This is a genomic window from Pseudomonas sp. PICF6 (genome assembly GCF_009831705.1).
GTDB lineage: Bacteria > Pseudomonadota > Gammaproteobacteria > Pseudomonadales > Pseudomonadaceae > Aquipseudomonas > Aquipseudomonas rhizophila.
Window position 1 is genome coordinate 195,806 of sequence record NZ_WUUD01000011.1, and the last position, 55,045, is coordinate 250,850.

The 55,045-nt window shown below is 60.8% G+C and carries 47 protein-coding genes and 2 pseudogenes; 19 read left to right on the forward strand and 30 right to left on the reverse strand.

What is annotated here, in order from left to right:
• Positions 1–82: 82 nt before the first annotated feature.
• Positions 83–1,273: a Na+/H+ antiporter NhaA gene (nhaA, locus tag GSM73_RS04690; protein WP_047228398.1), complete on the reverse strand. Its 1,191-nt coding sequence runs from the start codon at positions 1,271–1,273 to the stop codon at positions 83–85.
• 263 nt (positions 1,274–1,536) lie between these two features.
• On the opposite strand from nhaA, the gene GSM73_RS04695 reads away from it, so the two are divergent.
• Positions 1,537–2,634: a PLP-dependent cysteine synthase family protein gene (locus GSM73_RS04695; RefSeq protein ID WP_173407562.1), complete on the forward strand. Its 1,098-nt coding sequence runs from the start codon at positions 1,537–1,539 to the stop codon at positions 2,632–2,634.
• Positions 2,635–2,788: 154 nt separating this feature from the next.
• Here GSM73_RS04695 and GSM73_RS04700 read toward each other — a convergent pair whose 3' ends face one another.
• From GSM73_RS04700 to GSM73_RS04710, 3 genes are all read right to left on the reverse strand, one after another.
• On the reverse strand, positions 2,789–4,402 hold the full coding sequence (locus tag GSM73_RS04700; RefSeq protein ID WP_047228396.1) for an NAD(P)/FAD-dependent oxidoreductase: 1,614 nt from the start codon (positions 4,400–4,402) through the stop codon (positions 2,789–2,791).
• Between the two features lie 74 nt (positions 4,403–4,476).
• Positions 4,477–5,151 carry a COG3650 family protein gene (locus GSM73_RS04705; protein WP_160891755.1) on the reverse strand — a complete coding sequence of 225 codons (675 nt, stop codon included), beginning with the start codon at positions 5,149–5,151 and terminating at the stop codon, positions 4,477–4,479.
• 59 nt (positions 5,152–5,210) lie between these two features.
• A complete protein-coding gene (locus GSM73_RS04710; RefSeq protein ID WP_160891715.1) occupies positions 5,211–5,810 on the reverse strand; it encodes a short chain dehydrogenase in 600 nt (199 codons plus the stop codon).
• Between the two features lie 104 nt (positions 5,811–5,914).
• Between GSM73_RS04710 and GSM73_RS04715 the strand changes: the two genes are divergently transcribed.
• Positions 5,915–6,829: a LysR family transcriptional regulator gene (locus GSM73_RS04715; protein WP_047228394.1), complete on the forward strand. Its 915-nt coding sequence runs from the start codon at positions 5,915–5,917 to the stop codon at positions 6,827–6,829.
• A 125-nt stretch (positions 6,830–6,954) separates the two neighbouring features.
• On the opposite strand, the gene GSM73_RS04720 is transcribed toward GSM73_RS04715, so the two are convergent.
• The 9 genes from GSM73_RS04720 to GSM73_RS04760 all read right to left on the reverse strand — a co-directional run bounded on the left by GSM73_RS04720 (position 6,955) and on the right by GSM73_RS04760 (position 14,729).
• Positions 6,955–7,431 (reverse strand): DoxX family protein, encoded by a 477-nt coding sequence (locus GSM73_RS04720; protein WP_076386074.1) that lies wholly within the window; start codon positions 7,429–7,431, stop codon positions 6,955–6,957.
• Positions 7,428–8,198: a DUF2063 domain-containing protein gene (locus GSM73_RS04725; RefSeq protein ID WP_107321613.1), complete on the reverse strand. Its 771-nt coding sequence runs from the start codon at positions 8,196–8,198 to the stop codon at positions 7,428–7,430. The genes GSM73_RS04720 and GSM73_RS04725 overlap by 4 nt, the downstream gene beginning before the upstream one ends.
• Positions 8,195–9,064 carry a DUF692 domain-containing protein gene (locus tag GSM73_RS04730; protein WP_047228391.1) on the reverse strand — a complete coding sequence of 290 codons (870 nt, stop codon included), beginning with the start codon at positions 9,062–9,064 and terminating at the stop codon, positions 8,195–8,197. The genes GSM73_RS04725 and GSM73_RS04730 overlap by 4 nt, the downstream gene beginning before the upstream one ends.
• A 24-nt stretch (positions 9,065–9,088) precedes the next feature.
• Positions 9,089–9,394: a DUF2282 domain-containing protein gene (locus GSM73_RS04735; protein ID WP_047228390.1), complete on the reverse strand. Its 306-nt coding sequence runs from the start codon at positions 9,392–9,394 to the stop codon at positions 9,089–9,091.
• A 335-nt stretch (positions 9,395–9,729) separates the two neighbouring features.
• Positions 9,730–10,431, reverse strand: coding sequence for an ABC transporter ATP-binding protein (locus GSM73_RS04740; protein ID WP_160891717.1), 702 nt, complete (start codon positions 10,429–10,431; stop codon positions 9,730–9,732).
• On the reverse strand, positions 10,432–11,199 hold the full coding sequence (livG, locus tag GSM73_RS04745) for a high-affinity branched-chain amino acid ABC transporter ATP-binding protein LivG (RefSeq protein ID WP_047228388.1): 768 nt from the start codon (positions 11,197–11,199) through the stop codon (positions 10,432–10,434). It lies immediately after the preceding gene.
• Entirely contained in the window at positions 11,196–12,452 is a 1,257-nt protein-coding gene (locus GSM73_RS04750; RefSeq protein WP_047228387.1) for a high-affinity branched-chain amino acid ABC transporter permease LivM, read from the reverse strand. Before GSM73_RS04750 ends, livG begins: the two co-directional genes overlap by 4 nt.
• The gene (livH, locus tag GSM73_RS04755; RefSeq protein ID WP_047228386.1) at positions 12,449–13,372 is read right to left on the reverse strand and encodes a high-affinity branched-chain amino acid ABC transporter permease LivH; all 924 of its coding nucleotides are present in this window, start codon (positions 13,370–13,372) and stop codon (positions 12,449–12,451) included. Before livH ends, GSM73_RS04750 begins: the two co-directional genes overlap by 4 nt.
• A gap of 229 nt (positions 13,373–13,601) precedes the next feature.
• Positions 13,602–14,729 (reverse strand): branched-chain amino acid ABC transporter substrate-binding protein, encoded by a 1,128-nt coding sequence (locus GSM73_RS04760; protein ID WP_047228385.1) that lies wholly within the window; start codon positions 14,727–14,729, stop codon positions 13,602–13,604.
• A gap of 339 nt (positions 14,730–15,068) precedes the next feature.
• On the opposite strand from GSM73_RS04760, the gene GSM73_RS04765 reads away from it, so the two are divergent.
• Entirely contained in the window at positions 15,069–15,374 is a 306-nt protein-coding gene (locus tag GSM73_RS04765) for a DUF2288 domain-containing protein (protein WP_047228384.1), read from the forward strand.
• Positions 15,375–15,671: 297 nt separating this feature from the next.
• On the opposite strand, the gene GSM73_RS04770 is transcribed toward GSM73_RS04765, so the two are convergent.
• A complete protein-coding gene (locus tag GSM73_RS04770; RefSeq protein ID WP_160891719.1) occupies positions 15,672–17,324 on the reverse strand; it encodes a hypothetical protein in 1,653 nt (550 codons plus the stop codon).
• A gap of 405 nt (positions 17,325–17,729) precedes the next feature.
• Here GSM73_RS04770 and GSM73_RS04775 point away from each other — a divergent pair, with 405 nt between their 5' ends.
• The gene (locus GSM73_RS04775; protein ID WP_107321615.1) at positions 17,730–19,079 is read left to right on the forward strand and encodes an MFS transporter; all 1,350 of its coding nucleotides are present in this window, start codon (positions 17,730–17,732) and stop codon (positions 19,077–19,079) included.
• Between the two features lie 145 nt (positions 19,080–19,224).
• Here GSM73_RS04775 and GSM73_RS04780 read toward each other — a convergent pair whose 3' ends face one another.
• Together GSM73_RS04780 and pobA are read right to left on the reverse strand one after the other, a co-directional pair.
• Positions 19,225–20,760 (reverse strand): MDR family MFS transporter, encoded by a 1,536-nt coding sequence (locus tag GSM73_RS04780; RefSeq protein WP_178129658.1) that lies wholly within the window; start codon positions 20,758–20,760, stop codon positions 19,225–19,227.
• A gap of 49 nt (positions 20,761–20,809) precedes the next feature.
• Positions 20,810–22,000 (reverse strand): 4-hydroxybenzoate 3-monooxygenase, encoded by a 1,191-nt coding sequence (gene pobA, locus GSM73_RS04785; RefSeq protein WP_047228382.1) that lies wholly within the window; start codon positions 21,998–22,000, stop codon positions 20,810–20,812.
• A gap of 163 nt (positions 22,001–22,163) precedes the next feature.
• Here pobA and GSM73_RS04790 point away from each other — a divergent pair, with 163 nt between their 5' ends.
• A complete protein-coding gene (locus GSM73_RS04790) occupies positions 22,164–23,057 on the forward strand; it encodes a helix-turn-helix domain-containing protein (RefSeq protein ID WP_076386064.1) in 894 nt (297 codons plus the stop codon).
• A 7-nt stretch (positions 23,058–23,064) separates the two neighbouring features.
• Here the strand turns inward: GSM73_RS04790 and GSM73_RS26375 are convergent, their stop codons facing one another.
• The 6 genes from GSM73_RS26375 to arcD (GSM73_RS04815) all read right to left on the reverse strand — a co-directional run bounded on the left by GSM73_RS26375 (position 23,065) and on the right by arcD (GSM73_RS04815) (position 28,805).
• Complete coding sequence (locus GSM73_RS26375) at positions 23,065–23,241, reverse strand: hypothetical protein (RefSeq protein ID WP_172833804.1); 177 nt, start codon at positions 23,239–23,241, stop codon at positions 23,065–23,067.
• 232 nt (positions 23,242–23,473) lie between these two features.
• Positions 23,474–23,833, reverse strand: coding sequence for a DUF5064 family protein (locus tag GSM73_RS04795; protein ID WP_047228380.1), 360 nt, complete (start codon positions 23,831–23,833; stop codon positions 23,474–23,476).
• Between the two features lie 64 nt (positions 23,834–23,897).
• A complete protein-coding gene (arcC, locus tag GSM73_RS04800) occupies positions 23,898–24,827 on the reverse strand; it encodes a carbamate kinase (RefSeq protein WP_160891723.1) in 930 nt (309 codons plus the stop codon).
• 180 nt (positions 24,828–25,007) lie between these two features.
• The gene (locus GSM73_RS04805) at positions 25,008–26,018 is read right to left on the reverse strand and encodes an ornithine carbamoyltransferase (RefSeq protein WP_047228378.1); all 1,011 of its coding nucleotides are present in this window, start codon (positions 26,016–26,018) and stop codon (positions 25,008–25,010) included.
• Positions 26,019–26,089: 71 nt separating this feature from the next.
• A complete protein-coding gene (arcA, locus tag GSM73_RS04810; protein ID WP_076386060.1) occupies positions 26,090–27,346 on the reverse strand; it encodes an arginine deiminase in 1,257 nt (418 codons plus the stop codon).
• A gap of 31 nt (positions 27,347–27,377) precedes the next feature.
• A complete protein-coding gene (gene arcD / locus GSM73_RS04815) occupies positions 27,378–28,805 on the reverse strand; it encodes an arginine-ornithine antiporter (protein WP_047228376.1) in 1,428 nt (475 codons plus the stop codon).
• A 395-nt stretch (positions 28,806–29,200) separates the two neighbouring features.
• Here arcD (GSM73_RS04815) and arcD (GSM73_RS04820) point away from each other — a divergent pair, with 395 nt between their 5' ends.
• Positions 29,201–30,628 (forward strand): arginine-ornithine antiporter, encoded by a 1,428-nt coding sequence (gene arcD, locus GSM73_RS04820; RefSeq protein ID WP_160891725.1) that lies wholly within the window; start codon positions 29,201–29,203, stop codon positions 30,626–30,628.
• A 90-nt stretch (positions 30,629–30,718) separates the two neighbouring features.
• On the opposite strand, the gene GSM73_RS04825 is transcribed toward arcD (GSM73_RS04820), so the two are convergent.
• From GSM73_RS04825 to gap, 7 genes are all read right to left on the reverse strand, one after another.
• On the reverse strand, positions 30,719–32,065 hold the full coding sequence (locus tag GSM73_RS04825; protein ID WP_160891727.1) for a CoA transferase: 1,347 nt from the start codon (positions 32,063–32,065) through the stop codon (positions 30,719–30,721).
• 27 nt (positions 32,066–32,092) lie between these two features.
• The gene (locus GSM73_RS04830) at positions 32,093–32,527 is read right to left on the reverse strand and encodes a YbaN family protein (protein WP_160891729.1); all 435 of its coding nucleotides are present in this window, start codon (positions 32,525–32,527) and stop codon (positions 32,093–32,095) included.
• Positions 32,528–32,662: 135 nt separating this feature from the next.
• The gene (locus tag GSM73_RS04835; protein ID WP_139050982.1) at positions 32,663–33,253 is read right to left on the reverse strand and encodes a biliverdin-producing heme oxygenase; all 591 of its coding nucleotides are present in this window, start codon (positions 33,251–33,253) and stop codon (positions 32,663–32,665) included.
• 167 nt (positions 33,254–33,420) lie between these two features.
• Positions 33,421–36,015: a TonB-dependent receptor gene (locus tag GSM73_RS04840; protein WP_160891731.1), complete on the reverse strand. Its 2,595-nt coding sequence runs from the start codon at positions 36,013–36,015 to the stop codon at positions 33,421–33,423.
• A 118-nt stretch (positions 36,016–36,133) separates the two neighbouring features.
• Entirely contained in the window at positions 36,134–37,039 is a 906-nt protein-coding gene (locus GSM73_RS04845; RefSeq protein ID WP_218575611.1) for a FecR domain-containing protein, read from the reverse strand.
• Between the two features lie 169 nt (positions 37,040–37,208).
• Positions 37,209–37,727 carry an RNA polymerase sigma factor gene (locus GSM73_RS04850; protein ID WP_047228369.1) on the reverse strand — a complete coding sequence of 173 codons (519 nt, stop codon included), beginning with the start codon at positions 37,725–37,727 and terminating at the stop codon, positions 37,209–37,211.
• Between the two features lie 171 nt (positions 37,728–37,898).
• Complete coding sequence (gene gap, locus GSM73_RS04855; RefSeq protein WP_047228368.1) at positions 37,899–38,900, reverse strand: type I glyceraldehyde-3-phosphate dehydrogenase; 1,002 nt, start codon at positions 38,898–38,900, stop codon at positions 37,899–37,901.
• 219 nt (positions 38,901–39,119) lie between these two features.
• Here gap and edd point away from each other — a divergent pair, with 219 nt between their 5' ends.
• The 11 genes and pseudogenes from edd to GSM73_RS04910 all read left to right on the forward strand — a co-directional run bounded on the left by edd (position 39,120) and on the right by GSM73_RS04910 (position 52,216).
• Complete coding sequence (gene edd / locus GSM73_RS04860) at positions 39,120–40,946, forward strand: phosphogluconate dehydratase (protein ID WP_047228367.1); 1,827 nt, start codon at positions 39,120–39,122, stop codon at positions 40,944–40,946.
• A complete protein-coding gene (locus GSM73_RS04865) occupies positions 40,943–41,902 on the forward strand; it encodes a glucokinase (RefSeq protein ID WP_047228366.1) in 960 nt (319 codons plus the stop codon). Before edd ends, GSM73_RS04865 begins: the two co-directional genes overlap by 4 nt.
• A 184-nt stretch (positions 41,903–42,086) precedes the next feature.
• Positions 42,087–42,818 carry a response regulator gene (locus GSM73_RS04870; protein WP_047228365.1) on the forward strand — a complete coding sequence of 244 codons (732 nt, stop codon included), beginning with the start codon at positions 42,087–42,089 and terminating at the stop codon, positions 42,816–42,818.
• Positions 42,819–42,888: 70 nt separating this feature from the next.
• A pseudogene (locus GSM73_RS04875) lies at positions 42,889–43,701 on the forward strand (ATP-binding protein); the annotation flags it as partial.
• A 244-nt stretch (positions 43,702–43,945) separates the two neighbouring features.
• Positions 43,946–45,205 (forward strand): AGE family epimerase/isomerase, encoded by a 1,260-nt coding sequence (locus tag GSM73_RS04880; RefSeq protein ID WP_160891733.1) that lies wholly within the window; start codon positions 43,946–43,948, stop codon positions 45,203–45,205.
• A gap of 116 nt (positions 45,206–45,321) precedes the next feature.
• Entirely contained in the window at positions 45,322–46,623 is a 1,302-nt protein-coding gene (locus GSM73_RS04885) for an ABC transporter substrate-binding protein (RefSeq protein WP_047228362.1), read from the forward strand.
• Between the two features lie 180 nt (positions 46,624–46,803).
• Complete coding sequence (locus tag GSM73_RS04890) at positions 46,804–47,712, forward strand: carbohydrate ABC transporter permease (RefSeq protein ID WP_047228361.1); 909 nt, start codon at positions 46,804–46,806, stop codon at positions 47,710–47,712.
• Positions 47,705–48,550 (forward strand): carbohydrate ABC transporter permease, encoded by an 846-nt coding sequence (locus GSM73_RS04895; protein ID WP_047228360.1) that lies wholly within the window; start codon positions 47,705–47,707, stop codon positions 48,548–48,550. The genes GSM73_RS04890 and GSM73_RS04895 overlap by 8 nt, the downstream gene beginning before the upstream one ends.
• A gap of 2 nt (positions 48,551–48,552) precedes the next feature.
• The gene (locus GSM73_RS04900; RefSeq protein WP_047228359.1) at positions 48,553–49,713 is read left to right on the forward strand and encodes an ABC transporter ATP-binding protein; all 1,161 of its coding nucleotides are present in this window, start codon (positions 48,553–48,555) and stop codon (positions 49,711–49,713) included.
• Between the two features lie 144 nt (positions 49,714–49,857).
• Positions 49,858–51,204 carry a carbohydrate porin gene (locus GSM73_RS04905; protein WP_047228358.1) on the forward strand — a complete coding sequence of 449 codons (1,347 nt, stop codon included), beginning with the start codon at positions 49,858–49,860 and terminating at the stop codon, positions 51,202–51,204.
• A 157-nt stretch (positions 51,205–51,361) separates the two neighbouring features.
• On the forward strand, positions 51,362–52,216 hold the full coding sequence (locus GSM73_RS04910) for a D-hexose-6-phosphate mutarotase (RefSeq protein ID WP_047228357.1): 855 nt from the start codon (positions 51,362–51,364) through the stop codon (positions 52,214–52,216).
• Positions 52,217–52,356: 140 nt separating this feature from the next.
• On the opposite strand, the gene GSM73_RS04915 is transcribed toward GSM73_RS04910, so the two are convergent.
• Positions 52,357–53,217, reverse strand: a complete 861-nt coding sequence (locus GSM73_RS04915) for a MurR/RpiR family transcriptional regulator (RefSeq protein ID WP_171061416.1) — start codon at positions 53,215–53,217, stop codon at positions 52,357–52,359.
• Positions 53,218–53,413: 196 nt separating this feature from the next.
• Here GSM73_RS04915 and zwf point away from each other — a divergent pair, with 196 nt between their 5' ends.
• Together zwf and GSM73_RS26895 are read left to right on the forward strand one after the other, a co-directional pair.
• Complete coding sequence (gene zwf / locus GSM73_RS04920; RefSeq protein ID WP_107321627.1) at positions 53,414–54,883, forward strand: glucose-6-phosphate dehydrogenase; 1,470 nt, start codon at positions 53,414–53,416, stop codon at positions 54,881–54,883.
• Positions 54,870–55,045 (forward strand): annotated as a pseudogene (locus GSM73_RS26895) (6-phosphogluconolactonase); the annotation flags it as partial. The gene zwf and the pseudogene GSM73_RS26895, both read left to right, overlap by 14 nt.

The window sequence follows — 55,045 nt, forward strand, 5'->3', positions numbered from 1 at the left end:
TGGCCGTCATCGAAGAAACGGATATACACACCAATATGCACACCAATAAACACACAACAAACATCACCCCGATCAGGTAATTTTAGTTGGCTTTAAATGCAGTCTGCTTACGACTAGCCGCCGCTGTCACCGCATAACCCAGCAACGCCGCCAGGATCGAGCCAGTGAGAATACCCATCCGGTCCATACCGGCATACTCACTGGTACCGGGCGCGAACGCCAGGGAGCCGACGAACAGGCTCATGGTGAAGCCGATGCCGCACAGGATTGCCACGCCCAGTATCTGCCCCCAGTTGGCGCCGGCGGGCAGGCTGGCGATACCGATCTTGACCGCCAGCCAGGTCAGGCCGAAGACACCGACGGTCTTGCCCAGCAACAGGCCGATGGCGATGCCCATCGGCACGTGATGGGTGAAGCTCTCGACGGTGACGCCGCTCAGGGACAGGCCGGCGTTGGCGAAGGCGAAGAGCGGCAGGATGCCGTAGGCCACCCAGGGGTGCAGGGCATGTTCCAGGGTCAGCAGCGGCGAGGTCTCGGCATTTTTTGTGCGCAGCGGAATGCAGAACGCCAGTGTCACACCGGCCAGGGTGGCATGGACACCGCTCTTGAGTACGCAGACCCAGAGAATCAGGCCGACAACCATGTAGGGGCCGAGCTTGACCACTCCCGCGCGGTTCATCGCCACCAGCGCGGCGATGCAGGCGGCTGCCAATACCAGTGACAAGGTCGACAGGGCGCCCGAGTAGAAGATGGCAATGATGATAATGGCGCCCAGGTCGTCGATGATCGCCAGGGTCATCAAAAACAGCTTGAGCGACACGGGTACCCGTTTGCCCAGTAGGGCCAGCACGCCAAGGGCGAAGGCGATGTCGGTGGCCGTTGGAATCGCCCAGCCTGCGAGGGCGGCCGGATTGTCGCGGTTGAGGAACCAGTAGATCAGGGCGGGGACGACCATGCCACCGATCGCTGCCGCACCCGGCAAGACGATCTGCGAGGGTTTCGACAGCTGCCCGTCGAGAACCTCACGTTTGACTTCGAGGCCGATGAGCAGAAAGAACATGGCCATCAGGCCGTCGTTGATCCACAACAACGCCGGTTTGGCGATTTTCAGCGCCCCGATCTGGGCCACCACAGGGGTGTCCAGAAAGTCCGTATAGAGCCACGACAGCGGTGAGTTATTGAGTATCAGGGCCAGCACGGCGGCGGCGATCAATAGCAGGCCGCTGGCAGCTTCCAACTGAAGGAAACGGGTCAAAGTATTACGTAGAGGCACGGTTGCTCTCCATGGATCAAATCAAAAAGATGGTCCACCCTAACCGGTACTGTTAGTTGTTAAAACAAAAGTTATATTCTTTTTTGTTATATGTCGTTACAACGCATGCAACGCGTGGTCAGGCAGTGACAGGCCATATTGGACCTTAGCTGTACCTGTGCGCGATGTCGGTTTTTTCCTAAGCTTGCGACTGGTTTTTCCGAGACAAGTCGTGCCTGCCTGTACGTCAGGTTCCTCGCGTCGCATTGATCCAGTGAGAAGACATCATGAATGACCACCGCCAGTGGGCGCGTGAAGCGATCCGTATCATCGAGGCTGACTTCCAGCGCAGCGCCGACACCCATCTGATTCCACTGGCGCTGCCAGGGCTGCCGGGTATCGAGTTGTACTTCAAGGATGAGTCCAGCCACCCCACCGGCAGCCTCAAGCATCGACTCGCCCGCTCGCTGTTTCTCTACGCGCTGTGTAATGGCTGGCTCAAGCCTGGCGCCCCGGTGATCGAGGCTTCAAGCGGATCGACGGCTATTTCCGAGGCTTACTTCGCGAGGCTTTTGGGCTTGCCCTTTATTGCGGTGATGCCGGCGACCACCTCCCGGGAAAAAATCGCACAGATCGCCTTCTATGGTGGCCAGAGTCACCTGGTGGACGATCCTACGCAGATCTACGCCGAGTCCGAGCGTTTGGCCCGTGAGCATGACGGCCACTTCATCGACCAGTTCACCTACGCCGAGCGCGCCACGGACTGGCGCGCCAATAACAACATTGCCGAATCGATCTTCCAGCAGATGCGTTTCGAGCGGCATCCGGAGCCGAGCTGGCTGATTTCCAGCCCCGGCACCGGCGGCACCACCGCGACCCTGGGTCGTTACGTACGCTACCGCCAGCACTGTACCCGTGTGCTGTGTGCCGACGCCGAGCGTTCGGTGTTTTTCGACTATTACCGCAGCGGCGATGCGAGCCTGCGCCTGGATTGTGGTTCGCGGATCGAAGGTATCGGCCGGCCAAGGGTCGAAGCGTCGTTTTTGCCCAAGGTGATCGATGCGATGGTCAAAGTGCCGGATGCCCTGTCGCTGGCCGCCATGCACTACCTGGCCCAGCGATTGGGCCGACGGGTCGGCGGATCCAGCGGCACCAACCTGATCGGCGCGCTGATCGCCGCCAGGCAGATGGTGCAAGCAGGTGAGACGGGCTCGATCGTGGCAATCTTGTGTGACGGCGGTGAGCGCTATGCCACGACCTATTACGATCCGGCGTGGCTCAAGGCCCAGGGCTATGAGCTGAGTGGATTGATGGACGCCGTGGCGGCAAGTGTAGAGCGGGGTGAGGCGCTGCCGGAAAGTGTGCTCCGAGCCAATATCTGAACACTGGAAAACACTGAATTTCCTTGTGGCAGCGAGCTTGTGTGGGAGCTGGGCTTGCCCGCGATAGCATCACCTCGGTTCACCTGATAGACCGAGCTGCCTGCATCGCGGGCAAGCCCAGCTCCCACAAAGCTTCTCCCACAGTGGGTAGGGGTCAGGCCTTGAGGCCCAGGATATCCCGCGCCACCGCCTCGGCAATCCGGATTCCGTCCACGCCCGCCGAGAGAATCCCGCCCGCGTAGCCGGCGCCTTCGCCAGCCGGGAACAAGCCCTTGACGTTCAGGCTTTGCAACGTTTCGTCGCGGGTGATGCGCAGCGGCGACGAGGTGCGGGTTTCAATGCCGGTCAGCACGGCGTCATGCAGCGAGTAGCCGCGAATCTGCTTTTCGAACGCCGGCAGGGCTTCACGGATGGCTTCGATGGCGAAGTCGGGCAGGGCCAAGGCCAGGTCGCCCAAAGACACACCCGGCTTGTAGGACGGCTCGACGCTGCCCAGCGCCGTAGACGGTTTGCCGGCAATGAAGTCGCCCACCAGTTGTGCCGGGGCTTCGTAGTTGCTGCCACCGAGCACGAAAGCGTGGGATTCCAGACGCTCCTGCAATTCGATGCCCGCCAAGGGGCCGCCCGGGTAATCCACTTCAGGCGTAATGCCCACCACGATGCCGGAGTTGGCGTTGCGCTCGTTGCGTGAATACTGGCTCATGCCGTTGGTCACGACGCGGTTCGGCTCGGAGGTGGCCGCCACTACGGTGCCGCCCGGGCACATGCAGAAGCTGTACACCGAGCGACCGTTCTTGGCGTGGTGCACCAGTTTGTAATCGGCGGCGCCAAGCTTCGGGTGGCCGGCATATTTGCCCAGGCGCGCGCTGTCGATCAGCGATTGCGGGTGTTCGATGCGGAAACCCACCGAGAACGGCTTGGCTTCCATGTACACGCCGCGGCCGTGGAGCATGCGGAACGTGTCCCGGGCGCTGTGGCCCAGGGCCAGAATCACATGTTTTGAATGAATACGTTCGCCACTGGCCAGTTCAACACCGACCAACTGGCCGTCCTCGATCAACACATCCGTGACCCGCTGCTGGAAGCGAACTTCACCGCCCAGGGCGCGAATCTGCTCACGCATGTTTTCCACGACGCCTGTCAGACGGAACGTACCGATGTGCGGCTTGCTGACGTAGAGGATTTCTTCCGGCGCGCCGGCCTTGACGAATTCGTGCAGGACTTTGCGACCCAGGAACTTGGGATCCTTGATCTGGCTGTAGAGCTTGCCATCGGAGAACGTCCCCGCACCGCCTTCGCCGAACTGCACGTTGGATTCGGGGTTGAGCACGCTTTTGCGCCACAGGCCCCAGGTGTCCTTGGTGCGCTGGCGCACTTCGGGGCCGCGCTCGAGGATGATCGGTTTGAAGCCCATCTGTGCCAGCAACATGGCGGCGAAGATCCCGCACGGGCCGAAGCCGACCACGATCGGCCGTTCGCTCAGGTCAGCCGGTGCCTGGCCCACCACTTTATAACTGACATCCGGCGCCTGGTTGACGTTACGGTCATCGGCGAACTTGCGCAGCAAGCCGGCTTCATCGCGCACCGTCAGGTCGATGGTGTAGATGAAGCACAGTTCGGAGGACTTCTTACGCGCGTCGTAGCTGCGTTTGAACAGGGTGAAGTCGAGCAGGTCATCGCTGGCGATGCCCAGGCGCTGCACGATGGCTGGGCGCAGGTCTTCTTCGGGATGGTCGATCGGCAGCTTGAGTTCGGTGATTCGTAACATGACAGGATCCGGTTCGCGGGACGCACAACTGCGCCAGGGCGTGAGCCGGCGATTATAAGCCAAAAACCTTCGAATCAGTCGTTACGCGCACCGCCGAAGTAAGCGCATCCGCGCTGGACCTGACCGTTGACCCGCAGCTCGGCACTCATGTGCTGCACGCTGCCGGTCGCGCTGTCGACGCAGCGCTGGGGAGTGACCCAAAGCTCGACCTTCTGGCCGTTGGCTTCGGTGCCGAGATTGAAGCGGCCATCGCCCAGTTGTTCCTCAACGAAAGGCACTGCCAGAGGCGGCTGGCCCTCACGTTCGAGCACCAGGCCTTTGCCGCTGGCGTTCAGATTCCACTCGGGGCCATGGCCGGTGGCGCGCAGGAGCAGCCGCTTGAAGTCGGCGTCGTCGCAAGCGCTGCCCGAACGCTCCAGGCGATACAGCTGCTCAAGATTCAACTGGCTGTCGGTACCGGCCGCTGCGCTGGTGACGATATGGCCGCGCACATCGGCAAACAGTTTGCCCTGATCATCGGCCAGGCTGGCGGCCTGTTGCAGTACGCTGGTGCCGCCGCTGTCGTTGACGATGTAGCGACGCTGCTCCTGGCAGGGTTGGAACACCAGCTTGCCATCGGCCGCCGTAAGTTCGCCCTGCATGCGCATCTGGCCGGCATGGGAAACGCTCTGGGGTGGAGCGTCGAGCAACTGGCAGCCGGCGAAAAGCGGCAGGAGGGCGACAAACAGCAGGGAACGGGCGGCACGCATCATTGAGTCTCCAGACAAGTGCCGCCACGTTACGCAGACTGATCCTGCATCACAAGAGGTCAACCGACGTGAAAGGTCTGGCCAGTCTGCAGGCCTTCGACACTCTTGGCGTAGGCCAATGCGACATCGGCGGCTGGTACCGGCTTATAGCCACGGAAGTACGGGGCATAGTTGTCCATGGCTTCGAGCAGCACGTTCGGACTGACCGAGTTGACCCGCAAGCCCCGGGGCAATTCGATTGCCGCGGCACGCACGAAACTGTCCAGGGCACCGTTGACCAGCGCCGCCGACGCACCGCTTCTGATCGGATCGTGGCTGAGCACGCCAGTGGTGAAGGTGAAGGACCCACCGTCATTGGCGAATTCGCGGCCGATCAGCAGCAGGTTGACCTGGCCCATCAGTTTGTCTTTCAAACCCAGGGTGAAGCTGTCCTGCGTCATCTCGTCCAAGGGCGCAAAGGTGACGTTGCCCGCGGCGCAGACCAGTGCATCGAAGCGACCGGTTTTCTCGAACAGGGCACGGATCGAAGAGCTGTCACTGATATCCACGTGCAGGTCGCCGCTGTGACGGCCGATGCGGACAATGTCGTGACGCGGCGACAGTTCTTTATCAATGGCCGAACCGATGGTGCCGCTGGCGCCGATCAACAGGATTTTCATTAGCTGTTCCTCAATGGGCTGGATGAGATTGCAGTCTAGAGAGGTTCTTTCTCTTGATAATCGTGGTAATAGGCAACCTTTGGTTTTCAATTGGAAACAATCCGATGAGCGAAATGGACGACCTGGCGGCGTTCGCCGTGTTGATCGAGGCCGGTAGTTTCACCCTGGCGGCCCAGCAATTGGGCTGCAGCAAGGGCCAGTTGTCCAAGCGCATCAGCCTGCTGGAGAGTCGGTTTTCGGTGGTGTTGCTACAGCGCACCACGCGGCGCTTGAGTCTCACGGCAGCGGGGGCGGCGTTATTGCCCCAGGCCCAGGCGTTATTGGTGCAGGTGCAAAGGGCGCGTCAGGCCCTGGCTCGCCTGAAGGATGAAATTTCCGGGCCGGTGCGTATGACGGTTCCGGTGTCGTTGGGCGAAACCTTCTTTGAGGGTTTGCTGACGGAGTTCGCCCAGCGCTACCCCGACGTGCAGATTGAACTGGAACTCAACAATGGCTACCGGGATCTGTCCCGTGATGGTTTCGACCTGGCGATCCGCTCCGACGCTGCCCTCGATGAGCGCCTGGTGGCGCGTCCGTTGCTGGCCTGGCATGAACTGACCTGCGCCAGCCCGGCCTACCTCGAACACTACGGCGAACCCCTGACGCCCCAGGGCCTGGTCGAACATCGTTGCTTGCTCAACAGTCATTACAGCGGCCGCGAAGAATGGCTCTATCACCAGCAACACGAATTGTTGCGGGTGCGGGTATCGGGACCGTTCGCCAGCAATCACTACAGCCTGCTGAAAAAAGCCGCCCTGGCCAACGCCGGGATCGCCCGGTTGCCGTCCTATCTGTTGCATGAGGAATTGGCTGACGGACGTTTGCGCTGGTTACTCAGGGATTTTCAGACCCGTCGCATGCCGATGTACCTCGTGCACCCGTACCAGGGCGGTTTGCCCAAGCGCACCCAGGTGCTGGCCGATTATCTGATCGACTGGTTCAAGCGCAGTGGCGAGGCGCTGGATCGGCTTCAGCGATAGCAAGGCATCACACGAACCTTGTGGGAGCGAGCCTGCTCGCGATAGCGGTGGGTCAGGCAACAATTGTGCTGAAGCTGACACTGCTATCGCGAGCAGGCTCGCTCCCACAGGAGTCCCGATCTTGATCAGCGAGCGTAGTGCCTGGCGATCAGGTGGTCGAGCGACAGCTTGCCCGGCCCGCGCGCCATCAGATAAAGCAGTACCGCCGCCCAGGTGCCATGGGTCGGATAGGCGTCGGGGTAGACGAACAGTTGAATGGTCAAGGTCATGCCCAGCAGGGCCAGGGCCGAGAAGCGTGTCGCCAGGCCAAACAGGATCAGGATCGGGAACACATGCTCGGCCGCTGCCGCCAGATGCGCTGCCAGTTCTGGCGACAACAGCGGCAAGGCGTATTCGCTTTTGAACAGGGGAATGGTTGAATCGGCCAATCGCGGCAGGCCGAGCTGGAAGGTGCCGTCGATCAGGTCGATGGCCAGGCCTTCGATTTTGGTCTGGCCGGATTTCCAGAACACCGCCGCGATGCAAAAGCGCCCAACGAAGGCGATCAGGCTGTGAGGGATTTTATCCAGCCATTCAATGGAGCGAGTGATCAGGGCGTTCATGGCAATACCTGCTCGGCTAACAGATGGGTGACGGCTTGATGGCTGATGAGCTGCGCCAGGGTGTGCTCCAGTTCCAGATCGCTGTCGCGCCTGGTTGCAGCATCAATGGCCGCGCCCAGGAAACAACCTTGCAGCAGGTCCTTGAGGAAATCATGGGCGCCGGGACTGATCGCAAACACCTCCACGTCCAGGTTGTTGCGCAGCACCAGGGCGCATTGCGGCGTGAAGGGGTCGACCGGCATGACGGGCTCTTGCTGATGGGCGGCCCAGATCGCCACCACGGCGAAGGGCGATTGCAACAGGTGCAGTGACGGGTGAAGACCGACCCTCAGATGATCATGGGATGCCGGCGATGACAGCACTTGCATGACCTGTTGTGCATCCATGGGCCGGGCGTTGGCGGCGTGCCAGGCTTGCACCTGCAGGCGCTCCAGTCGGGCGACATCCGCCAGATACGGCACGCTGGCGGCGGGTTCGAAATGTTCGATGAACCCGGCAAAGTCGGCACCGTAGTCACTCATGACTGGGCTTCGCGGTGCGGCGCACTGGACGTACATTCCGGCCATCGCGCCGAAGAACTCCTCGCCCACCAGTTGCGCCACCACCGGATAGTTGTCGGCCAGGGCATTGATCAATGAGCTGAGCACGTTGTTGCGATACACCGCGAACCGGCTCTCTGGATCGGCGCCCGTGGCGCAGGTCAAACCCTGCGGACAAGCTTTGCGCGGGTCGAGCAGGGCGGCGGCGAATTCGCTGTAGCGGCTCATGGCTGGACCCTGGCGGCGTTTAGTAGTTGATCGGCCTGACCGGCTTCGGCCAACAGCACTGCCAACGCCGGGATGCGGTTGTCGCGCTCGATCAGCGTGGCGACTGGCCCGGTCCGCGCCAGCGCCGTGCGATACAAGCGCCAGACCTCGTTATCGATTGGCGCACCGTGGTCATCGATCAGCAAACGCTCGCCCAGGCTGTCGGAGTCTTCGGCAAACCCGGCCAGATGAATTTCGCCGGTGGCCTGCAGGGGCAGGGCGTCGAGGTAAGCCTGGGGATCACGGCAATGGTTGATGCATGAAACGTAGACGTTGTTCACATCCAGCAGCAGTCCGCAGCCGGTGCGACGGATGACTTCACTGATGAAGTCAGGCTCGTCGAGGGTCGAGTCCTCGAACGCCAGATAAGTGGCCGGGTTTTCCAGCAGCAGCGTGCATTTGAGGCTGGACTGGACCTGATCGACGTGTTCGCAGACGCGCCTGAGCGTCGTTTCATCGTAGGCCAGGGGCAGCAGATCGTTGAGAAACACCGGGCCATGGCTGGACCAGGCCAGGTGTTCGGAAAAAGACTGGGGCTGATAGCGTTCGATCAGTGTGGCCAGGCGCTGCAAATGCGCAACATCCAGCGGCCCCTCTCCACCGATCGACAGGCCGACGCCGTGCAGTGACAGCGGATACTGTTCGCGTATCCGCCCCAGGAAGTGATGAAACGGCCCGCCGGCCACCATGTAGTTTTCCGCGTGCACTTCGAAGAAACCCAGATCCGGTCGGGTCTGGAGCACTTCACGAAAATGCTCAGTCTTGAGCCCCAGCCCCGCCCGCGGCGGTAGCCGGGTATCGAAGGCGAGGGAAGCGGTGTTCGACATGGCGGCAGGCCTCAGGCGGTGCGATCAGGACTTGGCTTTATAGGCTTCAAGCTGGCCGAAGCCGGTGGGCGAGGTTTCGCTTTTGAGGGTGGTGCAGGTGCCCTTGGGGACCGATTTCCAGGCGTTGGCCTGATAGTCCATTTTCGCGGTGCCGGCACAGGTAGTGCCAGCGCCGGCGGCGCAGTCGTTCTTGCCTTTGAGAGCGACACCGAAGCATTTTTCCATGGTGTCGTCGGCGGCATGGACAGTCGAGACGCCTGTCATGCTCAAGGCAGAGCCAAGTGCCAGGGCCAGGGCGGCGGCGGACAGGGTGCGGGTCGAAGCAGTCATGATGATTCTCCAGTTTCAGGAAATGAACCGGCGTTAGCGCCGGTCTGTTGAACTAGAGAGGGGGTGGAGGAATGCGTTACAGCAGGTTCTCGATTTTTTTTGTTTGTTTCGAAATCCATTGTGGCGAGGGGATTTAGCGAAACGTCGCACCGCCCCGTTGGGCTGCGAAGCAGTCCTAAAACCAGCTCCACAGTGAGTCAGGAAGATTGAGTTGCCTGCCTTAGGGGCTGCTTCGCAGCCCAGCGGGGATAAATCCCCTCGCCACAACAGCATTCACTTGAGAACTGGGCAAAAAAAAAACGGCCCGAAGGCCGTTTTCTCATGCAGCAACAGACTCAACCGCCCAGATACGCCTCGCGTACTTTCGGGTCGGTCAACAGCGCCTCACCCGTGCCTTGCATCACCACGCGGCCGTTCTCCAGCACGTACGCCCGGTCAGCGATTTTCAGCGCCTGGTTGGCGTTCTGCTCCACCAGGAATACCGTCACGCCATCCTTGCGCAGTTGTTCGATGATGTCGAAGATCTGCTGGATGATGATCGGCGCCAGGCCCAGGGACGGTTCGTCGAGCAGCAACAACTTGGGCTTGCTCATCAGCGCACGGCCGATGGCGAGCATTTGCTGTTCGCCGCCGGACATGGTGCCGCCGCGCTGGTTAAAGCGTTCTTTCAGGCGGGGGAAAAGGTGCAGCACCTTGTCCATCTGCTCCTGAAAATCACCCTTTTCGGTGAAAAAACCGCCCATGGCGAGGTTTTCTTCCACGGTCAGTCGGGCAAATACCCGACGGCCCTCCGGCACCACGGCGATGCTCTTGCGCATGATCTGCGAAGAGTCCTGGCCCACCAGTTCCTCACCCATGTAGCGGATGCTGCCACTGTGGGCCTGGGGCGAACCGCAGAGCGTCATCAGCAGGGTGGATTTGCCGGCACCGTTGGCACCGATCAGCGTCACGATTTCGCCCTGGCGGACTTCGACGTTGACGCTGTGCAGGGCCTGGATCTTGCCATAGAAGGTGGAAACGTTTTCGAACTGCAGCATTTACGCTTCCCCCAGGTAGGCTTTGATCACTTCAGGATTGTCGCGGATCTGTTCCGGCGAACCGTCGGCCAGCGGCGTGCCCTGGTTGATCACGACGATATGGTCGGAAATGCTCATGACCAGCTTCATGTCGTGCTCGATCAGCAACACGGTGACATCGTGCTCCTCGCGCAGCACGCCGATCAGCGCTTTGAGGTCTTCGGTTTCCTTCGGGTTCAGGCCGGCGGCCGGTTCGTCGAGCATGAGGATCCGCGGGCGGGTCATCATGCAGCGGGCGATTTCCAGGCGCCGTTGCTGGCCGTAGGCCAGGGTGCCGGCGGTACGGTTGGCGAACTCCTTGAGATTGACCTTCTCCAGCCAGTACTCGGCGAACTCCATGGCCTCGCGTTCGCTCTTGCGGAACGCCGGGGTCTTGAACAGACCGGCAAAGAAGTTGGTGTTCAGGTGGCGATGCTGGGCGATCAACAGGTTCTCGACCGCCGTCATGTCCTTGAACAGCCGCACGTTCTGGAAGGTGCGCACCACACCCTTGCGGGCGATGTGGTGACCAGGCAGGCCCTGGATCGGCTCGCCGTCCAGCAGGATGGTGCCGCCGGTAGGCTGATAGAAGCCGGTCAGGCAGTTGAACACGGTGGTCTTGCCCGCGCCGTTCGGCCCGATCAATGCTACGACCTGTTTCTCTTTCACGGTCAGGGCCACGCCATTGACCGCCAGCAAGCCGCCGAAGCGCATGCTCAAGTTTTCGACTTTCAGGATCTCGCGGCTCATTTGCGCAGCTCCATGTGCGGGCGTTGCATAGGCAGCAGACCTTGAGGACGCCAGATCATCATCAGCACCATCAAGGCGCCGAACATCAACATGCGGTATTCGCTGAATTCACGCATCATTTCAGGCAACAGGATCATCACGATTGCCGCCAGGATCACACCCAGCTGTGAGCCCATCCCGCCCAGCACCACGATGGCGAGGATGATCGCCGACTCGATGAAGGTGAAGGATTCCGGCGTCACCAGACCCTGACGGGCAGCAAAGAAGCTACCGGCGAAACCGGCGAAGGCGGCACCGAGGGTGAAGGCCGAAAGCTTGATCACGGTCGGGTTCAGACCCAGGGCACGGCAGGCGATCTCGTCTTCACGCAGCGCTTCCCACGCACGGCCGATAGGCATGCGCAGCAGGCGGTTGATGACGAACAGCGCAGCCAGGGCCAGCAACAGCGCAACCAGGTAGAGGAAAATCACCTTGTTGATCGAGTTGTAGGGCAGTCCGAAGTACTCGTGGAAGGTCTGCAGACCTTCGGCGGCTTTGCGTTCGAAGGTCAGGCCGAAGAACGTCGGCTTCTCGATATTGCTGATGCCGTTCGGGCCGCCGGTGATGTCGGTCAGGTTGCGCAGGAACAGACGGATGATCTCGCCGAAACCCAGGGTCACGATTGCCAGGTAGTCACCGCGCAAGCGCAGTACCGGGAAACCCAGCAGGAAACCGAAGGTGGCGGCCATCATCCCGGCAATTGGCAGGCAGATCCAGAAGCTCAAGCCGAAGTAGTGGGACAGCAGCGCGTAGCTGTAGGCGCCGACGGCATAGAAGCCGACGTAACCCAGGTCCAGCAGACCGGCCAGCCCTACCACGATGTTCAGGCCCAGGCCCAGCATCACGTAGATCAGGATCAGGGTGGCGATGTCCACCGCACCGCGAGAGCCGAAAAACGGCCAGACCAACGCGATGACGATCAGGGCCAGGATGATCCAGCGCTGGGTAGTCGGCAGGGTCAGGAAGTTGCTGGCCTTGGCCGGGACTATCGGCAGGCCGGGCGAGGCCTTCCAGGCGGCGCTGATCTGCGTGCTGAACAGCACCCGCAGGAACATCAGCACCGAACACGCGGCGATGGTCGCCAGGATGGCGGGGCTGGTGCCGTGCACTTCAAGATCGATGCCCACGATGGTCAGTTTCAGGCCGAGTACCGGGTACGCGACCGCCCAGACCAACAGCGCGCTGAAGAGCGCCGATTTAAGATGTTTAGTCATACCTTCTCAACCTCCGGACGGCCCAGGATGCCGGTCGGCCGGAACAGCAGCACCAGAACCAACAAGCCGAACGCCACGACGTCCTTGTATTGATCGCCGAAGATGTCGGCACCAAAGGCTTCCGCCACGCCCAGCACCAACCCGCCGAGCATGGCTCCGGGGATGCTGCCGATGCCGCCCAGTACCGCGGCGGTGAAGGCCTTCAGGCCCACGAGGAAACCGGCGTTGGGGTTGATCACACCGTATTGCATGCTCAGCAGCACGGCGGCGATGGCCGCCAGGGCCGCGCCGATGACGAAGGTCAGGGCAATGATGTTGTTGGTGTTGATGCCCAGCAGGTTGGCCATCTTGATGTCCTCGGCGCAGGCACGGCAGGCGCGGCCCAGGCGGGAACGGGAGATGAACAGCGTCAGGCCGAGCATGGCGACCAGGGTCACCACGAACACCACGATTTGCATGTAGGAAATCAGCACTTCCTGTGCCCCCCCTGGCCCGAAGGTAAAGTTACCCGGAATCAGGTTGGGAATGGATTTGTCCTTGGAGTCTTGCGACAGCAGAACGGTGTTCTGCAGGAAGATCGACATGCCGATGGCCGAAATCAGCGGGATCAGACGGTTGCTGCCGCGCAAGGGGCGGTAGGCGATCCGTTCGATGCTGTAGCCATAGGAACTGGTCACCACGATGCTCGCGATGAACGCCGCGGTCATTAACAGCGGGACACTGTCGAGTCCCATCATGGCCAGCCCGGCGATGGCGATGAACGCCACGTAGGAGCCGATCATGTACACCTCGCCGTGGGCGAAGTTGATCATTCCAATGATGCCGTAAACCATCGTATAGCCGATGGCGATCAGGGCATACGTGCTGCCAACGGTCAGGCCGTTAACCAGCTGTTGGAAGAAGTGATAGATGTCAGGCATTACAGCGCTCCTAAAAACCTGATACGCATTTCACTGGTGGAGTCATTTTCCCGCCCGGCCCCGTGGATCTGCATCCACTTCGAGCACGAGGTTTGCCAGCGAACCGCTGATGACGGTTTTGAGATTTTCAGGTGGGGAGACTGGCGGATCACGCCAGCGCGGCCCAATACATTTAAAACAAAGCCCACGGCACGCCGTGGGCTTTATTGGCAGTCAGTCAGGCCAGGCCTTACTGAGGCGAAGCTTCGGTTTTAGGTTTGCCGAAATGCCACTGGTAAACCACAAACTTGAAGTCCTTCAGGTCGCCCTTGTCGTCGAAGCTCAGGTCACCGGTCGGAGTCTTGAAAGTACCGGCGTGGATGGCTTCAGCCACTTTTTCCGGGTCTTCGCTCTTGGTTTCGGTGATGGCCTGGGCAATCACTTGAACGGCCGAGTAGGACGGGAACACGAACGGACCGCTCGGGTCTTCCTTCTTGGCTTTGAACGCGTCAGCCAGGGCGATGTTGGCCGGATCCTGGTCGAAGGATTTCGGCAGGGTCACCAGCAAACCTTCGGAAGCTTCCTTGGCGATCTGCGAGATCGAGTCGTTACCCACGCCTTCCGGACCCATGAACTTGGCGTTCAGGCCTTTTTCCTGGGATTGACGCAGGATCAGGCCCAGCTCCGGGTGGTAGCCGCCGTAGTAGACGAAGTCGACGTTGGCTTGCTTGAGCTTGGCGATCATCGAGGAGAAGTCTTTGTCGCCGGCGTTCACGCCTTCGAACACGGCGACTTTCACGCCTTTCTTCTCAAGGGTCGTTTTCACGGCACTGGCGATACCTTCGCCGTATTGCTGCTTGTCGTGCAGGACGGCAACGACTTTCGGCTTGACGTGGTCGGCAATGTAGTTACCGGCGGCAGGGCCCTGGGCGCTGTCCAGGCCGATGGTGCGGAAGATCATCTTGTAGCCGCGAGCGGTGATGTCCGGGCTGGTAGCGGCTGGCGTGATCATGATCACGCCTTCGTCTTCATAGATGTCCGAAGCCGGTTGGGTGGAGCTGGAGCACAGGTGGCCGACCACGAACTTGACGCCGTCGTTGACGACTTTGTTCGCCACCGCGACCGCTTGTTTTGGATCACAGGCGTCATCGTATTCAACGGCGACCAGTTGCTTGCCGTTGACGCCGCCCTTGGCGTTGATCTGCTCGATGGCCATTTTGGAGCCACTGAATTGCATGTCGCCGTACTGGGCTACGGGGCCGGTTTTTGGGCCGGCGATGCCGATCTTGATGGTGTCGGCGGCGAACGAATGGCTGGCAACCCCGGCCAGAACCATAGCGGCAAACAGTTTGGAAATCTGCTTAGTAGCCTTAGTCATAGTGCTCCACTCATGCTGTTGTAGTTTTTATAGTCCTGGCGCCGAAGCAGCAGAACCGGGTCAGATATCTTGGATATCCTCGCGGAAAATGCCCCCGGCAACTGTACCGGTACAGTGTAGAGCGCCGATTGTTGGCAAGGGAAGCTGGCGCTTGGGGGCAAAACCTGAGGGTGTCGCTTAATTGAAAGAAAAAGACAGAATGGCGGCGGGGTTCGTCCGGACAAATCGGCAATCCCTGGCTTTCCTGCGCTTTCCAATCGGTACTCCAATTGCTACCGGGTTTTTCTGCCAGACCACCGACGTTATCATTCGCGCCGATTTCTTTTCCGGACAGCTCCCATGAATCAAGAACCTAGCACCCTCTATGCCAAACTGCTTGGTGAAACCGCATCCATCACCTGGAAGGAGCTGGAGCCGTTCTTTGCCAAGGGTGCCCTATTGTGGGTCGACCCGGCCCTGGATCTGATCGCCGCGGCCGAGGCCGTTGCCCAGGACGAAGGTACCAAAGTCGCCGCCTGGCTGGCTGCCGACCAGTTGGCCAAGCTGTCTGAAACGCGGGCGCTGGACTTTTTCGAACGCGATCCGCAGCTATGGGCGGTGGTGGTTTCACCGTGGATTATGGTCCAGGAAAGGGCATCGGTTTGATGCCTGCACCAAGTTGGTTCGTATTTTCTGCGGAGTAAAAGTGTGTAGGTGAGTAGCGTGATGGCATCCTGCCGTGGTGAAACGCCACAGCGGAGGGTGACGTATACGTAACGGGAACAGTTTATTGGGCAGCCGTTGGGCTGCTTAATTGTTTCTGAATGTTGATTTTGTGTTTTGGTCAAGGCCGCCAATCGCGAGCAGGCTCGCTCCCACAGTGAACCGCGTTTCTCAGAAAGAACGCGATTAATGTGGGAGCGAGCCTGCTCGCGATTGGCGCGACGCGGTCCTGCGTCTGCCTCAATAAGTCTTGCCCGTATGGTTATTCAGGGAAATAACCTTGGTCTTGCCGATGCGGTGACGGTAGATCTCACGCAAATACTTGATCGCCTTTTTCACGCAGTCGCGGGACAGGCGGATGTCATTGATCGAGACAAACTTGTCTTTGTCGCTGATCAGCTCGCGGTATTTCTTCTCGTACATCGGCTTGATCGCGTACCAGTTGGTGTCGAGGATCTTCGCCGGGTTTTCGAACTCGTTGAGCAGATCGTCGATGCGCTCTTCGTCGAAGTCTTCGTTGATGATGAAGTCCAGGATCGAGTTGTCCAGGGTGTCATCGAAGCGATACGGGGTGCGGGCAAAACAGCGCTTGATGAACGCCACGATCAGGGTCAGGAAGTCATCCGACAGGCAGGGGCTCTTGGCGATCAGGGTGGTCAGCGACAGGTTGGCCGAGGCACCGATCACCAGCGCGTAACGCTTGAGGGTGGTGTTGGGGAACAGGATGTTGAAGATCTGCTGGGAGATGTACTGGTTGGCGTGCTTCTCCATGGCATTGACATCGATGTTCTGGATGTTGCCGTCATCGCTCTCTTCGGCGTAGCGCATGATGTCGTTGGAGATCAGCATCATCGCGTTCCAGGGGCGGATGCGACCCATCACGCTGGCTTCGCTGCTGTCTTCGTTGGCGAAGTTGTACGAGAAATCCCATTCTTCCGACAGGTACTTGCACAGCAGACGTCCGGCGTTGATGTGCAGCGCCTCGGACATTTCGCTGCGGTGATCGGAAATATTCGGCAGTACGCAAATGCCGCTGGTGAAGATCGGCTCGAAGACGAAGGAATGACCGCTCTTGCTGTCGTGTTCGTCCATCGGCTTGGTGTCGAACGTCTTGTTCATGTACGAGTACTGCTGAGCCAGGCCGAACTCCGAGGCCATGCCCGAACCGGTACCGCCACCGGCACTGAAGATCGAGAAGTACAGGCGCGACTGGTTGGCCTTGATGCCGCAGCTGTCGATCAGGTACGAGTGGATCATTTTCCAGTCGGGGCTGGAGAAACGCTGGGTGTCCTTGTTCAGGATGATCTTGGCCAGGTACTGGCCCAGGATCGGCGCGTTACCGGCGCCCCCGGCATGGACTTCCGACAGGTCCATGATTTTCATTTTGCTGTAGTCGCGCAAAAAGCCGCTTTTTTCGCCTTTGCGCGAAAAACGGATGCGTCCGGCGATGTCCTTGTCCAGGTCGCCGAGCATCACCAACGGCTCGACCAAAAACACCGGCTTGCTCACCTTGCTGGTGCCCAGGCGCAAATTGTTGCGGATCCACTGCGCCGGGCTGTAACCCTTGTCGCTGTAGCCCTTGTCTTCGGCATTGAACTCGTTGAGGTAGAACTTGCGGGCGTTGTACACCAGCTCGGCTACGTCCAGGGCGATGTTGGAGCCACAGCGACCCAGGCCGATCAGGCATACGGACGGGAACTCCTGCTGATCGCGTTCGCTTTCGTCGTCCACCAGGTGCGGCGGGCGCGGGAACACGCTGTCACGCAGGCCGTCGAGGTTGTCGAGGATGCGGTCGGTGTTGGTTTCGGTGAAATACAGATACTGCTGAGTCGACAGGGAACGTGAGCGCCTCGGCGGCTTCGGGGTTTCAGGACCGTTGGCGGCCGGGCTCAACGTAAGATCGGATACTGCAGTGGCTGTTTTTTAGAGGTCATTGTGCGCCATATGCCTGAACTGGTCGGTTCGATGACCACTGTCATCGAACCATCGCGGATGGGAGCTCGCGTCCTTGACGGCGCGAAGGTCGGCCCAAGCGTTCAGGGGGGGCAGCCTGAGCAGCGCTCGGGAAAATCTTTCCTGATAGGTTGAATCGGCCATCGGAAGGCGATCTTTAGTCGAAATAAGGCAAAATGATGTCAATTGCTTCAGGGAATTGACCATAGTCACTAAACACGCCGCCCGCCATGGCCGGGTATCAGTCATGCGAATGATTGGAGACAGCCTGCGCGCCGCTGTCTAGATTGCAGACTCCGGGTTCGGATGCCTCGCCGTGCCCCATAACAATAAAGAGACGGACCCATGCAGAACTCGACCCAAGCGGCGAATGCCTGGCGCATTCTGTTCCTGCTGTTCCTGGCCAACCTGTTCAACTTCTTTGACCGCACCATCCCGGCGATCATCATCGAGCCGATCCGTATGGAGTGGAGCCTCAGCGACTTCCAGATCGGCATCATCGGCACCGCCTTCACCATCGTTTACGCCATCGCCGGGCTGCCGCTGGGGCGCATGGCCGATACCGGTTCGCGCAGCAAGTTGATGGGCTGGGGCCTGGCGACCTGGAGCGGGCTGACGGCGGTCAATGGCTTGGTGGGCAGTTTCTGGGCGTTTCTGGTGGTACGCATGGGCGTGGGAATCGGTGAAGCCAGTTACGCGCCAGCGGCCAACTCGCTGATCGGCGACCTGTTTCCGGCCCACCGTCGGGCGCGGGCCATGGGCATCTTCATGCTCGGCCTGCCGATCGGTCTGCTGCTGGCGTTCTTCACCATCGGGGCGATGGTCAAGGCCTTCGACAGCTGGCGCGCGCCGTTCTTTATCGCGGCGGTGCCGGGGCTGGTGCTGGCGGTGTTTATGTTTTTCATCAAGGAGCCCAAGCGCGGCGCGGCGGAAGCGGTGCAGATCTCCCAGGAAAAAATCGACAAGCCGATCCGTCGGGTGCTGGCGATTCCTACTTTTCTGTGGCTGGTGTTGGCGGGGCTGTGTTTCAACTTCGCCACCTATGCCTGCAACTCGTTCCTGGTACCCATGTTACAGCGCTATTTCCTGATGCCGCTGCACGACGCGGCGGTTGCCACCGGGATCATGGTGGGCGTGACCGGGCTGTTCGGGTTGACCCTGGGCGGCTGGATTGCCGACAAGATTCATCAACGGGTGCCCAACGGACGCCTGCTATTCGCCGCGTTCAGCCTGGTGATCTCCACGGCCACCACCGCTTGGGCGTTGTATGCCGGACGGATTGAAATTGGTGTGTTCGTTGCGGTGTTCAGTGTCGGCTGGCTGTTTGCCTATACCTTTTATACGTGCGTATACACGGCGATCCAGGACGTAGTCGAACCGCGTCTGCGGGCCACGGCGATGGCGTTGTTCTTTGCCGGGTTGTATCTGTTGGGCGGAGGCATGGGGCCGGTGGTGGTGGGTGGCTTGTCTGACTACTTTGCCCATGCGGCCATGGCCGCGACCGGCGCCTCGCAGATGACCGAGGCGTTCAAGGCCATTGGTTTGCATGACGCGATGTTCCTGATTCCGGTGGCGCTGTTCCTGACCATGGTGTTCCTGTTCCTGGCGTCGCGCTGTTTCGTGCGCGATGCCAAGCGGATGAAGGATGGGATGAGTGGGGTGGCGCCGCTGGAGGGAGTGGTGGCGCCGGCTTGATAGCATCTGCGGGAGCAAGGCTTGTGTGGGAGCAAGGCTTGCCCGCGATGAAGGCGATGCGGTCGTTCAGAAAACCGAGGCGCCTGTTTCGCGAGCAAGCTTTGCTCCCACAGATCTCCCACCACAGGTTATTTGTGCATTCTGACTAGCGCGCCTTGTCATCCCGCCCACGCAACACGCGATTGGGCATCGCCACTGCCGCCGCCAGCCCCAACAACGACACCGCGGCGCTGATCAGCAACAAATGCCGGAACGTCGTCTGCAATTGCTGACGCAAGGCGTGTTGTGCTTCGCCGGGGGCAGCGTTCAAGCCATCCAGCAAAACATTGCCGGAATGCCCTTCACCCAACGGCGACGAACCGGCGAATTGGGCAACGCTTGAGTCCTGCAGCAAGGCCAGCAGCAACGCCGACATCAGCGCTACACCCACGGCGCCGCCGAGGGAGCGGAACAGGTTGGTGGTGCTGGTGGCGACCCCGATGTCCTGTTGTTGCACCGAATTTTGCGACCCCACCAGCGAAGTCGGGAACTGCATGCCGGAAGCGATACCGCTGAGCAGCATGAACAGGCTGCTGAGCCAGAACGCGTCGGGCGGGGTGAAGGCCATGCCGAGGATGGCAAACGGGAAGAGCAGGGCGCCGCTGAGGATCATCGGTTGGTAGTGGCCAGTGATCGAGGTACGGCGTCCGGCGAAATAAGCACCTATGGGCAACCCCATCGCCAGCGGCAACAAGTGCAACGCTGCGCTGTCGGCGCCAGCCCCGGTCACGCTCTGATAGCGCAACGGCACCAGCACGGTCAGGGAAATCGCCTGGAAACTTGTGAAAAACACCGTGCACCAGCACAACACGGCGTTGCGGTTGACGAACAGGTGCATCGGTAACAACGGTTCCCGAGCCCGGCGCTCCTGCCAGATGAACACTGACAATGCCACCACGGCGCAACCCAGCAGCCCCAGTACCTCTCTGCTGTGCCAGGCGTGGCCCTGGCCAACCTCGGTGATGCCCAGCAGCAGCGCGGTCAGGCCGATGATCAACAGCACGGTGCCCAGGTAATCGATGATCGGCTTACGGTGCGGCACCGGCAACCCGACGAGGGTGCGCCGGGCAATCAGCCAGGCCCCCAGGCCCAAGGGCAGGTTGATCAGGAACACCCAGCGCCACGACAGGTACTCGGTCATGTAGCCGCCCAATACCGGCCCCGCCACACTGGCCAGCGCATACATGCTGCTGAAATAGCCCTGATAACGGCCACGTTCGCGGGGCGGCACGATGTCGCCGATGATCGCCTGGCTCACCGAGATCATCCCGCCGGCGCCGATGCCCTGGAAAATGCGCGCCAGCACCAGTTGCTCCATGTTTTGCGCCAGCCCGCAGAACAGTGAGGCGAGGGTGAACAGCCCCATGCCGAACAGCATCAACGGCCGCCGACCGTAGAGGTCACCGAGCTTGCCGTAGATCGGCACCGCCACGGTCATGGCGACCATGTAGCCGGAAATCACCCAGGCCAGCAGGCCGACATCACCCAATTGGGCGGAAATGGCCGGCATCGAGACGGCAACGATGGTTTGATCCAGTGCGCCGAGAAAAATCGCCAGCATCAGGGCCACCAGCACACTACGGATGGCAGGCTGTGGGGCTTGGGAGGTATGGAGTTGAGTCAAGGCAGAACCTGCGGGCATCACGCCTGGGGGGCGAATAGGACTGCCCGCAGTTTAAGTCGTTAGCCGGCTATTCGATAGCCTCGTAAGGAAGTCCGACGTAGTTTTCCGCGATGGTTTTTCGACCCGCCTCGGAGTCGACGAAATATTCCAGCTCCGCTTCGCTGATGCGCTGGTTGAAGGCGTCGTCGTCGAAGCGGTGCAGCATGGACGTCATCCACCAGGAGAAACGCTCGGCTTTCCACACCCGCCGCAGGCAAATGGCGGAATATTTTTCCAGCAAGTCCGTACGGCCGTCGCGATAGACCTTGAGCAGAATGTTGAACAGCGTGCTGACGTCGCTGGCCGCCAGGTTCAGCCCCTTGGCGCCGGTGGGCGGAACGATGTGGGCCGCGTCCCCCACCAGGAACATCCGTCCATACTGCATTGGCTCGACCACGAAGCTGCGCAGCGGCGCGATGCTTTTCTCGATGGAGGGACCTGTCACCAGTGCTTGGGCCAGGTCGGCTGGCAGGCGGTTTTTCAGTTCAGACCAGAAGCGCTCGTCCGGCCAATCGGCCACTTGCTCCTCGGCGGGCACTTGCAGGTAATAACGGGTGCGCGTCTTGGAACGCATGCTGCACAGGGCAAAACCGCGTTCGTGACGGGCGTAGACCAACTCCTCGTGAACCGGTGGGGTGTCGGCCAGGATGCCGAGCCAGCCAAACGGGTAGACCCGCTCGAAGACCTTGAGTTTTTCCGCGGGGATCGACTGGCGCGCCACACCATGGAAACCGTCACAACCGGCAATGTAATCGCAGTCCAGGCGCCAGGTTTGCCCTTGGTGCTCGAAGGTCACGAAGGGGCTGTCGGTCTGCATGTCGTGGGGCTGGGCATTGCCGACCTGATAAAGCGTGCGGGCGCCGGCGGCTTCTCGGGCGGCCATCAGGTCGCGGGTGACTTCGGTCTGGCCGTAGATCATGACGTTTTTACCGCCAGTCAGCCCCTTCAGATCGATGTGCACCCGACGACCGTTGAGCGCCAGCTCAAAGCCGTCATGGGGCAGTCCCTCGGCGTCCATGCGCTGGCCGACGCCGGCCTGGCGCAGCAGTTGGGCCATGCCTTGCTCCAGCACACCGGCGCGGATGCGGCTCAGCACATAGTCCGGGGTCTGGCGTTCGAGGATCACCGTGTCAATTCCAGCGTTGTGCAACAACTGGCCGAGCAGCAGCCCAGAAGGGCCGGCACCGATAATGGCAACTTGGGTCTTGAGGGTTTTCATTGTTGTTATGACTCGCACGAAGCACCTGACCAGGGTCGGTGTTGATTGGGGTGCTTGCATTTTTCGCTTGCGGACCTGTCAATTGAAGGGGAAAACTGAGCCGATACCTGTACTTTCTACCAATCGGTGCGATTATCGCCCGCAACCCAGGCCGATCCTCGTGATGAAAAAAACAGACCTGCCTTCAATCCCGGTATTCAAGCTCTACGGCGAGAGCCAGGATTGGCCGACCCCGGACCTGCTGCACTGTGAAACCATTTCCAAGCGCAGCCGAGAGCACCAATGGGAGATCAAACCCCATCGGCACGCCGATCTCTGTCAGTTGTTGTTTGTCTTCAAGGGCCAGGCGGAGCTGGAAATCGAAGGCCAGCGCACACAGCTCGACGAGCCGGCGGTGCAGATCCTGCCGCCGTTGTCGGTGCATGGCTTCCGTTTTTCCGAGGATGTGCAGGGTTACGTGGTGACCCTGGCCGCACCGCTGGTGACGCACCTGCAATCGCAGCTGGGTCATTCGGTCAACGTGCTGGCCCAGGCCGAAAGCTACCCGGCCCTGGAAGATGCCGAGTACCTCAATAGCCTGTTCAGCGCCCTGCAGGCTGAATACGGTGGGCATCAGCCGGCCCGGGAAATGCTGATGCATGCCTTGGTCAGCGTGATCATGGTCTGGGTCAGTCGTCAGGTGATGCAGCGGCGTACGCAGGCCCAGCGCCCACAACGCGCGCGGGAGTACCTCAACGGGTTCATTCAGTTGGTGGAAGAAACCTATCGCCAGCATGTCAAGGTCGAAGACCTGGCCCATCGTCTGGGCATCTCCGTGTCGCACCTCAACGGCACCTGTCGGGAACTGGCGGGGCAGCCGGCCCTGCAGATCATGCATGAGCGCCAACTGCTGGAGGCCAAACGGCTGCTGACCTACACCGGCATGACCATCTACGAGATCTCTGAAATGCTCGGCTTTTCCGACCCGACCAATTTCACCCGGTTGTTTCGCCGGCGGGTTGGCATCTCTCCCAAGGCATTCCGGGACCGGCTCAAGACCGATCAACCGGACGACTGAACACGCCTCAGCGCAAGGCGTTCAGGGTCGCGGTGTGAGGAATGCAGCGTTCGAAGTTGCAACTGGCGTATTCACGCGGCAACTGCCTAGTCTGTTCGACCCGATAGGCCGCCGTGCCATACAGCGCAAGCGTGGCGGTGCAGGTGATAAAAATGGCGAGGCGTCTTCTTGTTTTAATGTTCATGGCGATGACCTCTGAACGAATACCCGTGGGTACTACTTTCAGCATAGGTCAGCCGTAGCGGGTTGCCAGCCAGTCAGTGGTTTGATGTAACCGATATTCAGGACGCTGATAACCCTTTGTGGGAGCGGGCTTGCTCGCGAATGCGGTGGGTCAGCCCCCATTGATGTTGACTGTTGCACCGCTATCGCGAGCAGGCTCGCTCCCACCGGGAATTGGGGGGCTTTGAACCAGGTTACTCCAGGTGTTCAGGCTTCATCGGGTCGCCCGGCTTGACGTCCAGTTGCTTGCGTACGTCTTCGAACATCTCGTCGTAGTACTTGTGCATCGAGCCGATGCTGGCGGTCTTGGGCAGGCCGTATTTCTGGGCGATGCGCGTGGCATGGCGGGCGAAGTCGAAGGCTTGGTCCTTGGCCAGGAAAAATTCTTCGTCCACAGGCTTGTCTTCAACGGTGCCATGCACCCGGAACGACATGCCCGTGCCCTCTTTTTTGTTCTGGTCGACTTTATAGTCGATGCACAGGTTATAGCTGAAATCATCCTTGTTCAGTGCATGGCGTTCCATGTGCAGGTGACCGGGTTCGAACATGGCCATAAACGACTCTCCTTCGAAGGCGTGGGTGTAGGGCAGACCGTGAATCTGCCCCGCAAGTTTCCTGTTATCGATAAGCGATGCCAAGTTGGGCCGTGCTGATGCGGGTGCCGGCGGTGCCTTGGACGATCGCTTCGATGTCCGAGAGTGAGCCGATCACCGCGACCTTGCCAGTGTTGCGGGCAAATTCGCAGGCGGCCTGGACTTTCGGCCCCATGGAACCGGCGGCGAACCCCAGCGTGTCCATTTCATCGGGGTGGGCCTGGGCAATGGCTTTCTGGGTCGGCTTGCCGAAATCGACGAACGCGGCGTTGACATCGGTGGCAATCACCAACAGATCGCTTTCCAGTTGTTCAGCCAGCAGCGCCGAGCACAAGTCTTTGTCGATCACCGCTTCCACGCCCCGTAGCTTGCCGTCGGCGTCGTACATCGTCGGGATACCACCCCCGCCAGCGCAGATCACGATGCTGCCTTTTTCCAACAGCCACTTGATCGGGCGGATTTCGAAGATGCGCTTGGGGCGAGGGCTGGCGACCACGCGGCGGAACTTGTCACCATCCGGGGCGATGGACCAGCCTTTTTCAGCCGCGAGTTTTTCCGCCTCAGCCTTTGTGTAGACCGGGCCAATGGGCTTGGTGGGGTTCTGGAAGCCTGGGTCGTTGGCGTCCACTTCGACCTGGGTCAACAACGTGGCGAACGGCACTTCGAAGTCCAGCAGGTTGCCCAGTTCCTGTTCGATGATGTAACCGATCATGCCCTCGGTCTCGGCGCCGAGCACGTCCAGTGGATACGGCGAGACCGAGGTGTAGGCCGCGGCCTGCAGCGACAACAGGCCGACCTGGGGGCCATTGCCGTGGGCGATGACCAGCTCGTTGCCGGGGTGGATTTTGGCGATCTGTTCGGTCGCCGTGCGGATGTTGCTGCGTTGGTTGTCGGCGGTCATGGGTTCACCCCGACGCAGAAGGGCGTTGCCGCCCAGGGCTACGACGATGCGCATAATGCTGTCCTCTGACAGAGAAATAATGGACGACTCGGCCCCCTTGTGGGAGCTGGCCTGTGGGAGCATGGCTTGCCCGCGATGGCATCGCCTGGTCCATCAGCTACACCCAGGTGTCTGCATCGCGGGCAAGCCTTGCTCCCACAGTTCTGCTCCAGAACGCGCGAGTTACATGAGGTTCTAGATATCCGCCAGCGCCGACACCAGGATCGCCTTGATGGTATGCATGCGGTTTTCCGCTTGCTCGAAGGCGATGTTGGCCGGGGATTCGAACACCTCCTCGGTCACTTCCACGCCATTGGCCAGGTTCGGATAGCGCGCGGCGATGTCCTTGCCGACCTTGGTTTCGCTGTTATGGAACGCCGGCAGGCAGTGCATGAATTTCACCCGCGGGTTGCCCGAGGCCTTCATCATTTGCGCGTTGACCTGGTAGGGCAGCAGTTGCTCGATGCGCTCGTCCCAGGCTTCCACCGGCTCGCCCATGGAGACCCAGATGTCAGTGTGGATGAAGTCCACACCCTTGACGGCTTCCTTCGGGTCCTCGGTGATGGTGATGCGTGCGCCGCTTTCGGCGGCGAAGGCCTGGCACTGGTCGATGAAATCCTGGTGCGGCCACAGGGCCTTTGGCGCACCGATGCGTACGTCCATGCCCAGTTTGGCGCCGATCATCAGCAGCGAATTGCCCATGTTATAGCGGGCATCGCCCAAGTAGGCGTAGCTGATGTCGTGCAGCGGCTTGTCGCTGTGCTCGCGCATGGTCAGGGTGTCGGCGATCATTTGAGTGGGGTGGAATTCAGCGGTCAGGCCGTTGAACACCGGCACGCCGGCGAATTTGGCCAGCTCCTCGACGATCTCCTGCTCGAAGCCGCGATACTCGATGGCGTCGAACATCCGTCCCAGCACCCGGGCGGTGTCTTTCATGCTTTCCTTGTGGCCGATCTGCGACGACACCGGGTCGATGTAGGTGACGTGGGCGCCCTGGTCATGGGCCGCGACTTCGAAGGCGCAGCGGGTGCGGGTCGAGGTTTTCTCGAAGATCAGCGCGATGTTCTTGCCCTTGAGGTGTGGCTGCTCGGTGCCGGTGTACTTGGCACGCTTGAGGTCGCGGGACAGGTCCAGCAGATAGTGCAGTTCGCGGTTGGTGTGGTGCATCAAGCTCAGCAGGCTGCGGTTGCGCATGTTGAAAGCCATGATTTGGATCTCCTTGGGTTTCGGTTATCCCCTGGGCCGGTATTGGGTAAATACCGGCCCAGGCTCAAAGGTCAGTAGTCGATCGGGTCGCGAATGATCGGGCAGGTCATGCAGTGACCACCGCCCCGGCCGCGGCCCAGTTCGCTGGCGCTGATGGTGATGACTTCCACCCCGGCCTTGCGCAGCAGGGTGTTGGTGTAGGTGTTGCGGTCGTAGCCGATCACCACGCCCGGTTCCAGGGCCACCACGTTATTGCCGTCATCCCATTGTTCGCGTTCGGCGGCAAAGCTGTTGCCGCCGGTTTCCACCACCCGCAGCGCCGGCAGCTTGAGGGCCGCAGCGACGGTATCGAGGAAGCTGCCTTCTTCGCGACGCACATCGATGCCGCCGGGCTTGCTCTCGTCTGGGCGCAGGGAGAAGGCGACGATCTGGCTCACCACTTCCGGGAAAACCGTCACCAGGTCGCGATCGCAGAAGCTGAACACGGTGTCCAGGTGCATGGCGGCGCGGGATTTCGGCAAGCCGGCGACGATCACCCGTTCCACGGCCTTGTGCTTGAACAGGTTCAGCGCCAGTTGACCGATGGCCTGGCGCGACGAGCGTTCGCCCATGCCAATCAGCACGACGCCGTTGCCAATGGGCATCACGTCGCCGCCTTCGAGGGTCGCGTTGCCGTGATCCTGGTCCGGGTCGCCGTACCAGATCTGGAAGTCGGCCTGGGTGAACTCCGGGTGGAACTTGTAGATGGCGCTGGCCAGCAGGGTTTCCTGGCGGCGCGCCGGCCAGTACATCGGGTTCAGCGTCACGCCGCCGTAGATCCAGCAAGTGGTGTCGCGGGTGAACTGGGTGTTGGGCAGCGGCGGCAGGATGAAGCTGGAGTGCCCGAGAAAATCGCGGAACATCTGGATGGTTTTGCCGCCGAAGCTGTCCGGCAGGTCATCGGCCGAGACGCCGCCGATCAGGAATTCGGCGATATGGCGTGGCTCCAGGCTGCGCAGCCAGGAACCGACTTCATTCACCAGGCCCAGGCCCACCGAGTTGGCGGTGATCTTGCGCTGCAGGATCCAGTCGAGGGCTTCGGGGATGGCGACGATGTCGGTCAGCAGGTTGTGCATTTCCAGCACGTCGATGTCACGCTCGCGCATCTTGGTGACGAAATCGAAATGATCGCGCTTGGCCTGGTTGACCCAGATCACGTCGTCGAAAAGCAGCTCGTCGCAGTTGTTCGGGGTCAGCCGCTGATGGGCAAGGCCTGGGGAACACACCATGACTTTACGTAATTTACCGGCTTCGGAATGAACGCCGTATTTCACTTTTTCCGTGGTCATTACAAATCCTCCAGTTAAGACAATCAGCCAGCTACAAGGTCAGGAAGCCGTCGTAGAGCCCATAGGCGGCCACCAGGGCGCCTGCGATCACTGCGGCGAAAATCAGCTTCTCGACAGAGGTGAAAATCGGTTTGCCCAGCTCGCGCTTGGCCTTGGCGAACAGGATCGCGCCGGGGGCGTAGAGCAGGGCGGAGAGCAGCAGGTATTTGATCCCGCCGGCATACAGCAGCCACACCGCGTAGATCAGGGCGATAGCCGCCACGGTCAGATCCTTGCGGCGGTCGGCCAGGGCGTTTTCGTAGGTCTCGCCGCGTACCGCCAACAGCACGGCGTAAGCCGCCGACCACAGGTAGGGCACCAGGATCATCGAGGTGGCGAGGTAGATCAGTGACAGGTAAGTGCTGGCCGAGAACAAAGTGATGATCAGGAACAGCTGGACCATCGCATTGGTCAGCCACAGGGCGTTGGCCGGTACGTGGTTGGCGTTCTCCCGGCGCAGGAACTCGGGCATAGTGTGGTCCTTGGCCGCGGCGAACATGATCTCGGCGCACAGCAGCACCCAGGACAGCAGGGCACCGAGCAGCGAGATGATCAGGCCGACGCTGATCAGTACCGCGCCCCAATGGCCGACGACGTGCTCCAGCACGGCGGCCATGGACGGGTTCTGCAACTTTGCAAGTTCAGGTTGGGTCATGATCCCCAGGGACAGCACGTTCACCAGCACCAGAAACAGCAGCACGGTGATGAAACCGATCACGGTCGCCTTGCCTACGTCTGTGCGTTTCTCGGCGCGGGCGGAAAATATGCTCGCCCCTTCAATGCCGATGAACACCCACACGGTGACCAGCATCATGTTGCGCACCTGATTCATCACGCTGCCCAGGTCCGGGTTCTTCAAGCCCCAGATATCGGCGGTGAAGATATCGAGCCTGAAGGCGAACACCGCGATCAGCACGAACAGCAACAGCGGCACCACCTTGGCGATGGTGGTCACCAAGTTGATGAACGCCGCTTCTCTGATGCCCCGCAGGACCAGCCAATGCACCGCCCAGAGCAGCACTGATGCACCGATCACCGCCGCGACGGTATTACCCTCGCCAAACACCGGGAAGAAGTAGCCCAGGGTGCTGAACAACAGCACGAAGTAACCGACGTTGCCCAGCCAAGCGCTGATCCAGTAACCCCAGGCCGACGAGAAGCCCATGTAGTCACCGAACCCGGCCTTGGCATAGGCATATACACCCCCGTCCAGATCGGGTTTACGGTTGGCCAGGGTCTGGAATACGAAAGCCAGGGTCAGCATGCCGACGGCGGTAATGGCCCAGCCGATGAGCACGGCGCCGACATCGGCACTGGCCGCCATATTTTGCGGCAAGGAAAAGATTCCGCCGCCGATCATCGAACCGACGACCAGGGCGACCAGTGCACCCAATCGAAGTTTTGCGGGGGTATCAGACATTTGCGAGACTCCAGCGCAGGAGAAGAGAATCAACAGACTAAGTCGATTTGAAAGTTGAATAGCTGATCTGGATCAGTGCATGACAACATTCCATTGTTAATGAAGGCGTTAACGGCGTCCGTAGGCGTCTGTAGTTGTGCGAAAGGCCCACTCTATGGGGCGTTCGGCAGGGGAATATAAAGTTTCCTTCCCTCGGGATTATTCACGCTAGTTGATTTTCAATGAGTCGCAACTATTTTGTAGGCTGCTGACATGACAAAAATAATCTTGCCACATGGACTTTTTAATTGATGCCATTGGACAATGGTCGGTCCATAAGTATTTGGACTTTTCGTGGATGGCGTTATTCAAAAACGTTATGTCGCTTTATTTACTTATTTAAATAGTGAGAGAACATGCCGCAGCCCATCGAAAAGTTACCCCTCGGCGCCCTGATCGCATTGGTGGTGGGGTCGATGATCGGTGGAGGGATCTTTTCCCTGCCGCAAAACATGGCGGCTCGGGCCGATGTCGGAGCGGTGCTCATTGGCTGGGCCATCACCGCCGTCGGCATGCTGACCCTGGCCTTTGTGTTCCAGACCCTGGCCAATCGCAAGCCGGAACTGGACTCGGGCGTGTATGCCTATGCCAAGGCCGGGTTCGGTGACTACATGGGTTTTTCGTCCGCCTGGGGGTACTGGATCAGCGCCTGGATGGGCAACGTCGGTTACTTCGTGCTGCTGTTCAGTACCTTGGGCTATTTCTTCCCGGTGTTCGGCCAAGGCAATACGCCGGTGGCCATCGGCTGTGCATCGTTGCTGCTGTGGGCGGTGCATTTCCTGGTGCTGCGGGGCATCAGAGAAGCGGCGTTCATCAACCTGGTGACCACCGTGGCCAAGATCGTGCCGCTGTTGATGTTCGTTGTAATGGCCGGGGTGGCCTTCGAGGCCGAGATTTTCACCCGCGATATCTGGGGCACACTGAGCCCGGACCTGGGCAGTGTGATGGACCAGGTCCGGCACATGATGCTGGTCACGGTGTTCGTGTTCATCGGTATCGAAGGCGCCAGTGTGTATTCGGCGCGGGCAGAAAAACGCGCGGACGTAGGGCGTGCGACAGTGATCGGATTCCTCGGGGTGTTGGCGTTGCTGGTGCTGGTGAATGTGCTGTCCCTGGGGGTCATGAGCCAGCCTGAACTGGCGCAGTTGCAGAACCCATCCTTGGCCGGCGTCCTGGAGCATATCGTCGGGCCGTGGGGCGCGTTGCTGATCAGTGTGGGACTGGCGGTGTCACTGCTCGGCGCGCTGCTGTCCTGGGCGTTGTTGTGCGCGGAAATTCTTTACGCCACCGCCCGGGACAAGACCATGCCGGCATTCCTGACCAGGCAAAACGCCAACCATGCGCCGGTCAATGCGCTGTGGCTGACCAATGGCATGATCCAGCTGTTTTTGTTGATCACGCTGTTTTCCGCCGGTACCTACACCAGCCTGATCTATCTCGCCTCGTCGATGATTCTGGTGCCGTATCTGTGGTCGGCGGCCTATGCGGTGCTGCTGTGCGCCCGTGGGGAAACCTATGAACAGGCCTCGGCTCGGCGCATGAAAGACCTGTGCATCGGTGGCGTTGCCCTGTGCTACGCGGTGTGGTTGTTGTATGCCGGTGGCGTGAAATACCTGCTGTTGTCGGCGCTGTTGTATGCGCCCGGGGTGATCCTGTTCGCCCAGGCCAAGCGAGAGCAGGGGCAGCCCTTGTTCACTCACGTTGAGAAGGGGGTCTTTGCCTGTGTGATGGCCGGGGCGGGCATGGCGGCTTATGGGTTGTACAGTGGGTTTTTGGCGCTTTGAGGCGAAGGTCAGCTTTTTGGGGGCGTTGAGGGATTTATGTGGGAGCAAGTCTTGCTCCCACATAAATCCCCTCGCCACAACGGACGGTCGTCACCACCGGGCCCGATGCGCGCCCAACTCCGCCGCCGGCAAGGTCCATTGCAGTGGTGTTCCGGTGATTTTCAAGGGCACCTGCAGGCGATGGGCCGGTCCCCACGGCGTCTGTTCGACCACCAGTCCCTGATCATCCTCGGCCTCGGCCCGCAATGAGGTCGGATCCCCCGCGCCACGTTCGATCAACAGCTTCGCCGTGCGCGCCAGTGACAAGCGTGCCGAGCCGCCCTGGCCGCTCATCAATCGTCGGGACAGCAACACAATCGCGCTGGCGGCCATCAGGTATCCGGTGCCGTGGTCCAGGGCCTGCACCGGCAGCGGGGTTGGCTTGTCTGTGTGTTTCCAGCCCATGCCGGCTTCGGCGATGCCGCTGCTCATTTGCACCAGGCTGTCGAAGCCGCGCCGGTTCTGCCAGGGGCCGCTCCAGCCGTAGGCGTTGAGGCTGACATCGATCAGACCAGGGGCGATTCGCTGGCGTTGTTCGGCACCGTAGCCCAAACGTTCCAGGGCGTCGGCGCGGTAGCCATGCAGGAGGATGTCGGTGTCCTTGAGCAGAGCCTCGAAAGCCACGCGATCTTCAGCTCGGTGCAAATCCAGGCGGGCGCAGCGTTTGCCGAGGGTGACTTCCGGCACCACGCCGGGCTCGTTCCAGCTCGGTGGGTCGATGCGCAGCACGTCGGCTCCCAGGCCTGCGAGGAACCGGCTGGCGATGGGGCCTGCCAGGACGCGGGTCAGGTCCAGTACCTTGAGGCCCGCCAGTGGATGGGTCACGGAGCCGAGCCAGGGCTTGCGCTGCTCTCCAGTCGTTTCACTCAGGTGCACCAGCGGCTCGGCATTGACTGCCAAGCCTTGAGGGTGGGTTTGCCATGCTTGCCATGAACGCATCTCGGCGGCGCAACCGCCCGCCTCGACCACCGCCTGCTCCAGCTCGGCCTTGTTCCAGCGAGCCACCCTGGCCGCCATGTCGGCGCGGTCGGTGCAGGTGCCGAGGACTTTTTCCGCGGCAAGGCGATGATGCGGCGCATTGGTGTGCAGGCGAATCCAGCCGTCGGTGGTTGGGTAGTCGCCGGCTACCGGATCCCACATCGGCGGTACGCTCCAGCCGATGGGGCGCAGGGAGGTGGAGAACCAGAACGACGCCAGCCGTCGGTCGACCTCCAGGGCCGGCAGACGGCCGGTTTGTTGGTGGATGAGCTCGGCGGCGGCTTGGCCGGCTGCGGCAATACTGGCGCAGGCCAGCTCCGTGACGGCGAACGCCGACGGCAGGGCACCGACGTCGGTGAAGGTGATCGGGGTCGTGGGCAAACCAAGCGCGGCTTGCATGGACGTGAGCAGATCTGACATCGAAAGCCCTCCGGAACGAGAGGGCGATCATAGTTCAAAATCGCGTTGGGGGCCGCTTTGCGGCCCAGCGGGAGCAAGCTCCCGCACTTGTTCCGGGCGGAACCAGATCCACAGGTTACCCAGGACCATGCCGGCCAAGGCCAGATACACCGGCCAGCCGTGGTCGAGCATCACCAGCATCAGCCCGGCGCAGAACAGCATGCTGGCGGTGGCACCGACCTTGGTCCGGCGCGGGATGACCTTGCCGTTGCGCCAGTTGTGCAGCATCGGCCCGAACAGCCGGTGACTTTCCAGCCAGGCGCTCAGTCGCGGTGAACTGCGGGTGGCGGCCCAGGCTGCCAACAGGATGAACTCGGTGGTCGGCAGGCCGGGCACGACGATGGCGACCAGGCCGATGGCCAGGCTGGTGTAGGCGAGCAGGGCGAAGAGTAGTTGGGCGGTTTTCGAGGCTGGACTGTTCATGAACTTCTTTCAGGCCTACGCATTTCCTTGTGGGAGCGAGCCTGCTCGCGATAGCTGTGTGCCAGGCGCCATCATTGGAGGCTGACACACAGCAATCGCGAGCAGGCTCGCCCCCACAGGCAGTGGTGGTGAATTTCAGGCCAGTTCAGCTTCATAGGCGTGCTCGAGCAACACCGTAAACCGATTGAAGGCATCCAGCGCGCCTTTGTCCGCTTCGGCTTCCTGCTGTTCAGTGAAGGCCAGGCCGTCGAGGGTGCGGATGAAGGTTTTCCAGCCTTCAGCACGACCGCCGGCAGGTTCTGCCAGGTGCCGAGCGCCGAAGGTTTCGCTCAGGCCCAGGCCGACGGCGCGCTTGATCAAAAATGCAGCACCGAGCTTGGAGCCTTCGGAGACAAACAGCCAACCCAGGGCCTCGGCCTGGGTCGGATTTTTTACCGCGCCGGCTACTGGCGCGGGGACGTCGGTGTCCAGGTCCGCAAGATCTGCCTTGGCCGCTTCTGCCCGGCAACGGGCCGGCAGGTCGGGGATCAGGCTGGACAGTTCGGCGTCGTTGTACAGCGCCACCAGTTCCGATTGGAACAGGTACTGGGCCACGACGAAGCGGGCGAAGTTGGCCTTGGTTTCGAACGGGGCGTGGGCCTTGACCAGTGCATCGAGCCTGCTGTGGGGCTCGTGGGTGATCTGGTTCAAGCGTTGGGAGCGTAAAACGGGGTGTTGGGTAGTCATGAAAAACTCCTTCGAATGAGCACATTGTGGCGAGAGGCTGTGGGAGCAAAGCTTGCTCGCGAACAGGCGCCTCGATTCCTGGAAGACCGCATCACCTTCATCGCGGGCAAGCCTTGCTCCCACATGACGCTCCTCGCCACAGGTATTTGTTTTGCCTGGCAACCGAGTCAGATATCCCAGATCAGATTGACCGCGAAATTACGCCCGGGCTGGGTCAGACGGTCGAGGTTGGCGGGGCTCAGCACCGCTGCTTCGCCAACGCTGTCGTAGCCACGCACGTCATCCCACAGCCAGTACTTCTTGTCGGTGAGGTTGTAGAGACCACCGCTGACGGTGACGTCGTGGGTCACCTTGTAGAAACCGGTCAGGTCGAGGATGCCGAAGCCCGGGGTCTTGAACTGGCTGCTGACGCCATCGGGCGAGTTGAAGTTGCTGTCGTCGACGCGGTCTTTTTTCTTGACCAGGGTCCAGTTGAGCAACGTGCCGAACCGGTCCTGCTCGTAACCCAGGCCGAACACGCCGGTGAGCGGGTTGACGCTGTTGATCGGCTCGCCTGTGTCGTTATTGCGACCGTAGGCATAGGCCACCGAGCCTTGGGTGTACAGGCCTTGCGGTGCGCCGAACAGATCCAGGTTCAGGCGTCCCTTGACCTCGGCGCCCTTGATGGTGGCGTGCTTGATGTTGTTGCTCTGGAAGGTCAGCGCATCGGCCCCGGGCGTGATCGCATCTTCGTTGATGAAGTCGCGATACTTGTTGTAGAACACCGCCACATCGAACGAACCGGAGTCGAAACGGCCCCGCAGGCCAGTCTCATAGCTTTTGCTTTTTTCCGGTTCCAGATCGGGGTTGGGTTCCACGCTGTAGCCGGCGCCGGGATTGTCAAAGCGACCATACAGCGCCTTGGCGGTTGGCGTGCGGAAGCCTTCGGCGTACTGGCCGTACCAGGTGTACTGGTCGCTCAGGGCGTAGGTCAGGCCGAATTTGGGCGAGACGCGATGCCAGGTCTTGTTCTTGTCGCTGACTTGACCACCGCTGGTGGGGTCCACGGTGTTGAGGAATGCCTCGGTCAGGTGAGGCTTGAGCCGCGTGTAGTCGTAACGCAGGGCCGGCGTGAAAGTCCATCGGTTCCAACGGATCTGATCCTGGGCGAACAGGCTGTAGGTGTTGATGGTCGGGTTCGGGAAGTCGCTGGCTTTTTCCAGCACGTCCCGGGTGCTGATGGCACCGACGGCTGAGCAACCCACGCCGACGGCCAGACAGACGCCATTGCCACTGCGCGAACCGGTGACTTTCTGCTGCTTGATCGTGGTGCCGTAGGTCAGCGCGTGATCGGTGTCGGCGAGGCTGAAGGCCTTGTCCAACTGGGCGTCGAGAACCCACTGTTTTTCTTCGTAGAGGGTCTCTCGTGTGCGTAGCACCTGGCGGGTGATGGGGAAGTAAAACTCGGCGGTGCTCTGGTCGGTCTTGGCGATCTGGTGGTTCAGGCTCCACTTCACGTGGTCGGCGAGCAGGCTGTCGAGGGCGAAGCTGTGCTCCAGGCCGAAGCGCTCGCGGCTGATGGTGTCGTTACCGGTGCGCCACTGATACATGCCGCCGGGCAATACAAAGTCAGGAATTGCCGGCTGGCCGTCGGAGTAGGGGCCGCCATAGGCACTTTTCAGATCGGTGTCCCGGTCATCCTTGTACTTCTCGTAGACCAGACCCAGGCGCGAATCATCGTTGTAGTTCCAGCCGAGCTTGGCCAGCACATTGTGGGTGCGCACGTCTTCGGGGTTGGCCGCGGTGCGGTCCAGGCCGGTGCCGTTGTTATTGCCGTAGGATTGGGTTTCATGACCGTCGCGCTGGCTGTAATGCAACAGGCCGTCGAACGGCCCACTGCGACCTGCGAGGGTGGCGGATTTGAGCCAGCTTTCGTCGGCGGAGCTGTAGCCGGTCTTCAGGCGGGCGCCGACGTCGTTACCCGGTTTGATGATGTCGTCCGGATCAAGGGTGAAATAACTGACGGCGCCGCCGATGGCATTGCTGCCGTACAGCACCGAGGCCGGGCCGCGGAGGATCTCCACGCGCTTGACGATTTCCGGGTCCACGTAATTGCGCTGGGTCTTGGCGTACGGGCCGTTGAAGAAACCCCCGGGAATTTCCACACCGTCGACCTGCGTCAGCACCCGGTTGCCGTCGATTCCGCGAATATTGTAGCCGCTGATGCCGCCGCGCTGGCCTGCCCCACCCACTGAAACGCCGGGTTCATAGCGCACCAGATCCTTAAGGGTGTTGACGTTGTTGCGGTCCAGTTCCTGCCGGTCGTAGACGCTGACGCTGCTGGGTACGCTGACGATGTCCTGTTCCTGGCGTGTGGCGCTGATCGTCACCTGTTGCAGGTTCAGTACGCTGCTGGTGCTGTGCTTTTGCAGAACAATGCTGGTGTTGCCCAGTTTGCGGTAGCTCAGGTTGGTCCCCACCAACAAGCGCTCCAGGGCTTTTTCCGCTGGCAGCGAGCCGTTGACGCCCGGCGACGCGACGCCTTCGGCCAGTTCTGCGGGCAAGCCGACCTGCCAGCCCGTGACGGCGGTGAACGCATTCAGTGCCGAGACCAGCGGTTGCTGGGCAATGGCAAAGGTGTAATCACCGATATTGCGCGCAGGCGGCTGCACGGTGGTGGCGGCGAGGGCGGTCGGCGCGGTGCCGGCGATCAGGATGGCGGCGGTCAGCAATGACAGCGTGCACGCAGGGGCAAGGGACCGGCGGGTAAGGCGAGAGGACATCGATAGCGCTCCGTGTCGCATCTGTTATAGGTGCAGATGATTTCGCTGGATGCGAATCAATTGCATTGGCTATAACGAGACGAACCAGCGAGGCCTATCGAGTAAAAATAATTCTCATTTAGTTCAGGATCACCAGCGCCGGGAATTCCTGGAGGCGCGCAGAGGTGATGTGGGCCAGAGAACGGACCACGTCCAGCGGCTGATCGAGGCGATAATTGCCGGTCACTGCGACCTGGGCCAACTGTTCGTTGTTGTTGATGATCCAGCCAGGGTAGTAGCGTCGCAGCTCGGCCAGTACCTGGTTCAGCGGTCGATTCTCGAACACCAGTCGTCCCTGGACCCACGCCAGATCGGTGCTGGCATCCATCCGTGCAGGGCGGTCGAAGCCGTTGGGGCCGATGCGGATGCTTTCCCCGGCCGACAGCCTGACATGGGCGTCATAACGCGTGGCCCGCAAATCCACATCACCGCGCTGCACCTGCACTTGCGTCACGCCATCGAGGTAGCGCACCGCGAAGGTGGTGTTGCTGACGCTGGCGATGACCGGCCCGGCGTCGATTTGCAGAGGCAGGGTGCGTGTGTCCGGGACTTCGAAAAACGCCTCGCCTTTGTACAACCGAGCTATGTGCCGTTGGTCGTTGAACGTGCTGGAAAAGGCCGAGTCGGTGTTGAGCAGGACCTTGGAGCCATCCTCCAGTTGCAGGCGCTGGCGTTCACCGACCACGGTCAGGTGATCGGCCTGCAGGCGCAGGGGCAGGTCGCTGAAGTTGAACAGGCCCAGAAACAGCACGGCAGCGGTGGCCAAGGGTTTCCAATGGGCGCGCAAGCGTGACAGTGCACTGGCTTGGGGGCGGCCTTTGAGTTGCCGGGCGCTTTGCATCACTTGCGGGCCGTTCCAGATCGCCTGGGCCCGCTTGAATGCCTGACCATGGCGCGGATCGGCCGCCAGCCAGGCCTGGAACTGCCGGGTCTGCTCCTCGCTGGGGTTGTCCAGCAGAATGAGCCAGTCCAGCGCCTGTTCCATGGCATGGGCGGTGTCCTGCGCCGCAGCGTGCTCAGGGGCACGTTGTTTGTCTGTCACGGTGGTTCCTCGCAGTGTCTTTTGCACGGCTATTTAGCGTCAGCGACCAAGCCTAGCAGGGTCGCAGGCCAGCGCAATCGGCGACGGCCTCTTAGAGAAAATCCTTACAGGTTCAGTCGCCACCAAGGCGTTCGGCCACGCCCACACAGATCGCCATGATCAGCTTCAGTTCCTTCTGCACGGTGCTCAGCGACACGTCCAGCCGTTTAGCGATGTCCTGGTAACTGTGACCGTGCAGCCGGCTGAGGATAAAAATCTGCTGCTGTCGCGGGCTCAGCGCTTGCAGGCGGAGATTGAGGCGTTCGAGCATCTGCTCGGCATGGGCCGCGTCTTCGGCGCTGCTTTGGGGGGCGACCACGTTGTGGACAACTTCCTGCGGCACGTCGTCCAGCAGGGTCCGGGACTGAATACGCCGCGCACGCAAGTGGTCCAGCGCCAGGTTGCGGGCGGTCTGGAAAACGAAGGGTTCGAGGTGCTCGACCGTGCGCTCGCCCAAGGCGCGAGTGACACGCAGGTAGGTTTCCTGAAGCAGGTCTTCGGCGGTGCTGGGGTTGTTGACCATGCGCTGGAGGGTGCGCAGCAGTGGCGTGCGCTGGGCAAGGAAGACGTGATGAAAGCGCGATTGACTCACGGTAGGGCCCGATTCGATTTGACTAGATGATAATGCTTATCATCCAGTTGATGGGTCAAGCCCTCATTTCACCACCCCGATTCCATGTGGGGAGCAAGCCTGGGAAGCAGGCCTGTGGAAGCAAACCTGTGGGAGCAAAGCTTGCTCCCACATTACCGGCTGCGCGGTGAGTTACTCGGCGTTACACAACGCCAGGCAGTTATCCAGCATGCGGTTGGAGAAGCCCCATTCGTTGTCATACCAGGCCAGTACCTTGAGCAGCTTGCCGCTGGCCTTGGTGTGGTTGGCGTCGAAGATCGACGACAGCGGGTTGTGGTTGAAATCGCTGGAGACCAGCGGCAGGGTGTTGTAGCCGAGAATTTTCGAATGCTGGCTGGCCTGGCGCAGCAGTTCGTTGACTTCTTCGGCCGACGCTTCACGCTTGAGCTGCACGGTCAAATCCACCAGCGACACGTTGATCACCGGCACGCGCACGGCCATGCCGGTCAGCTTGCCCGCCAGTTCCGGCAGCACCAGGCCCACCGCCTCGGCGGCACCGGTCTTGCTCGGGATCATGTTCTGCGTGGCCGAACGGGCGCGGTATGGGTCGCTGTGGTAGACGTCGGTCAGGTTCTGGTCATTGGTGTAGGCATGGATCGTGGTCATCAGGCCGCTTTCGATGCCCAGCTCGCGGTGCAGCACCTGAGCCACCGGGGCCAGGCAGTTGGTGGTGCACGAAGCGTTGGAGATGATCTGGTGGGACTGGCGCAAAATATCGTGGTTCACGCCGTACACCACGGTGGCGTCGGCACCCTTGGCCGGGGCCGAAATGATCACCTTGCGGGCGCCGGCGCTGATATGGGCGGCGGCCTTGGCGCGGTCGGTGAACAAACCGGTGCATTCGAACACGACGTCGATTTTTTCGGCGGCCCAGGGCAGTTCGGCCGGGTTGCGGATGGCGCTGACCGAGATACGGTCACCATTGACCGTCAGGCTTTCGTGATCGTGCTGCACGTCGGCATCGAAGGTGCCGTGAACCGTGTCGAACTTGAGCAGATGAGCATTGATTGCGCTGTCGCCCAGGTCGTTGATGGCGACGATCTGCAAGTCGCGACGATAACCTTGGGTATACAGTGCACGGAGGACGTTGCGGCCGATGCGGCCAAAACCATTGATTGCGATTCGAAGAGTCATTAACTGCGCCGCCGTCGATTTGTTGTTGGAATTACAAGATTATTCGCATAAAAATAGAAAACAAGCCTTTTTAGTGGCAATATTTTGTTTTATCTACAACGAGTGACCTGAATCAACTGGTCCGAATGGTCAAGAAATCCGCTGTCGCCCAATGCGTGGCGGGGTTTTGACCAGCATAGACAATCAGGTCGCCACACCCGTTAGCCTGGAGTTCTACACATGCATCCCCGCGTACTTGAGGTCACCGAACGGCTTATCGCCCGCAGCCGCGCCACGCGTCAGGCTTACCTTGCATTGATCCGCGGTGCAGCCAGCGACGGTCCGATGCGCGGTAAGTTGCAATGCGCCAACTTCGCCCACGGCGTGGCCGGTTGCGGCACCGAAGACAAGCATCACCTGCGGATGATGAATGCCGCCAACATCGCCATCGTGTCTTCCTACAACGACATGCTCTCGGCCCACCAGCCCTACGAAACCTTCCCGGAACAGATCAAGAAAGCCTTGCGCGAGATCGGCTCGGTCGGCCAGTTTGCCGGTGGCACGCCGGCCATGTGCGATGGCGTGACCCAAGGTGAGGCGGGGATGGAGCTGAGCCTGCCGAGCCGCGAAGTGATCGCACTGTCGACGGCGGTCGCGTTGTCCCACAACATGTTCGACGGCGCACTGATGCTCGGCATCTGCGACAAGATCGTGCCAGGCCTGATGATGGGCGCGTTGCGTTTCGGTCATTTGCCGACGATTTTCGTGCCAGGCGGGCCCATGGTCTCAGGCATTTCCAACAAGCAGAAAGCCGATGTGCGTCAGCGCTATGCCGAGGGCAAGGCCACCCGCGAAGAGCTGCTGGAGTCGGAGATGAAGTCCTACCACAGCCCCGGCACCTGCACCTTCTACGGCACGGCCAACACCAACCAGTTGTTGATGGAGGTAATGGGCCTGCACTTGCCGGGTGCCTCGTTCGTCAATCCGAACACGCCGTTGCGTGATGCGCTGACTCGCGAAGCGGCGTTCCAGGTCACGCGCCTGACCAAGCAGAGCGGCAACTTCATGCCCATCGGCGAAATCGTCGACGAGCGGTCGCTGGTCAATTCCGTTGTCGCGCTGCACGCCACCGGCGGTTCCACCAATCACACCTTGCACATGCCAGCCATTGCCATGGCCGCAGGCATCCAGCTGACCTGGCAGGACATGGCCGACCTCTCCGAGGTGGTGCCGACCCTGAGTCACGTCTATCCGAACGGCAAGGCCGACATCAACCACTTCCAGGCGGCGGGCGGCATGTCGTTCCTGATCCGCGAATTGCTGGAAGCCGGCTTGCTCCACGAAAACGTCAACACCGTGCTGGGTCACGGCCTGAGCCGCTACACCCAGGAACCGTTTCTCGAAGACGGCGAACTGGTATGGCGCGAAGGCCCGATCGAAAGCCTCGATGAAAACATCCTGCGCCCGGTGGCCCGCGCGTTCTCGGCCGAGGGCGGGTTGCGGGTGATGGAAGGCAACCTGGGGCGCGGCGTGATGAAAGTCTCGGCGGTGGCCCTGGAAAACCAGGTCGTCGAAGCCCCGGCCATGGTCTTCCAGGATCAACAGGACCTGGCCGATGCGTTCAAGGCCGGCCTGCTGGAAAAAGATTTTGTCGCGGTGATGCGCTTCCAGGGCCCGCGCTCCAATGGCATGCCGGAGCTGCACAAGATGACACCGTTCCTCGGCGTATTGCAGGATCGCGGTTTCAAAGTGGCGTTGGTGACGGATGGGCGCATGTCCGGCGCGTCGGGGAAAATTCCGGCGGCTATCCACGTCAGTCCCGAAGCCTACGTCGGCGGCGCATTGGCCCGCGTGCAGGAGGGCGATATCATCCGCGTCGATGGCGTCAAAGGCACCTTGGAGTTGAAGGTGGACGCCGAGGAATTCGCCGCACGCACACCGGCCAAGGGCTTGTTAGGCAACAACATTGGCACCGGTCGCGAGCTGTTTGGTTTCATGCGCATGGCCTTCAGCTCGGCAGAGCAGGGCGCCAGCGCCTTCACTTCTGCCCTGGAGACGCTTAATTGAAACTGGCTTTGGTCGGTGACATCGGTGGGACCAACGCCCGGTTCGCCTTGTGGAAGAACCACAACCTGGAAAATATCCAGGTGCTGGCGACCGCGGATTACGCCTGCCCCGAAGATGCCATCAAGGTTTACCTGAGCGGCGTGGGCCTGAAGCCGGGTTCGATCGGTTCGGTGTGCCTGTCCGTGGCGGGGCCGGTCAGCGGCGATGAGTTTCGCTTCACCAACAATCACTGGCGCCTGAGCAATCTGGCCTTTTGCAAGACCCTTGAGGTCGAGAAGCTGCTGCTGGTCAATGACTTTTCGGCCATGGCCCTGGGCATGACGTGCTTGCGTCCCGATGAATACCGGGTTGTCTGCGAGGGCACGCCGGAGCCGTTGCGTCCGGCGGTGGTGATCGGTCCTGGCACCGGGCTGGGTGTGGGCACGTTGCTGGATTTGGGCGGCGGTCGTTTCGCGGCATTGCCGGGGGAGGGGGGCCATGTCGACCTGCCCATGAGCAGCCCGCGGGAAACCCAGCTGTGGCAGCACATTTACAACGAGATCGGTCATGTCAGTGCCGAAACCGCCCTGAGCGGCAGTGGGTTACCTCGGGTGTACCGCGCCATCTGCGCGGTGGATGGCCATACGCCGGTGCTCGACACGCCCGAATCCATCACCGCCGCCGGCCTGGCCGGAGACCCCATTGCCCTGGAAGTGCTCGAGCAATTCTGCCGCTGGCTGGGGCGGGTGGCCGGTAACAATGTGCTGACGGTGGGTGGGCGTGGCGGTGTATACATCGTCGGCGGGGTGGTCCCGCGATTCGCCGATTTTTTCCTTGAAAGCGGTTTCGCCCGTTGCTTCGCCGACAAGGGCTGCATGAGCGATTATTTCAAGGGCATTCCAGTCTGGCTGGTGACCGCGCCGTATTCCGGGCTGATGGGCGCGGGTGTGGCGTTGGAGCAGTCGAACCCGGTTTAAAGTTGAAGTGTGGCCTCCCCCTGTGGGAGCGAGCCTGCTCGCGATAGCGGTGTATCAGCCAACATTCGTGGCGACTGAAACACTGCTATCGCGAGCAGGCTCGCTCCCACAAGGTTTTGCAGTGTTTGTAGATTCCGTCCTTCAGGCATAATCCGCCCAACCCAAACAACAAGGACGAGGCCCTGTGAGTTCAGTGAACAAATCGATTTTGTTGGTCGACGACGACCAGGAGATTCGCGAACTGCTGGACACTTACCTCAGTCGCGCGGGTTTTCAGGTACGTACTACCCCTGATGGCGCCGGGTTTCGCCAGGCACTTAACGAAGCAGCCAGCGATCTGGTGATCCTCGACGTGATGTTGCCCGACGAGGACGGCTTCAGCCTTTGCCGCTGGGTTCGCCAGCACCCGCGCCAGGCCCACGTACCGATCATCATGCTCACGGCCAGTTCCGACGAGGCCGACCGGGTTATCGGCCTTGAGCTGGGGGCCGATGATTACCTGGGCAAGCCCTTCAGTCCCCGCGAGTTGCAGGCGCGTATCAAGGCCCTGCTGCGTCGTGCGCAGTTTGGCCAGGAACGCTCCGGCGGCGAAGTGTTGGCCTTCGACGAGTGGCGGCTGGACATGGTCAGCCATCGACTGTTCCACACCGACGGCGAAGAAGTGATCCTCTCCGGCGCCGATTTCGCCTTGCTCAAGCTGTTTCTTGACCATCCCCAGGAAATCCTCGACCGCGACACCATTGGCAACGCCACTCGCGGTCGGGAGTTGATGCCCCTGGACCGAATCGTCGACATGGCGGTCAGTCGTCTGCGCCAGCGCCTGCGTGACACCGACAAGCCACCGCGGTTGATCCGCACGGTGCGCGGCAGTGGTTATCAACTGGCGGCCAGTGTGATTGCCAGCAATGGTCATTGATTGGATCAAGAAAATAGCCCGACGGGTGCCGGTGCCGCGTTCGTTGCTTGGAAGAATGCTGCTGCTGACCCTGCTGGTGGTGCTGTTCATCGGTTTGCTGGTGCATTGGCAGAGCCGGCCCCTCAAACGCCTGGCCCGCGCGGCACGCGACATGTCCCTGGGCGCCGAAGTGGAACCGGTAGCTGAAGGCGGCGGCAGCGAAGTGGTGGAAGTGGGCAGGGCATTCAATGCCATGCGTGAACGCATCAGCCGTTACCTGACCGAACGCAGCCAATTGTTCAGCGCGATTTCCCATGACCTGCGCACGCCGATCACGCGGCTGCGCTTGCGGGTCGAACTGCTGGAGGACGAAAACCTGCAGGCCAAGTTCGGCCGCGACCTGGACGAGCTGGAGTTATTGGTCAAAGGTGCGTTGCAATGCGTCAAGGACACCGACATTCACGAAAACATCGAGCCGGTGGACCTCAACCATGTGCTCGATTGCCTGGTCGAGCCGTACCTGGCGCCCAATGGCAATGGTCGGGTGACCCAGGATGGCCGCGCGTTGGCGCCGTATCCTGGCAAGCCACTGGCCCTCAAGCGCTGCATCGGTAACCTGATCGACAATGCGCTGAAGTACGGGCAAAACGCCCATTTGCACATCGATGACGATGACACCGCGTTCATCCTGCACGTCGACGACGAGGGGCCAGGTGTGCCGGAGCAACGTCTGGAGCAAGTCTTCGAACCGCACTTTCGCCTGGCCGGGCAGCAGCAGGGCTATGGCCTGGGCCTGGGCATCGCCCGCAACATCGCCCATAGCCATGGCGGCGAAGTCAGCCTGCAGAACCTGCGCGAGGGTGGGTTGCGGGTGACATTGCAGTTGCCTCGCAGTGTGGATTAGTCGGACCGCGTTCTCGTTGATCGCGAGCAGGCTCGCTCCCACAGGGCTCGGTGGTGACCACAAAAATTGTTTATTCCCTGGCGCCAATGTGGGAGCGAGCCTGCTCGCGATGATGCCGTCAGCTTCAGCACATCGCTCAAGTGAATGTCACAAGTCGGTGACATAACTCGCCCCTTTCGTTACCTGCCACCCGCCATCCCTTGTTTAGACTCCCTGCGTCAAAACAACAAAAAAAGGTACTCCCATGGACACCTTCCAACCGGCCTTCAGCAGTTGGCTGAATGCGCCTGCCCACCAGCAATGGCTTGCCGCCGAAGGCTTGCGTCTGCTGGCGTTCGCCAAGGCCTCGAAGCTGCCGGACGGCTTTGGCAACCTGGACGAGCAGGGTCGCCTGCCGGACGATGCCCGGGCTGAAACCATGAACACTGCACGCATGACCCATAGCTTCGCCATGGCCCATATCCAGGGGCTGCCGGGGTTCTCCGAGCTGGTGGACCACGGTGTCCAGGCCCTCAGCGGCCCTCTGCGGGACGCCGAGCACGGCGGCTGGTTCGCCACGGCGCAACCCCATGAGAACGACACCGGCAAGGCCGCCTACCTGCACGCATTTGTCGCCTTGGCGGCCAGTTCCGCAGTGGTGGCCCAACGTCCTGGCGCCCAGGCGTTGCTGGATGAAGCCGTGCGGGTGATCGATACGCACTTCTGGAGCGAAGAGGAGGGCGCCCTGCGCGAGTCCTTCAACCGCGACTGGAGCGACGAAGAAGCCTATCGCGGCGCCAACAGCAACATGCACGCCACCGAAGCCTTCCTGGCCCTGGCCGATGCCACGGACGAGCCCCGCTGGCTGGTCCGCGCGCTGCGTATCGTTGAGCGGGTAATCCACGGCCACGCCGCCGCCAATGACTACCTGGTGGTGGAGCATTTCGATCGTCACTGGCAGCCGCTGCGCGAGTACAACCACGACAACCCCGCCGACGGTTTTCGCCCTTACGGCACCACGCCCGGCCATGGTTTCGAATGGGCGCGGCTGCTGTTGCACCTTGAGGCTGCACGGGTGCAGATTGGCATGTTGACCCCGGGCTGGCTGGCCCAGGATGCGCAGAAACTTTTTGACCAGAATTGCCGCCACGGTTGGGAGGTCGACGGCGCCCCAGGCCTTGTCTACACCCTGGACTGGGACAATCGCGCGGTAGTTCGCCATCGCCTGCATTGGGTGCATGCCGAAGCAGCGGCCGCCGCCAGTGCCTTGCTCAAACGCACCGACGAGGCGCAATACGAAGCCTGGTACCGGCGGTTCTGGGAGTTCTGTGACAAACATTTCATCGACCGTTGCAACGGCAGCTGGTACCACGAGCTCGATCCGCAAAACCGCCCCAGCGCCGACATCTGGCCGGGCAAGCCGGACCTGTATCACGCCTGGCAGGCCGTGCTGATCCCGCGTTTGCCCCTCGCCCCCAGCATGGCGACGGCGTTGGCGAAACTCTCCAGTCCCGCGCCTGTGTAACCATGCCGTGACATTTACGCGTCCCTTCGTTACCTGCGAAGGGATTTCCCCTGTTTAGAATCCATGCAGCGCAAGCACCAGACTTGCATGCATAACAACAAGAAAGGTACTTCTAGATGAATGCGATTTCTCGCCTCGCTACTGTCATTTCTCTTGCTTCCCTGCTTCCCGTCGCAGCATTCCCTGTCAGCGCCCTTGCCGCCGAATCCAAAGGCAGCGTGGAAGTCGTTCACTGGTGGACGTCCGGTGGCGAAAAAGCCGCGGTCGATGTGCTCAAGGCCCAGGTAGAGAAAGACGGCTTTACCTGGAAGGATGGCGCTGTTGCCGGTGGTGGCGGCTCAACTGCCATGACCGTGCTCAAGAGTCGTGCCGTGGCCGGTAACCCACCGGGTGTGGCCCAGATCAAAGGCCCGGACATCCAGGAGTGGGCGTCTACCGGACTGCTCGACACCGACGTCCTGAAAGACGTTGCCAAAGAAGAGAAGTGGGACAGCCTGCTCGACAAGAAAGTCTCCGATACCGTGAAGTACGAAGGTGACTACGTTGCCGTGCCGGTGAACATCCACCGCGTCAACTGGCTGTGGATCAACCCGGAAGTCTTCAAGAAAGCCGGCATCACCAAAAACCCCACCACCCTCGAAGAATTCTACGCCGCCGGCGACAAGCTCAAGGCAGCAGGCTTCATTGCGCTGGCCCACGGCGGCCAGCCTTGGCAGGACAGCACGGTGTTCGAAGCCGTGGTGCTCTCGGTCATGGGCGTCGATGGCTACAAGAAAGCCCTGGTCGATCTGGACAACAAAGCCCTGACCGGTCCAGACATGGTCAAGGCGTTGACCGAGCTCAAGAAAGTCGCGACCTACATGGACGTGGACGGCAAGGGGCAGGACTGGAACCTGGAAGCGGCCAAGGTCATCAACGGCAAGGCCGGCATGCAGATCATGGGTGACTGGGCCAAGAGCGAATGGACCGCCGCGAAGAAAGTCGCCGGCAAGGACTACGAGTGCGTAGCTTTCCCGGGGACCGACAAGGCCTTCACCTACAACATCGACTCCCTGGCGGTGTTCAAGCAGAAAGACGAAGGCACCGCGGCCGGTCAGAAGGACATCGCCAAGGTCGTGCTGGGTGAGAACTTCCAGAAAGTCTTCAGCATCAACAAGGGTTCGATCCCGGTGCGCAACGACATGCTGGCCGACATGGCCAAGTACGGTTTCGATTCCTGCGCCCAGACCGCTGCCAAGGACTTCCTGGCGGACGCCAAGTCCGGCGGCCTGCAGCCGAGCATGGCGCACAACATGGCGACCACGTTGGCAGTACAGGGCGCGTTCTTTGACGTGGTGACCAACTTCATCAACGACCCGAAAGCCGACCCAGCCGACGCCGCCAAGAAACTTGGCGCAGCGGTTCAGTCTGCCAAGTAACCGTTAGCACCGCGACCCCCTGTGGGAGCGAGCCTGTGGGAGCAAAGCTTGCTCGCGATGAACGATAACGCGGTCATTCGAAAGACCGTAGCGCCTTCATCGCGAGCAAGCTCAGCTCCCACACAAGCCCGCTCCCACAAGGGATGCGAGTAGTCTTTTTCTCAAGTACTGGATCTTCCCATGAGTTCTGTTGCTGTGTTCAGCAAGGCCTCGCCGTTCGATGCATTGCAGCGCTGGCTCCCAAAACTGGTGCTGGCGCCGAGCATGTTCATCGTTCTGGTGGGCTTCTACGGTTATATCTTGTGGACGTTTGTTCTGTCGTTCACCACCTCGACCTTTCTGCCGAACTACAAGTGGGCGGGCCTGGCGCAATACGCGCGGCTGTGGGACAACGACCGCTGGTGGGTGGCGAGCAAGAACCTGGCGCTCTTTGGCGGCATGTTCATCGGCATCACCCTGGTGATCGGCGTGCTGCTGGCGGTGTTTCTTGACCAGCGCATTCGTCGTGAAGGTTTCATCCGCACCATTTACCTGTATCCGATGGCGCTCTCGATGATCGTCACCGGTACGGCCTGGAAGTGGTTGCTCAACCCGGGCATGGGCCTGGATAAATTGTTGCGTGACTGGGGCTGGGAAGGTTTTCGCCTGGACTGGCTGATCGACCCGGACCGTGTGGTGTATTGCCTGGTGATCGCCGCAGTGTGGCAGGCCTCGGGTTTCATCATGGCGATGTTCCTGGCCGGCCTGCGTGGGGTGGATCAATCGATCATCCGGGCTGCGCAGATCGATGGCGCGAGCATGCCGCGCATCTACTGGAAAGTGGTGCTGCCGAGCCTGCGTCCGGTGTTCTTCAGCGCCGTAATGATCCTGGCGCACATCGCGATCAAGAGCTTTGACCTGGTGGCGGCGATGACAGCCGGCGGCCCGGGTTACTCCTCTGACCTGCCTGCCATGTTCATGTACTCCTTCACATTCAGTCGCGGCCAGATGGGCATGGGCTCGGCCAGTGCGATTCTGATGCTCGGTGCGATTCTCGCAATCATCGTGCCTTACCTGTACTCCGAGCTGAGGACCAAGCGTCATGACTAGTCTCGCTGCCAAACCTTCCATCAGCCTGAGTCGCATCGCGATCTACGCGGTACTGATCCTTGCCGTATTGCTTTACCTGGTGCCGCTGGTAGTCATGCTGTTGACCAGCTTCAAGACCCCGGAAGACATCAGCACCGGCAACCTGCTGAGCTGGCCGACCGTGGTCACCGGCATCGGCTGGGTCAAGGCCTGGGCCACGGTTGACGGGTATTTCTGGAACTCGATCAAGATCACCGTCCCGGCGGTGCTGATCTCCACCGCGATCGGTGCATTGAACGGCTACGTGTTGTCGATGTGGCGCTTTCGCGGTTCGCAGTTGTTCTTCGGCCTGCTGCTGTTCGGCTGCTTCCTGCCGTTCCAGACCGTCCTGCTGCCGGCTTCGTTCACGCTCGGCAAGATGGGCCTGGCCAGTACCACCACGGGGCTGGTGTTCATACATGTGGTCTACGGCCTGGCGTTCACCACGCTGTTTTTCCGTAACTACTACGTGAGCATTCCCGATGCGCTGGTGAAAGCGGCGCGACTGGACGGTGCGGGTTTCTTCACCATCTTCCGGCGGATCATCCTGCCGATGTCCACCCCGATCATCATGGTCTGCCTGATCTGGCAGTTCACCCAGATCTGGAACGACTTCCTGTTTGGCGTGGTGTTCTCCAGCGGCGATTCGCAGCCCATCACGGTGGCGCTGAACAACTTGGTCAACACCAGTACCGGGGCCAAGGAATACAACGTTGATATGGCGGCGGCGATGATCGCCGGGCTGCCGACCCTGCTGGTCTATGTAGTGGCAGGCAAGTATTTCGTGCGCGGTCTGACGGCCGGCGCAGTCAAGGGGTAATCATGGCAACGCTCGAACTTCGCAATGTAAACAAGACCTATGGTGCCGGCCTGCCGGACACCCTGAAGAACATCGAGTTGTCGATCAAGGACGGTGAGTTCCTGATCCTCGTCGGCCCTTCGGGCTGCGGCAAGTCGACGCTGATGAACTGCATCGCCGGCCTTGAAACCATTACCGGCGGCGCGATCATGATCGGTGACCAGGATGTCAGCGGCATGAGTCCGAAGGATCGCGACATCGCCATGGTGTTCCAGTCCTACGCGCTGTACCCGACCATGAGCGTGCGGGAGAACATCGAGTTCGGTCTGAAGATTCGCAAGATGAGCCAGCCGGCCATCGACGAAGAAGTCACCCGCGTGGCCAAGCTGTTGCAGATCGAACACCTGCTCAACCGCAAGCCCGGCCAGCTTTCCGGCGGCCAGCAACAGCGCGTGGCCATGGGCCGGGCGCTGGCGCGGCGGCCGAAGATCTACCTGTTCGACGAACCGCTGTCCAACCTCGACGCCAAGCTGCGGGTCGAGATGCGTACCGAAATGAAACTGATGCACCAGCGCCTGAAGACCACCACGGTCTACGTCACCCACGACCAGATCGAAGCCATGACCCTGGGCGACAAAGTGGCGGTGATGAAGGACGGCATCATCCAGCAGTTCGGCACGCCGAAAGACATCTACACCAACCCGGCCAACCTGTTCGTGGCGAGCTTCATCGGTTCGCCACCGATGAACTTCATCCCCCTGCGCCTGCAACGCAAGGACGGCCGTCTGCTGGCCTTGCTCGACAGCGGCCAGGCTCGTTGCGAGCTGCCGATGGGCATGCAGGATGCGGGTCTGGAAGACCGTGAAGTGATCCTCGGCCTGCGCCCGGAACAGATCATGCTGGCGGGCAACGAGCCCAATGGTTTGCCGACCATTCGCGCCGAAGTCCAGGTCACCGAACCCACCGGACCGGACACGCTGGTGTTCGTCAACCTGAACGACACCAAGGTCTGCTGCCGCCTGGCGCCGGACGTGGCGCCGCAGGTGGGGGAGACCCTGACGCTGCAATTCGATCCTTCGAAAGTGCTGCTGTTCGACGCCAAGTCCGGCGAACGCCTGGGCGTGGCCGGCCAGGTGCAGACAGATGCCCGGACCGCAAACGTAGCGCAGTTCAAAGGCCGATGAAGAACAAATGGGGGAGGGGGCTTTGCTCCCAAACAAGCTCTCTCCCACAAGGGAGTATGCGGTGAGTGGGGGACCATTCGCCGCAATCGTTGTAAACCGCGTTAGATAAAAACAGTTAATAACAATAAAGACGAGGATGTAGGGATGAAGAAGAACAACAACGCCCGGCGTGTCTGCCAATTGTCCGCTGTTGCGGCGATGATGCTGGCCGGTAGTGCGCATGCGGCCGAGGCTTTCAGCGCCGATTCGCAATGGATGACGGGCGACTGGGGTGGCGAGCGGACCAGGCTGATCGAGCAAGGTATCGATATCAAGGCTGATTTCGTCGGTGAGATGGGGGCCAATCTCGACGGCGGTTACAACGATGACAAGACTGCGCGTTGGTCCCAGCAGTTTGGCTTGGGCGTAGCCCTCGACCTGGAGAAACTGGCAGGTTGGGGTGATACCACGGCCAAGATTCAATTCACTCGCCGTGACGGTCGCAACATCTCCAACGACCGTATCGGTGATCCACGTGCCGGCACCCTCAGCTCTTCCCAGGAAGTCTGGGGCCGTGGGCAAACCACCCGTCTGACGCAGTTGTGGATCAAGCAGCAGTATTTCGACAGTAAGCTGGATGTCAAAGCCGGTTATTACGGGGTCGGTGAAGATTTCAACAGTTTCCCGTGCGAGTTCCAGAACCTGGCGTTCTGCGGTTCGCAAGCGGGTAACTGGGCAACCGGCATCTGGTACAACTGGCCGATCATGCAGGCGGCGATTCGCGTCAAGTACAACCTCACGCCCGAACTCTATGCGCAGATCGGTGCTTACAACCAGAACCCTTCGCAGCTGGAAAACGGAAACCGCTACAAGCTCAGCGGCAGTGGCACCAAGGGCACGCTCATTCCGGTCGAGTTGGTCTGGTCGCCCAAGCTCAATGGCCTGCCAGGCGAATACCGTGTCGGTTACTACAAAAGTACGGCCAAGGCTGACGACGTGCGCGAAGACGACAATGGCCAGGATGCCGCGACAACCGGTAACGCCTACCGCAGCCACAGCAGCAAGGATGGCTACTGGTTCGTGGTGCAGCAACAGCTCACCACCCACAACGGTGATGCATCGCGCGGTCTGAACATTGCGGCCAACGCCACCTTCCATGACAAGGAAACCAACGTCGTCGACAACTACCAGTCGCTGATGTTCGTGTACAAGGGGCCGTTCAATGCGCGTCCTAAAGATGACGTCGGGATTGGTTTCTCCCGCATCCATGTCAACGAAGATGTGAAGAAAAACGCCGAGCTGGTCAACGCGGCCAATGGTGTCAGCGACTACGACGATCCGTTGTTCTCGCCGTTGCGTGGCACCGAATACAACTACGAAATCAACTACGGTTTCCACGTGACCAACTGGCTGACCGTACGCCCTAACCTGCAATACATCACTCATCCGGGTGGTGTGAATGAAGTCGACGACGCGCTGGTCGCCGGTCTGAAAATTCAGTCGGTGTTCTAACACTGTTGCGATAAGCTCCTCTCTATGTGCGCATATTTGCGGATGGCCAAGGCTGTCCGCTTTTTTTTGTGAGGCCTACAGGCCTGCGGGGATAAATCCCCTCGCCACAAAAAGCTGTCGCATCAATCCAGTTCAATGATTTCCAGGACCGCAGCTCATGCATGAGCATCCGCTACAACGCTTTTTCAGATCCTTGCGCGAGCGCCCGGTGTTTGCGTGGGAGCGCTATCAGCAACGTGATGTGTTGGTGATCGATCATCCTCTGTGCCAGGCGGTGTTCAGTCGCCAGGGCGCGCAGCTATTGCACTTTCAGCCGCGGGGGCAGAAACCCTGGTTGTGGTGTGCGGCCAAGTGGCCACAAGTCGGTGCGATCCGCGGCGGTGTGCCGGTGTGCTGGCCGTGGTATGGCCGTCATCCCAGCGAAAATGCCTGGCCGTCCCATGGCTGGGCACGGTTGATCGACTGGAAACTGCTCGACAGCCGCAGCGATGAAGACGGTGTGCACCTGCACTGGCAGCTCCAGTTGTGCGACTGGCAGGTCGATCTGTACGCCGATCTGGGCGAACGCATGGAATTACGCTTGAGCACCGAGCATCAAGACAGCCTGCCGTGCCAATTGAGCCAGGCTCTGCACGCCTATTGGCGTATTGGTGACGTGGGTGAGATAGCGCTGTCTGGGCTTGAAGGCGCGCTGGGCTACGACCAGTTGAACCGTGCAGCCTGCCAGCAGGAAGGCGATTTGCGGGTCGAGGGCGGTTGTCAGCGGGTGTTCCAGCACGAGGGTGAACTGCAGCTCAAGGACCACGCCTGGCAGCGTGAGCTGTGCATCGACACCGGAGCCAGCGCCGATACCGTGGTGTGGCATCCCGGTGCCCGGCCTTTGCTGGGGGTGAGTTGGGATGAGGTGTCGGAGTTCGTCTGCGTCGAAGCGGCCAGCGGTGGCACTGACAGCCTCTGCCTGGCGCCGGGGGAGCGGGCGCATTTGAGTTTGCAGGCGCGGGTGGGGGCTTAGTTCGGGATCTGGAGTGTTGCTGCTGGCCCCATCGCGAGCAGGCTCGCTCCCACAGTGGATCTTCATTGACCGCAGATCCATTGTGGGAGCGAGCCTGCTCGCGATGACGGCCTGTCAGGCGCTCAATTACCCAAGCCAGTTCAGTTGAACTCATCCCCCACCGGATACCGGCTGGCATTGAGGCTTTCCTTGATCTTGCGCAGATGCGGCTGGAAGTCCACACCGCGGCGCAAGGTCATGCCGGTGGCGAGCACGTCCAGCACAGTGAGCTGGATGATCCGCGAGGTCATCGGCATGTAGATGTCGGTGTCTTCGGGCAGCGGGATGTTCAGGCTCAGGGTGCTGGCCTTGGCCAGGGGCGAGCCTTCGGCGGTCAGCCCCAGTACCGACGCGCCGTTCTCCCGGGCGATGCGTGCGACTTCCACCAACTCGCGGGTACGGCCGGTGTAGGAAATGATCACAAACAGCTCGCCCGTGTGGGCCACTGACGCGATCATCCGCTGCATCAGCACATCGGCGTGGGCGGTCACCGCCAGGTTGAAGCGGAAGAACTTGTGTTGGGCATCCAGCGCCACCGGTGCCGAAGCACCGAGGCCGAAGAAGTGAATCTGCCGGGCCTGGATCAGCAGGTCCACGGCACGACTGATCAAATTGGGATCAAGGGCCTGGCAGGCGCTGTCCAATGAGGCAATGGCACTGCCAAAGATTTTCCGGGTGTAGGCTTCCGGGTTGTCATCGGCCTCCACTGCGCGACTGACGTAAGCGGCGCCGCTGGCCAGGCTTTGGGCCAGTTGCAGCTTGAGTTCCGGGTAGCCGCTGACGCCGAATGAGCGGCAGAAGCGGTTGACGGTCGGTTCGCTGACCGAAGCGGCCTGGGCGAGGGCGGCGATGCTGAAGCGGGTGGCCTGCTGTGGGTTGAGCAGGATCACTTCGGCCACTTTGCGTTCTGCCTTGTTCAGGTCTTCAAGGCGACTCTGGATCTGTTCCAGTAAATTTCGCACGCGGTCCATACAAGATTCCTAGAAAGACGGGTCTTTGATACGACCCTTTGCGGTGGCCTATCCTACTGATGGCTCCGGTGTACCACCACTCGGAATCGGTATTTTCGAAAAATGTTGTGGTTATTACTACATTTTTCCTTGAGTGATGCCTTGAAAAAAGGTATTTGTAGCTTAACTTGATAAAAGAACAAACATCATGCATTCGATTACGGTTGAACCGTGCACCTTCGCCTTGTTCGGCGCGTTGGGCGACCTGGCCTTGCGCAAGCTGTTTCCTGCCCTTTATCAGCTCGATGGCGCGGACCTGTTGCACGAGGACACGCGGATCATTGCCCTGGCCCGGGAGCCAGGTAGCGAACAGCAACACCTGGCGTTCATCGCCGCGGAGTTGCGCCGCTACGTGGACGACAAGGATCTGAACGAGACCGTGGTTGAACGCTTCCTGGGGCGCCTGACTTATCTGCACGTGGATTTCCTCAAGGCCGAGGACTATGTCGCCCTGGCCGAGCAGGCCGGTTCAGCCCAGCAAGTCATTGCCTATTTTGCCACCCCAGCGGCGGTGTATGGAGCGATCTGCGAGAACCTGGCGAAGGTCGGCTTGTGCGAAAACACCCGCGTCGTGCTGGAAAAACCCATCGGCTCGGACCTGGAATCGTCGCGCAAGGTCAACGACGCCGTGGCGCAGTTCTTCCCGGAAAACCGCACCTACCGTATCGACCACTACCTGGGTAAAGAGACGGTCCAGAATCTGATCGCGCTGCGGTTCGCCAACAGCCTGTTCGAAACCCAGTGGAACCAGAATTACATTTCCCATGTGGAAATCACTGTCGCCGAGAAGGTCGGCATCGAAGGCCGCTGGGGCTATTTCGACAAAGCCGGCCAACTGCGCGACATGATCCAGAATCACCTGTTGCAGTTGCTCTGCCTGATTGCCATGGACCCGCCGGCCGACCTGTCCGCCGACAGCATCCGTGATGAGAAGGTCAAAGTGCTCAAGGCCCTGGCACCCATCAGCCCGGAAGGCCTGACCACTCAGGTGGTGCGCGGCCAGTACATCGCCGGCCACAGCGAGGGCAAGTCGGTGCCGGGTTACCTGGAAGAGCCCAACTCCAACACCCAGAGCGATACCGAAACCTTCGTGGCCCTGCGCGCCGACATTCGCAACTGGCGCTGGGCCGGGGTTCCGTTTTACCTGCGCACCGGCAAGCGTATGCCGCAGAAACTGTCGCAGATCGTCATTCACTTCAAGGAACCGTCCCACTACATCTTCGCCCCCGAGCAGCGCTTGCAGATCAGCAACAAACTGATCATCCGCCTGCAGCCGGACGAAGGGATTTCCTTGCGAGTGATGACCAAGGAGCAAGGCCTGGACAAGGGCATGCAATTGCGCAGCGGTCCGTTGCAACTCAACTTTTCCGACACCTATCGCAGCGCGCGGATTCCCGATGCCTACGAGCGGTTGTTGCTGGAAGTCATGAACGGCAATCAGAACCTGTTTGTCCGTAAAGATGAAATTGAAGCCGCGTGGACGTGGTGTGACCAGTTGATTGCCGGATGGAAGAAATCCGGCGATGCGCCCAAGCCGTATGCGGCCGGGTCCTGGGGGCCAATGAGCTCCATTGCACTGATCACGCGGGACGGGAGGTCATGGTATGGCGATATCTGAAGTGAAACTACCGCAGGGCGTCAGCGCCCACGAATTCAAAACCCCGGTGCTGCTGGCCGAGGGCTTGGCGTTGAAGGTGGCCGAGCAATTACGCGAGGCCATCGAGGCGCGCGGCACGGCGACCCTGGTGGTCTCCGGTGGTCGCAGCCCCGTGGCGTTTTT

Excerpts from the sequence above, each read along its gene's own strand:
- GSM73_RS04700 (WP_047228396.1), bottom strand. The coding sequence starts at position 4,402 with ATGTTACGAATCACCGAACTCAAGCTGCCGATCGACCATCCCGAAGAA.
- GSM73_RS04705 (WP_160891755.1), bottom strand. The coding sequence starts at position 5,151 with ATGCGTGCCGCCCGTTCCCTGCTGTTTGTCGCCCTCCTGCCGCTTTTC.
- GSM73_RS04710 (WP_160891715.1), bottom strand. The coding sequence starts at position 5,810 with ATGAAAATCCTGTTGATCGGCGCCAGCGGCACCATCGGTTCGGCCATT.
- GSM73_RS04715 (WP_047228394.1), top strand. The coding sequence starts at position 5,915 with ATGAGCGAAATGGACGACCTGGCGGCGTTCGCCGTGTTGATCGAGGCC.
- GSM73_RS04720 (WP_076386074.1), bottom strand. The coding sequence starts at position 7,431 with ATGAACGCCCTGATCACTCGCTCCATTGAATGGCTGGATAAAATCCCT.
- GSM73_RS04725 (WP_107321613.1), bottom strand. The coding sequence starts at position 8,198 with ATGAGCCGCTACAGCGAATTCGCCGCCGCCCTGCTCGACCCGCGCAAA.
- GSM73_RS04730 (WP_047228391.1), bottom strand. The coding sequence starts at position 9,064 with ATGTCGAACACCGCTTCCCTCGCCTTCGATACCCGGCTACCGCCGCGG.
- GSM73_RS04735 (WP_047228390.1), bottom strand. The coding sequence starts at position 9,394 with ATGACTGCTTCGACCCGCACCCTGTCCGCCGCCGCCCTGGCCCTGGCA.
- GSM73_RS04740 (WP_160891717.1), bottom strand. The coding sequence starts at position 10,431 with ATGCTGCAGTTCGAAAACGTTTCCACCTTCTATGGCAAGATCCAGGCC.
- livG (WP_047228388.1), bottom strand. The coding sequence starts at position 11,199 with ATGAGCCGCGAGATCCTGAAAGTCGAAAACTTGAGCATGCGCTTCGGC.
- GSM73_RS04750 (WP_047228387.1), bottom strand. The coding sequence starts at position 12,452 with ATGACTAAACATCTTAAATCGGCGCTCTTCAGCGCGCTGTTGGTCTGG.
- livH (WP_047228386.1), bottom strand. The coding sequence starts at position 13,372 with ATGCCTGACATCTATCACTTCTTCCAACAGCTGGTTAACGGCCTGACC.
- GSM73_RS04760 (WP_047228385.1), bottom strand. The coding sequence starts at position 14,729 with ATGACTAAGGCTACTAAGCAGATTTCCAAACTGTTTGCCGCTATGGTT.
- GSM73_RS04765 (WP_047228384.1), top strand. The coding sequence starts at position 15,069 with ATGAATCAAGAACCTAGCACCCTCTATGCCAAACTGCTTGGTGAAACC.
- GSM73_RS04775 (WP_107321615.1), top strand. The coding sequence starts at position 17,730 with ATGCAGAACTCGACCCAAGCGGCGAATGCCTGGCGCATTCTGTTCCTG.
- GSM73_RS04780 (WP_178129658.1), bottom strand. The coding sequence starts at position 20,760 with ATGCCCGCAGGTTCTGCCTTGACTCAACTCCATACCTCCCAAGCCCCA.
- pobA (WP_047228382.1), bottom strand. The coding sequence starts at position 22,000 with ATGAAAACCCTCAAGACCCAAGTTGCCATTATCGGTGCCGGCCCTTCT.
- GSM73_RS04790 (WP_076386064.1), top strand. The coding sequence starts at position 22,164 with ATGAAAAAAACAGACCTGCCTTCAATCCCGGTATTCAAGCTCTACGGC.
- GSM73_RS26375 (WP_172833804.1), bottom strand. The coding sequence starts at position 23,241 with ATGAACATTAAAACAAGAAGACGCCTCGCCATTTTTATCACCTGCACC.
- GSM73_RS04795 (WP_047228380.1), bottom strand. The coding sequence starts at position 23,833 with ATGGCCATGTTCGAACCCGGTCACCTGCACATGGAACGCCATGCACTG.
- arcC (WP_160891723.1), bottom strand. The coding sequence starts at position 24,827 with ATGCGCATCGTCGTAGCCCTGGGCGGCAACGCCCTTCTGCGTCGGGGT.
- GSM73_RS04805 (WP_047228378.1), bottom strand. The coding sequence starts at position 26,018 with ATGGCTTTCAACATGCGCAACCGCAGCCTGCTGAGCTTGATGCACCAC.
- arcA (WP_076386060.1), bottom strand. The coding sequence starts at position 27,346 with ATGACCACGGAAAAAGTGAAATACGGCGTTCATTCCGAAGCCGGTAAA.
- arcD (WP_047228376.1), bottom strand. The coding sequence starts at position 28,805 with ATGTCTGATACCCCCGCAAAACTTCGATTGGGTGCACTGGTCGCCCTG.
- arcD (WP_160891725.1), top strand. The coding sequence starts at position 29,201 with ATGCCGCAGCCCATCGAAAAGTTACCCCTCGGCGCCCTGATCGCATTG.
- GSM73_RS04825 (WP_160891727.1), bottom strand. The coding sequence starts at position 32,065 with ATGTCAGATCTGCTCACGTCCATGCAAGCCGCGCTTGGTTTGCCCACG.
- GSM73_RS04830 (WP_160891729.1), bottom strand. The coding sequence starts at position 32,527 with ATGAACAGTCCAGCCTCGAAAACCGCCCAACTACTCTTCGCCCTGCTC.
- GSM73_RS04835 (WP_139050982.1), bottom strand. The coding sequence starts at position 33,253 with ATGACTACCCAACACCCCGTTTTACGCTCCCAACGCTTGAACCAGATC.
- GSM73_RS04840 (WP_160891731.1), bottom strand. The coding sequence starts at position 36,015 with ATGTCCTCTCGCCTTACCCGCCGGTCCCTTGCCCCTGCGTGCACGCTG.
- GSM73_RS04845 (WP_218575611.1), bottom strand. The coding sequence starts at position 37,039 with ATGGAACAGGCGCTGGACTGGCTCATTCTGCTGGACAACCCCAGCGAG.
- gap (WP_047228368.1), bottom strand. The coding sequence starts at position 38,900 with ATGACTCTTCGAATCGCAATCAATGGTTTTGGCCGCATCGGCCGCAAC.
- edd (WP_047228367.1), top strand. The coding sequence starts at position 39,120 with ATGCATCCCCGCGTACTTGAGGTCACCGAACGGCTTATCGCCCGCAGC.
- GSM73_RS04880 (WP_160891733.1), top strand. The coding sequence starts at position 43,946 with ATGGACACCTTCCAACCGGCCTTCAGCAGTTGGCTGAATGCGCCTGCC.
- GSM73_RS04885 (WP_047228362.1), top strand. The coding sequence starts at position 45,322 with ATGAATGCGATTTCTCGCCTCGCTACTGTCATTTCTCTTGCTTCCCTG.
- GSM73_RS04890 (WP_047228361.1), top strand. The coding sequence starts at position 46,804 with ATGAGTTCTGTTGCTGTGTTCAGCAAGGCCTCGCCGTTCGATGCATTG.
- GSM73_RS04895 (WP_047228360.1), top strand. The coding sequence starts at position 47,705 with ATGACTAGTCTCGCTGCCAAACCTTCCATCAGCCTGAGTCGCATCGCG.
- GSM73_RS04900 (WP_047228359.1), top strand. The coding sequence starts at position 48,553 with ATGGCAACGCTCGAACTTCGCAATGTAAACAAGACCTATGGTGCCGGC.
- GSM73_RS04905 (WP_047228358.1), top strand. The coding sequence starts at position 49,858 with ATGAAGAAGAACAACAACGCCCGGCGTGTCTGCCAATTGTCCGCTGTT.
- GSM73_RS04910 (WP_047228357.1), top strand. The coding sequence starts at position 51,362 with ATGCATGAGCATCCGCTACAACGCTTTTTCAGATCCTTGCGCGAGCGC.
- zwf (WP_107321627.1), top strand. The coding sequence starts at position 53,414 with ATGCATTCGATTACGGTTGAACCGTGCACCTTCGCCTTGTTCGGCGCG.